General features: G+C 37.4%; 55 protein-coding genes and 2 riboswitches (1 of these 57 only partly in view). Of the genes, 11 read left to right on the top strand and 44 right to left on the bottom strand.

Annotated features, from left to right (window positions below; genetic code table 11):
* Positions 1 to 101 carry the end of a pyridoxal 5'-phosphate synthase glutaminase subunit PdxT gene (gene pdxT / locus SOS22_RS06385; RefSeq protein WP_320596696.1) on the top strand. 463 nt of this gene lie to the left of the window's left edge, so 101 of the gene's 564 nt are visible here — the last part of the coding sequence; its start codon lies beyond the left edge, outside the window; the stop codon is at positions 99 to 101.
* On the opposite strand, the gene SOS22_RS06380 is transcribed toward pdxT, so the two are convergent.
* The 22 genes from SOS22_RS06380 to SOS22_RS06280 all read right to left on the bottom strand — a co-directional run bounded on the left by SOS22_RS06380 (position 90) and on the right by SOS22_RS06280 (position 28,362).
* The gene (locus tag SOS22_RS06380; RefSeq protein WP_320596695.1) at positions 90 to 1,022 is read right to left on the bottom strand and encodes a 3-hydroxyacyl-CoA dehydrogenase; all 933 of its coding nucleotides are present in this window, start codon (positions 1,020 to 1,022) and stop codon (positions 90 to 92) included. The two genes, pdxT and SOS22_RS06380, sit on opposite strands and share 12 nt — an antisense overlap.
* 57 nt (positions 1,023 to 1,079) lie before the next feature.
* The gene (locus SOS22_RS06375) at positions 1,080 to 1,532 is read right to left on the bottom strand and encodes a low molecular weight protein-tyrosine-phosphatase (protein ID WP_128519316.1); all 453 of its coding nucleotides are present in this window, start codon (positions 1,530 to 1,532) and stop codon (positions 1,080 to 1,082) included.
* 143 nt (positions 1,533 to 1,675) lie between these two features.
* Positions 1,676 to 1,915, bottom strand: a complete 240-nt coding sequence (locus SOS22_RS06370) for a hypothetical protein (protein ID WP_320596694.1) — start codon at positions 1,913 to 1,915, stop codon at positions 1,676 to 1,678.
* A 183-nt stretch (positions 1,916 to 2,098) separates the two neighbouring features.
* A complete protein-coding gene (locus tag SOS22_RS06365) occupies positions 2,099 to 2,263 on the bottom strand; it encodes a hypothetical protein (protein WP_320596693.1) in 165 nt (54 codons plus the stop codon).
* A 62-nt stretch (positions 2,264 to 2,325) separates the two neighbouring features.
* Positions 2,326 to 3,156: a hypothetical protein gene (locus SOS22_RS06360; protein ID WP_320596692.1), complete on the bottom strand. Its 831-nt coding sequence runs from the start codon at positions 3,154 to 3,156 to the stop codon at positions 2,326 to 2,328.
* Between the two features lie 20 nt (positions 3,157 to 3,176).
* Positions 3,177 to 3,692 (bottom strand): Mov34/MPN/PAD-1 family protein, encoded by a 516-nt coding sequence (locus SOS22_RS06355; protein WP_320596691.1) that lies wholly within the window; start codon positions 3,690 to 3,692, stop codon positions 3,177 to 3,179.
* A complete protein-coding gene (locus SOS22_RS06350) occupies positions 3,643 to 5,340 on the bottom strand; it encodes a ThiF family adenylyltransferase (RefSeq protein WP_320596690.1) in 1,698 nt (565 codons plus the stop codon). Before SOS22_RS06350 ends, SOS22_RS06355 begins: the two co-directional genes overlap by 50 nt.
* 4 nt (positions 5,341 to 5,344) lie before the next feature.
* The gene (locus SOS22_RS06345; protein WP_320596689.1) at positions 5,345 to 6,367 is read right to left on the bottom strand and encodes a cyclic GMP-AMP synthase DncV-like nucleotidyltransferase; all 1,023 of its coding nucleotides are present in this window, start codon (positions 6,365 to 6,367) and stop codon (positions 5,345 to 5,347) included.
* A 752-nt stretch (positions 6,368 to 7,119) separates the two neighbouring features.
* Positions 7,120 to 7,365, bottom strand: coding sequence for a hypothetical protein (locus tag SOS22_RS06340; protein ID WP_320596688.1), 246 nt, complete (start codon positions 7,363 to 7,365; stop codon positions 7,120 to 7,122).
* Positions 7,362 to 7,637, bottom strand: a complete 276-nt coding sequence (locus tag SOS22_RS06335) for a Fic family protein (protein WP_414144420.1) — start codon at positions 7,635 to 7,637, stop codon at positions 7,362 to 7,364. The genes SOS22_RS06340 and SOS22_RS06335 overlap by 4 nt, the downstream gene beginning before the upstream one ends.
* A gap of 19 nt (positions 7,638 to 7,656) precedes the next feature.
* Positions 7,657 to 9,696 (bottom strand): protease Lon-related BREX system protein BrxL, encoded by a 2,040-nt coding sequence (brxL, locus tag SOS22_RS06330; RefSeq protein WP_320596686.1) that lies wholly within the window; start codon positions 9,694 to 9,696, stop codon positions 7,657 to 7,659.
* A 30-nt stretch (positions 9,697 to 9,726) separates the two neighbouring features.
* On the bottom strand, positions 9,727 to 12,312 hold the full coding sequence (pglZ, locus tag SOS22_RS06325; protein WP_320596685.1) for a BREX-1 system phosphatase PglZ type A: 2,586 nt from the start codon (positions 12,310 to 12,312) through the stop codon (positions 9,727 to 9,729).
* A gap of 376 nt (positions 12,313 to 12,688) precedes the next feature.
* Positions 12,689 to 14,383: an ATP-binding protein gene (locus tag SOS22_RS06320; protein WP_320596684.1), complete on the bottom strand. Its 1,695-nt coding sequence runs from the start codon at positions 14,381 to 14,383 to the stop codon at positions 12,689 to 12,691.
* A gap of 743 nt (positions 14,384 to 15,126) precedes the next feature.
* The gene (locus SOS22_RS10880; protein WP_414144417.1) at positions 15,127 to 15,237 is read right to left on the bottom strand and encodes a DUF4238 domain-containing protein; all 111 of its coding nucleotides are present in this window, start codon (positions 15,235 to 15,237) and stop codon (positions 15,127 to 15,129) included.
* Between the two features lie 38 nt (positions 15,238 to 15,275).
* Positions 15,276 to 17,423, bottom strand: a complete 2,148-nt coding sequence (locus SOS22_RS06315) for an AAA family ATPase (RefSeq protein ID WP_320596683.1) — start codon at positions 17,421 to 17,423, stop codon at positions 15,276 to 15,278.
* Between the two features lie 28 nt (positions 17,424 to 17,451).
* Positions 17,452 to 21,030, bottom strand: coding sequence for a BREX-1 system adenine-specific DNA-methyltransferase PglX (gene pglX / locus SOS22_RS06310; protein ID WP_320596682.1), 3,579 nt, complete (start codon positions 21,028 to 21,030; stop codon positions 17,452 to 17,454).
* 14 nt (positions 21,031 to 21,044) lie between these two features.
* A complete protein-coding gene (gene brxC / locus SOS22_RS06305) occupies positions 21,045 to 24,572 on the bottom strand; it encodes a BREX system P-loop protein BrxC (RefSeq protein WP_320596681.1) in 3,528 nt (1,175 codons plus the stop codon).
* A 14-nt stretch (positions 24,573 to 24,586) separates the two neighbouring features.
* Positions 24,587 to 25,132: a DUF1788 domain-containing protein gene (locus tag SOS22_RS06300; protein WP_320596680.1), complete on the bottom strand. Its 546-nt coding sequence runs from the start codon at positions 25,130 to 25,132 to the stop codon at positions 24,587 to 24,589.
* A gap of 10 nt (positions 25,133 to 25,142) precedes the next feature.
* Positions 25,143 to 25,745: a DUF1819 family protein gene (locus SOS22_RS06295; RefSeq protein WP_320596679.1), complete on the bottom strand. Its 603-nt coding sequence runs from the start codon at positions 25,743 to 25,745 to the stop codon at positions 25,143 to 25,145.
* Positions 25,746 to 25,756: 11 nt separating this feature from the next.
* Positions 25,757 to 25,960 (bottom strand): helix-turn-helix transcriptional regulator, encoded by a 204-nt coding sequence (locus SOS22_RS06290; RefSeq protein WP_320596678.1) that lies wholly within the window; start codon positions 25,958 to 25,960, stop codon positions 25,757 to 25,759.
* 246 nt (positions 25,961 to 26,206) lie between these two features.
* Entirely contained in the window at positions 26,207 to 26,866 is a 660-nt protein-coding gene (locus tag SOS22_RS06285; RefSeq protein WP_320596677.1) for a DNA alkylation repair protein, read from the bottom strand.
* Positions 26,867 to 27,345: 479 nt separating this feature from the next.
* Positions 27,346 to 28,362 (bottom strand): YeiH family protein, encoded by a 1,017-nt coding sequence (locus SOS22_RS06280; RefSeq protein WP_320596676.1) that lies wholly within the window; start codon positions 28,360 to 28,362, stop codon positions 27,346 to 27,348.
* 121 nt (positions 28,363 to 28,483) lie between these two features.
* Here SOS22_RS06280 and SOS22_RS06275 point away from each other — a divergent pair, with 121 nt between their 5' ends.
* Positions 28,484 to 29,368, top strand: coding sequence for a LysR family transcriptional regulator (locus SOS22_RS06275; protein ID WP_320596675.1), 885 nt, complete (start codon positions 28,484 to 28,486; stop codon positions 29,366 to 29,368).
* Between the two features lie 434 nt (positions 29,369 to 29,802).
* Here SOS22_RS06275 and SOS22_RS06270 read toward each other — a convergent pair whose 3' ends face one another.
* From SOS22_RS06270 to SOS22_RS06240, 7 genes are read right to left on the bottom strand one after another with little or no spacing between them, the layout of a single operon-like run.
* On the bottom strand, positions 29,803 to 30,576 hold the full coding sequence (locus tag SOS22_RS06270; RefSeq protein ID WP_183164211.1) for an HAD family hydrolase: 774 nt from the start codon (positions 30,574 to 30,576) through the stop codon (positions 29,803 to 29,805).
* A 26-nt stretch (positions 30,577 to 30,602) separates the two neighbouring features.
* Entirely contained in the window at positions 30,603 to 31,466 is an 864-nt protein-coding gene (locus SOS22_RS06265) for an SPL family radical SAM protein (RefSeq protein ID WP_320596674.1), read from the bottom strand.
* Positions 31,454 to 31,873, bottom strand: a complete 420-nt coding sequence (locus tag SOS22_RS06260) for an arsenate reductase ArsC (protein WP_320596673.1) — start codon at positions 31,871 to 31,873, stop codon at positions 31,454 to 31,456. The genes SOS22_RS06265 and SOS22_RS06260 overlap by 13 nt, the downstream gene beginning before the upstream one ends.
* On the bottom strand, positions 31,870 to 32,097 hold the full coding sequence (locus SOS22_RS06255; RefSeq protein ID WP_128519309.1) for a thioredoxin family protein: 228 nt from the start codon (positions 32,095 to 32,097) through the stop codon (positions 31,870 to 31,872). The genes SOS22_RS06260 and SOS22_RS06255 overlap by 4 nt, the downstream gene beginning before the upstream one ends.
* A gap of 1 nt (position 32,098) precedes the next feature.
* A complete protein-coding gene (gene arsB, locus SOS22_RS06250) occupies positions 32,099 to 33,148 on the bottom strand; it encodes an ACR3 family arsenite efflux transporter (protein ID WP_320596672.1) in 1,050 nt (349 codons plus the stop codon).
* Positions 33,126 to 33,437, bottom strand: coding sequence for an ArsR/SmtB family transcription factor (locus SOS22_RS06245; protein WP_173446072.1), 312 nt, complete (start codon positions 33,435 to 33,437; stop codon positions 33,126 to 33,128). Before SOS22_RS06245 ends, arsB begins: the two co-directional genes overlap by 23 nt.
* Before the next feature lie 11 nt (positions 33,438 to 33,448).
* Complete coding sequence (locus SOS22_RS06240) at positions 33,449 to 34,444, bottom strand: permease (protein ID WP_320596671.1); 996 nt, start codon at positions 34,442 to 34,444, stop codon at positions 33,449 to 33,451.
* Between the two features lie 115 nt (positions 34,445 to 34,559).
* Positions 34,560 to 34,667: riboswitch (TPP riboswitch) on the top strand.
* Between the two features lie 43 nt (positions 34,668 to 34,710).
* Between SOS22_RS06240 and thiM the strand changes: the two genes are divergently transcribed.
* Genes thiM through cytX form a run of 5 tightly spaced genes read left to right on the top strand, consistent with a single transcriptional unit; the run spans position 34,711 to position 38,760 of the window.
* Positions 34,711 to 35,532, top strand: coding sequence for a hydroxyethylthiazole kinase (gene thiM / locus SOS22_RS06235; protein WP_320596670.1), 822 nt, complete (start codon positions 34,711 to 34,713; stop codon positions 35,530 to 35,532).
* Positions 35,519 to 36,166: a thiamine phosphate synthase gene (gene thiE, locus SOS22_RS06230; protein ID WP_320596669.1), complete on the top strand. Its 648-nt coding sequence runs from the start codon at positions 35,519 to 35,521 to the stop codon at positions 36,164 to 36,166. Before thiM ends, thiE begins: the two co-directional genes overlap by 14 nt.
* Positions 36,150 to 36,791 (top strand): HAD family phosphatase, encoded by a 642-nt coding sequence (locus tag SOS22_RS06225; RefSeq protein ID WP_320596668.1) that lies wholly within the window; start codon positions 36,150 to 36,152, stop codon positions 36,789 to 36,791. The genes thiE and SOS22_RS06225 overlap by 17 nt, the downstream gene beginning before the upstream one ends.
* A 26-nt stretch (positions 36,792 to 36,817) precedes the next feature.
* The gene (gene thiD, locus SOS22_RS06220) at positions 36,818 to 37,615 is read left to right on the top strand and encodes a bifunctional hydroxymethylpyrimidine kinase/phosphomethylpyrimidine kinase (RefSeq protein WP_320596667.1); all 798 of its coding nucleotides are present in this window, start codon (positions 36,818 to 36,820) and stop codon (positions 37,613 to 37,615) included.
* Positions 37,612 to 38,760, top strand: a complete 1,149-nt coding sequence (gene cytX, locus SOS22_RS06215; protein WP_317313279.1) for a putative hydroxymethylpyrimidine transporter CytX — start codon at positions 37,612 to 37,614, stop codon at positions 38,758 to 38,760. The genes thiD and cytX overlap by 4 nt, the downstream gene beginning before the upstream one ends.
* Positions 38,761 to 38,945: 185 nt before the next feature.
* Here cytX and SOS22_RS06210 read toward each other — a convergent pair whose 3' ends face one another.
* The 13 genes from SOS22_RS06210 to cls all read right to left on the bottom strand — a co-directional run bounded on the left by SOS22_RS06210 (position 38,946) and on the right by cls (position 50,911).
* Positions 38,946 to 39,230: a hypothetical protein gene (locus SOS22_RS06210; protein ID WP_320596666.1), complete on the bottom strand. Its 285-nt coding sequence runs from the start codon at positions 39,228 to 39,230 to the stop codon at positions 38,946 to 38,948.
* 23 nt (positions 39,231 to 39,253) lie between these two features.
* Entirely contained in the window at positions 39,254 to 39,889 is a 636-nt protein-coding gene (locus SOS22_RS06205; protein ID WP_320596665.1) for a hypothetical protein, read from the bottom strand.
* A gap of 88 nt (positions 39,890 to 39,977) precedes the next feature.
* Positions 39,978 to 41,201: an NAD(P)-dependent oxidoreductase gene (locus SOS22_RS06200; RefSeq protein ID WP_320596664.1), complete on the bottom strand. Its 1,224-nt coding sequence runs from the start codon at positions 41,199 to 41,201 to the stop codon at positions 39,978 to 39,980.
* A 44-nt stretch (positions 41,202 to 41,245) separates the two neighbouring features.
* Positions 41,246 to 42,844, bottom strand: a complete 1,599-nt coding sequence (locus SOS22_RS06195; protein ID WP_320596663.1) for an FAD-dependent oxidoreductase — start codon at positions 42,842 to 42,844, stop codon at positions 41,246 to 41,248.
* Entirely contained in the window at positions 42,837 to 43,475 is a 639-nt protein-coding gene (locus SOS22_RS06190; protein ID WP_128519296.1) for an ECF transporter S component, read from the bottom strand. The genes SOS22_RS06195 and SOS22_RS06190 overlap by 8 nt, the downstream gene beginning before the upstream one ends.
* A 68-nt stretch (positions 43,476 to 43,543) precedes the next feature.
* Positions 43,544 to 43,669: riboswitch (FMN riboswitch) on the bottom strand.
* 23 nt (positions 43,670 to 43,692) lie between these two features.
* The gene (locus tag SOS22_RS06185) at positions 43,693 to 45,219 is read right to left on the bottom strand and encodes a 4Fe-4S cluster-binding domain-containing protein (RefSeq protein ID WP_320596662.1); all 1,527 of its coding nucleotides are present in this window, start codon (positions 45,217 to 45,219) and stop codon (positions 43,693 to 43,695) included.
* Between the two features lie 70 nt (positions 45,220 to 45,289).
* Positions 45,290 to 45,949 carry an HAD family phosphatase gene (locus tag SOS22_RS06180; protein ID WP_320596661.1) on the bottom strand — a complete coding sequence of 220 codons (660 nt, stop codon included), beginning with the start codon at positions 45,947 to 45,949 and terminating at the stop codon, positions 45,290 to 45,292.
* Positions 45,936 to 46,538, bottom strand: coding sequence for a DUF4230 domain-containing protein (locus SOS22_RS06175; protein WP_320596660.1), 603 nt, complete (start codon positions 46,536 to 46,538; stop codon positions 45,936 to 45,938). The genes SOS22_RS06180 and SOS22_RS06175 overlap by 14 nt, the downstream gene beginning before the upstream one ends.
* Before the next feature lie 12 nt (positions 46,539 to 46,550).
* Complete coding sequence (locus SOS22_RS06170) at positions 46,551 to 47,129, bottom strand: uracil-DNA glycosylase family protein (protein ID WP_320596659.1); 579 nt, start codon at positions 47,127 to 47,129, stop codon at positions 46,551 to 46,553.
* Between the two features lie 33 nt (positions 47,130 to 47,162).
* The gene (locus SOS22_RS06165) at positions 47,163 to 47,867 is read right to left on the bottom strand and encodes a phosphatase (protein ID WP_320596658.1); all 705 of its coding nucleotides are present in this window, start codon (positions 47,865 to 47,867) and stop codon (positions 47,163 to 47,165) included.
* A complete protein-coding gene (locus SOS22_RS06160) occupies positions 47,851 to 48,777 on the bottom strand; it encodes an NAD-dependent epimerase/dehydratase family protein (RefSeq protein ID WP_320596657.1) in 927 nt (308 codons plus the stop codon). The genes SOS22_RS06165 and SOS22_RS06160 overlap by 17 nt, the downstream gene beginning before the upstream one ends.
* Positions 48,774 to 49,382 (bottom strand): hypothetical protein, encoded by a 609-nt coding sequence (locus tag SOS22_RS06155; protein ID WP_320324698.1) that lies wholly within the window; start codon positions 49,380 to 49,382, stop codon positions 48,774 to 48,776. The genes SOS22_RS06160 and SOS22_RS06155 overlap by 4 nt, the downstream gene beginning before the upstream one ends.
* Before the next feature lie 8 nt (positions 49,383 to 49,390).
* Positions 49,391 to 50,911 carry a cardiolipin synthase gene (cls, locus tag SOS22_RS06150; RefSeq protein WP_320596656.1) on the bottom strand — a complete coding sequence of 507 codons (1,521 nt, stop codon included), beginning with the start codon at positions 50,909 to 50,911 and terminating at the stop codon, positions 49,391 to 49,393.
* A gap of 87 nt (positions 50,912 to 50,998) precedes the next feature.
* Here cls and SOS22_RS06145 point away from each other — a divergent pair, with 87 nt between their 5' ends.
* Genes SOS22_RS06145 through SOS22_RS06130 form a run of 4 tightly spaced genes read left to right on the top strand, consistent with a single transcriptional unit; the run spans position 50,999 to position 55,600 of the window.
* On the top strand, positions 50,999 to 53,251 hold the full coding sequence (locus tag SOS22_RS06145) for a pyruvate formate lyase family protein (RefSeq protein WP_320596655.1): 2,253 nt from the start codon (positions 50,999 to 51,001) through the stop codon (positions 53,249 to 53,251).
* Positions 53,238 to 54,107, top strand: a complete 870-nt coding sequence (locus SOS22_RS06140; RefSeq protein WP_320324701.1) for a glycyl-radical enzyme activating protein — start codon at positions 53,238 to 53,240, stop codon at positions 54,105 to 54,107. The genes SOS22_RS06145 and SOS22_RS06140 overlap by 14 nt, the downstream gene beginning before the upstream one ends.
* Before the next feature lies 1 nt (position 54,108).
* Positions 54,109 to 54,864 (top strand): DeoR/GlpR family DNA-binding transcription regulator, encoded by a 756-nt coding sequence (locus SOS22_RS06135; protein ID WP_320324702.1) that lies wholly within the window; start codon positions 54,109 to 54,111, stop codon positions 54,862 to 54,864.
* Entirely contained in the window at positions 54,851 to 55,600 is a 750-nt protein-coding gene (locus SOS22_RS06130) for a putative N-acetylmannosamine-6-phosphate 2-epimerase (RefSeq protein WP_320596654.1), read from the top strand. The genes SOS22_RS06135 and SOS22_RS06130 overlap by 14 nt, the downstream gene beginning before the upstream one ends.
* A gap of 11 nt (positions 55,601 to 55,611) precedes the next feature.
* Here SOS22_RS06130 and SOS22_RS06125 read toward each other — a convergent pair whose 3' ends face one another.
* Positions 55,612 to 56,496 carry a carbon-nitrogen hydrolase family protein gene (locus SOS22_RS06125; protein ID WP_320596653.1) on the bottom strand — a complete coding sequence of 295 codons (885 nt, stop codon included), beginning with the start codon at positions 56,494 to 56,496 and terminating at the stop codon, positions 55,612 to 55,614.
* Between the two features lie 3 nt (positions 56,497 to 56,499).
* Complete coding sequence (locus SOS22_RS06120) at positions 56,500 to 57,489, bottom strand: carbon-nitrogen hydrolase family protein (RefSeq protein ID WP_320596652.1); 990 nt, start codon at positions 57,487 to 57,489, stop codon at positions 56,500 to 56,502.
* Positions 57,490 to 57,671 lie beyond the last annotated feature (182 nt).

Here is a 57,671-nt window from a genome sequence, read left to right as displayed (position 1 = left end):
TTGCCGTTCAGTATCACAATCAAGTAGCCTTGTCGTTTCATCCTGAACTTACACAAGATCTAACGATTCATTCGTATTTTATCCATACACTACTCGTATGAATAAAATCCAGCTTTGGCTTGTACACCAGTCTTTCCTTGGTCGATATAGGATTTCAACATATCGGCCACTTTTTTCATAGCTGGATTCATTCGAGCAATATTATAAGCCGTTTGAAGTCCCACAATATCTAAGATCTGCATCGGTCCATATGGAGCTCCTGTCGCTTTACGCCATGTCTTATCAATAGTTGGCGCATCGGCAATGCCGTTGGCATATAAATTCAAAGCGGCATTTAAGAATGGCACCAACAAGGAATTCAGCACATAGCCAGGTTGTTCTTTCTGTAAACAAATGGGTTCCATACCAATTTCCTTCCCAAACGCAACTGCTTGTTCAAATACATGAGGATCGGTATGGGAATGTCCCATGATCTCAACGATATTGTATTTCCAGATCTCATTGGCAAAATGCATCGCCAAATAACGTTCGGGCCGTTTAATATGATCGACAAATTGACTAGGTACCATGGTCGATGAATTGCTGGCCAGGATCGTATCCGGTTCTAAATATTGTGATAATTTTTGATAGATATCGATCTTGGCTTCCAAATCTTCGGACATGGCTTCAATGACGATCATGGCATCTTTACATGCCTTTGCCATATCCAATTCTAAGACAATGGAAGCATAGGCTTTTTCGACTTGGGCTTGTTTGGCTTCGATATCCGCAACACTGGTTTGTGAAAGATCAGCTACCAATCCATGGGGATAATACGGATAATCCGTTCCACAATACGGTTTCAACGCTTCCAAAGAGGACAAATAAATGGATTTCAATCGATCCAATTTTGGCTGCGTGCGCGTTTTGGAACTTTCCATCCGTAACCAGAATGTGACATCAAATCCTTGATAAGCAGCTTGAAACGCAATTTGTGAACCTAAAACACCACCACCCACAACGACTACTTTTTGGTTATTCATAATAAACCTCCTTTTCTATATGATTGATTTCATTATACCGAGGTTTACCATCAATTGTTACTCATATGCATCTATCATTTGTGCCAATTGTTTCAAACGATAGATGCATCCTTCCCATATATCTTGATATGCCGTCTCAAAGTCATCCGTCCACCAGGGATCGGATACATCGCGATCGGGTAATAAGCGTTGAACTTTGTGTTGTGGATCTGAGCCAAGAATTCGCAAGATATCTCTTCGATTTTCCGCATCCATATAATAGATATGATCAAATTTTTGATAGTCCGATTTGGTTAAGATGCGTGCCTGTCTTTTAGAAAATGGGATCCCCTTCTCTTTTAATTTTGAACGAGCAGGATAATACATATCATTGCCAATTTCTTCATAGGTAGCCGCAACCGAGTCCACTTCCATGGTATATCCCTGTTTTCGACATAGATCCTTCATGATAAATTCAGCCATCGGGCTTCGACAGATATTGCCATGACAGACAAATAGGATTTTGAGCATAGAACCTCCCCTTTTTCTTTCATTCCTAAATTAACATATCTTGTCTTGATTTTCTATGATGGAGACAATTGGACTGGTTATCCCGCTTTCACGATTTCCAAATTCCAAAACCGATTCAATTCATTTGTTCTCTCACATTTCTTTCACCAACTCCGATGCTCTGGACACTTTTTATCCAATGTAGCCATGATATCCGTACGATCAAAAATAGACTGGTCTGTAAATTTCTTTCGAAGCATCCATATTTGATTTGTGGTCTTTGGTGAAAACATGCCGTCAATGTCCGGTTTTTCATCACCAATGTCCGGTTTTTTGAATGTTTTACAGATATGCAACGTCCGGTTTTGCAGGGGATTCTGTTCCTCAAGTAAAAGATTTTTCAAATCATTATAATTTGCGCGTACAAGGGCATTACGAAAATATCATTTGTGGTATCCAATCCAAGGGTTCGCAAATATTGAATGAAAAATACAGCGATGGTACTTGGATTTCACAAAAAAGCAGCAAATGTGCTTTCGATTTTCATTTGTAGCAATTACGCCTCTCAAGTCATCATTTTCATAGGTTCACCAAAATTCCAGAGAAGCTACAATATTTTCATTTTCAATAAAGTCCCGGAATGATTTAGCACCTTCATCAGAATAGTCAGGAGCTTCAAATTGTAAAAATGTTTCCCATATAAGTTTTAGTGCCGTAGTAATCTCAACTTTATTACTAATTTCCCGTATCATTCCTAATCGCCTTTACCTATATTAGATAAAACAGTTAATATATTAGTAAACAGCGAAAAACCTTAATAAATCTTATGTCCTTTTCCATCAAATCTACGCATACCGCTACGCTTCTGCTGATAAACAAACACATGCTGAATATTTCCTCGGTCCGCCATTTTAAACGTAGAACGTATTATTCGTACCGTATTCATTGGATTGGTTGTAGCATAAACATTGACTATATATACTTGTGGAAGTTTCCTAATTTCTTCAGATACTGCATTTACAAATTTAGGGCTAAAATGGCGAGTATGGCTATTTCCAATATTTCTGCTAATTTTAATTGTTGGTAGAGTTTTCTTTCTAAACGGTATTTGGTTTGACTCTATAACATAGGTATCCTCAAGAATTAAATTTATCTCCAATAAATCTGCTCTCATATTTTTCTTTTTGACGATGCACTCCGGCTCATCTTCAATTATCGGAAAATCCGCTTCATCCAATGGGTAATCTTTAAATATATTTTCAACAACAAGTTTAAACTGCATGTATATCGGTACTAAAATAAGATTACATTTTTTAATTCCCAACACTTTTGCGCAAAACCAATACCATACATATGGATAATTATGATATACATTATCATTATTCATTATAAATTCTTTGTTGTATCTACGGATTGCTATAAGAGTAACAAATAATAAACTCAATGAAATAATCGCCATATTGCCGGTTTTTAATATGTAATATGGTAGAAAATCGCCAATGTCTGGTTCTGGTTTGTGATGTTTCAAATAAGCCACAAACCATGAGGGAATATCTAGCATATATGGCAAAAAGATTACTATTATTAATATCAATACTTCTACTATTTGGACAAAATTTGCCTTTATTTTTTTTATTATTTCCATATTCATTTCCCCGTCTTTTGCTATCGATATAAACCATCCTTTCCCTTTTCACATTCAAAAATTTCAGTAATTATACCATTTTGTGAATTTCCTACCCAAACACGCCATTCCTTTATACCCACAATTACAAAAAAAATATACTCACATCCCGTTTTTTCTTCTTTTAGAGAATCTGTCCAGTCTACCCAATCTATACTAGATGGAATGGGAATCCGCTGTGGATGTGTATGCCAAACCCCCATATAATAACTTTTATTGCGTTCTGCCTTTTTTAGAAAGAGCATATGACCTGGGTCTTTTATGTTAAATCTAAGCCGATTTTTAGTATCTAACATATAAGGATGCGATACTGTCTCAAGAGAAATATGCCCCGTTTCCTTGTGTCGATACCCAACAATATAACCACCACTTTCCGGCTTTCCGTCCGAATTCTGTATCCATTGATACATTTCGTTTAGAACAGGCGATAAAACATCGACCACCTTATTATTTGGAAGTTTCAGTTTCACACATTTGCAACTTTTTTCTATTTCCACAGCAATTACATCCCTCCATCGGAATAATATGTGCAGGATATGACACCTTATCTGATAAAATATCAATTAACGTATTATTCTTTATTTCTCCCGAAAAAACCTTTTGCATTATATTAAGCAACACAGCCACTGTTCTAAGCAAAACAGATGTTCCATATGCAGCTCTAGTTCCCCCACAACCGTTTCTGACCAAACTGCTTTCCAACTGAGCTTCCGTATTTAGCATAGCCCGATTATTTACAAGTTCACCATCTGCATTCGTATATAAACACTCAAAGCATCCCTGTTTTTCGTAATTAACCGTCAATATATGACTATATTGACCTCCAGCTTCAAGCCATACAAAGAAAACAGGTATTTTACAATGCAGTTCACTCAATATCCTATTAAACCTCAACTGCATATCACTACTTCCAATCGTGAAAATGATCAAATCTACCGATTGTAGTTCGGATTTCAGTGCTTCTTCATCCAAATTATTTTCGTGAATTTCTGTATGCACTTGTGGATGAATCATTTTAAGTAAAAGCCCAAGTATATTAGCTTTATTTGAGTTAATACCTAATCCACCAAATACCCAACGCATTCTATTTTCATCATACAGCTTATCTCCATCATAAAGCACAATATCAGAAGCACCATTTTTCACCAGTTCAGGCGCTACATAACTTCCTAATGATCCGCCCCCTACAAGGAGTACTTTCTTATCATATAAAATTCTGTCATTGCCAATAATCTCGTTTAAATACAAATAATCCTTTCTTTTTGTAGCAATCAATGATATCTCTATCCCGTCTTCATTTACCTTTTCAAGCAGTGTTCTTCCGCTCCTATTCTTGCATTTTACCATCACAGCAAAGCAAACTTTTGTATGCACCCCATTCATCTCAAATACAAGAATTACATTTTGTGTATATACAATCTCACTTTTCAACTGAAAATATGTATCAGCACTGATATGATTAATCTGCTTACCATAAATGATCTCTTTGACATTTTCGATAGTCCAAAAATGATTACGATATGGTGGTAAAATTTCCCTACTGTCAGTAATCGGAATGAAAAACACTTCTGTTTCAAAATGTTGCTGCCACTTTCTTTCCCCTTTGGAATTACGAGAATTGAGATCCATTAACCCTACATCTTGCTCAATATACCTGGTTATTGTTCCGCTACAATATTTCTGTAACTTACAAAATTTAATATCCTGCTTCAAATAAACATCTGCGCACTGTAAATCAGCAGCGCTATTCCAATAATATAAGAATTCCTTTTGAAACTCTTTTTCCCGTTCCGTTTTCGTCATTGTTAGTAATTCTATCAGCCGATCCACAGCGTCCATAATTTTATCTTCATATGAAAACAAAGACTGAACAACACTCTCTTGCTCATATAAACAAACCAACCTGTACTTTCCGACCGGTAACATTTCCCCTTCATCTATATTAATATTTTTCAGAAGTATATGCGGAAAATCCAAGCCCTCATCATTATATAAACATATTGTTGCCGTAGAACTTATGTCATCCTTTGACGGACTCATAAGCAAAAATTCCTTTCCAAAAAGTCTAAACATAACCCAATCTTCAAGGTAAACCTGAATAACAACAATATTATCGTATGTCTCCAGTATTTCTTTTGCTGTCATCTGCTCATCCAAAACTATGCTCCTTCTTACTCTGCGTAGCTACTGCAACTGCTTCCTTTGCTGGTACTGTGAACTCAGGACCAAGAACTTTTTGAACATATTCCGCCGCATCATGTGCTGATTCTACATTTACAGCATTCGTTAAATTATCAACTGCAATTGAAAGGCGCTTATAAAACGTAATCATATAACTGGTACTACTATCTCTCATTTTCTTAAATATATCTGTGTATGGTTGAACTGGAAGATATCTACTAATATCTGCTGATGCTATCTCTCCCTGTGCATTTTTAGTGCATAAAAACTTATCCTTTATAGATTTCATTGTCTTCTGTAAGGCGAGCAAATCGTCGTCTTCATCGTTGCTTGTTTGCTCTGAAAAACAATCACAGACCAAATATGTAAGTCCGATGCTCGGTGGAACCTCATGATCTTTTGTAGAACTTGAATATTTTTCATTCTTCCACTTCTTGACGAAGCTAATGATTCTCCTTAACTGATAATGTCCATTAATCTTCTCGCATAAATCATCATTCAGTCCGTCTGGATCTGCCCGTTCCCACAAATATTCATTACTGCTTGCTTTCCCTCTGGCCAAATATATTTCCCCATTATCATCCGCGTACAAAGGAAGATCAATATGCAACCATTCTTCTCCTTTCTCATAATATTCTGCTCTTATACAAGGCTCTTTGATTGATACTGAACGAACAGGTATATCTATAGATTCCTTAAGATATTTCTTAATCTTGCGAGGATCCGGATTCTCAGATATATCAAGTGGAATCATCACTGCAACATCACGATCAACCACTGTAGATTTGATTGTTGTATTATATTTATAGCTTCCTTGATCAATCATACGAATATCACTTTTATTAAGTTCAATATCATGATTTTTCAAAATAGTTGGAAATTTATCTTTAATTTCTCCTTCCAACGTTTCTCGCTTATCAATCAGGTTTTGTGTTTCCGAATCAATTCTTATACATTTGTAAAAATCTTCAAATTCTTTTTTTAACTTCATTCTTTCAACTCCTTATGGAAAATATTTATTTTGTTGGCTGTTCTAATATTTATTATCCTACTTTTGGAAAGGCCCAAGATAACCAATTGTCACAAATAATATCATAAAGGAAATCAAGAACAAGGTGTCCTCGCTCCTAAGGTAAATACCCTCTAATAACATAAAATGATCCACAAAATAAAAGTGCTCCTAGTAATGAAAATTATTAGAAAAACATACAAAGCAGAATCATTATTATATCATCAATATATTTTTCCCAACTAGTTCAGTATGAATTTCACGATACCCTCGTGCCTACGTCTAAATAATACCTTTTTTGTATATCATAAGTCCAAAAGCGAACCTAAAGAAACTAAAACTATATGTTCGCATGGCAATCTTCTATCTATAATTCCGTTCCGTGTTATGGCACCCCCCCAAAAAAAAATTAAAAAACCAATATAATCCTTCTCAAACTGTATTAAACAGTCTATTATCTTTTCTTTACTATCTTATGTCACATCAAGGCTCTTTCAAAAATGGTGTAGTAGTAGTGTAGTAAGTGCCTTTCTTTTTCGTGAATCCATTGATTTTTACTGGCTTTTCCGGGACTTTTAGGGATACTGTCATGACAGACAAATAGGATTTTGATCATAGGTCCTCCCTTTTCATTTCTAATTCTTATACAAAAAAATAAGATGTGAGTCACATTTGTCAGTAATCATTTTCAAGATTTAAATCGGTACTTTTCCTTACCCAATCCCAAAACCGATTCAATGATATTTTTCTCTCATTTCCTTTAACAACTCCGATGCTCTGAATACTTTTATATCCAATGCATACATGATATCCGAACGACCAAAAACAGACTGACTTGTAAATTTCTTTCGAAGTGCCAAGATTTGATTCGTTGTTTTTGGTGTGAACATACCATTAATGTCCGGTTTTTTGAATGCTTTATGGATATGCAACGTCCGTTTTTGAAGGGAATTGTGTTCACCAAGTAAAAGATTTCTCAAAACAACTCTAGATATTCGGTGGTCTCATGGATTCCCTGTTTTAGATCATTGTAGTTGGCGCGCACGAGTGCATTACGAAAATACCATGCATTCTCAGCGATTATATCGTTTGTTGCATCCAATCCAAGGGTTCGCAAATATTTAATAAAAAATATAGCTGTCGTCCGGGTATTTCCTTCTTCAAATACATGGATCTGCCATAATCTTGTAACGAAAAAGGCAAGATAATGAATGATCTCATTCATTGAAAGATTCCGATATGAAAATTTTATTTCTTCTTACAAGTATCTACTATTCTACGCCTAAAGCCTTAAAGACGGCATCTTCTGCACTGTTGAAGAAAATCAATTGAAAACAACTAATTAATTCTGAAGGTACACTTCCTAAATCAACTGCTGCTGTAATTGGAAGCAATACTTTCTTAGCACCAGAATCCAAACATACTTGTAATGTATTGGCCAAGTTCTCCACTTTATTTACAGATCCACTAATACTGATATCACCAATTACGGCAAGTGAACTAACAGTTGGTTTTTGTAGTGCAATCGAACATATAGCGATTAATGTCGGTAATGCCAAATCATGTGTCATTCCAATGCCTTGTAAATCTTGATATTGAATGATGTAATCTTTTGTGGTTGTACTGATGGATTGGCTGATTCGATTGCTATTAGCTTTCAAAAAATTGAATGCAGTTTGTGTGCTTTCACGGCATTCACGATCACTTCCAATACCATTTCGTTCAAATTTACCATTACCTGGAAGAATTTGTGATTCCAATCGAAACAAGCCAATCATACCCGATTTACCAACAGATACTGTATATACTTGTCCTGGATTACACATACCTTCTGGAATTAATGTACTTGCTCCCTGTTCTGGAACGGATACATATTTTTCTTCAAAAGTTTCATTATCAATATATGAGAAATTTACATCATAAAATTCCATGCCACCTATCTTTTTTAATTGTTCTTTGACTCGTCTTCTCATTTCCAATGTAATACATAAAATTTCTTCTAATTCTTCTTTGGTATAATCCTCATTTGGATACAGCAACTTTACTAAACCAGATACGGTTTTTCTTACTGCAATCGTATCTCTTTGATTCAGATTTTTTCCCAATTTAAAGTACTTATCTAAAGCATCACTTTCTTGGGTTTTACGAAGTTCACGAATAAATTCTGCTAAATAATCTGTAATAAAACCATAATCATCCGTAAAGTGTTCTGGCCTAAATTTAGGCACTTCCCATCCAGGTAAATAACAATGAATACGATCTAAGAAGGCCGTATCGGTTCCCATTTCATCGGGAAATGGATCAAATAAAGATGATGTCTTTAATAAAACATCCACACTTTGATTGATATTTCCAACAAAAACCATAGAAGCAGATGCAGATTTTTCTTCTTTTCCACGAGCAAAAGAACCACTGGCCATGTAGTCCTTCATGATTTGAATACCATCTTTATCTTTAAACTTAATTCCAGCTACTTCATCAAAGGCAACACAATCCCATAAGCCAACAAGTCCTACCGATCGTTTAGCCATATTATAGAAAAGATTAGCAACCGTTGTTTGTCCACCCGATACTAAAATACTGTTTGGTGAAATTTCTTTATAAATATGTGATTTACCCGTACTACGAGGTCCTAATTCACAAAAGTTATAATTATTCTCTACCAGTGGAATCAAACGAATCAACAACAACCATTTTTCTCTTTTATTGAATTGATCTGGTTCCATACCAATTGAACGCAATAAAACATCCATCCATTCTTCTTTATTGAATGCCTTACGGCCCTCTTTAAGTTGATCAATGTCTACACGGGGCATCTGTATGGGATTTAATTTGACAATCTTAATGGGATTTCCTTTTTTATCCTCTTCATCAAACTCATATTCCAGCTGAACAATACACCAAATACCTCCACACAATAGACGATCATACTTTTCTGGATATTCTGAAGAAATCGGAATTTCTTTAATACCTAAATTAGAGAATTCTGCTTCATAGACATCTTTTCGAATATTTAAACTAATCGTCACTTTATCAATAATAGTATAAAAGCCTTTGGAACGTAATATAGACAATGTCTTCTGGGCTTCATCTGGACGTACAAAATTATCAGATAGAATCTTTTTTACTTTTTCGATTCCTTGTTCAACAATCGTTTCATCATCACTTCCACAATATTGACCAAGTAAGAACTCCAAAACATAGACAGGTACATTCGCACCTTCCTTTATCTTTTTTGTTAGATCTTTGCGAACAATTTTTCCTGCAAAATTATCCCTTAGTTTTTCCTTTATTATTTCTCTATCTGCCATATGTACCTCCATTTCTTCAAAAATTTTTCTTTAGTCAAAGAAATTAAACTCATCAAATGACATCGCAATATCGATTTGCATTTCTTCTTTTACCGGCACTTGAACACCATCCTCATCCACTATATTCAGATAATAGATTTCTTTACTATCAAACTTTTGTGATTTTAAGTTAAATGTGCACTTGATTTCTCTATCTTTGGAAATCGTACTTGTCTTATCTGCAATGATCTTTTGCTTATCACTGACCACATTACCGATTGAATCTGTAAGATAAGCATAGTATGTACAAGCCACAAAATTATCTTTCACTGGTTCTTTTTGATAAAAGCTTAGATTAAAAATCATATTGGAAATCTTACGGTTGGAAGACAATAATGATACAGTGACTGGTTTCATATCATATTTATCCTTGTTTAAACGATAAGATTTGTATCCAGTTCTTAAATATTTATATTGAATAATCGGAACACACATTTCTTGTAAACTGGTGCCTCCATGGACAAATCTTGTTCCACCTGCACATTTGATACGTATATTTTCTCTTGGTGCAAAACCCAATAGGTCAGCTTCATTATAAATCCCTTTTACAGACATTAAGAAATCCGGATTGGCATCTTTATCCGTTATTACATATCTTCGTCCTTGTTCAATGACATTTTGTTTAAAGTCTTTTCTTTCCATTTTGTCATCTTCTCTTAATGCTTCGTAAGTATATAAAAAGCCATGATCGGAAGTAATAAGAACATTTAAACCATTTAATTCTCCACAAATAACAGATACTAAATTTTTAATTTCTGTGATAGCTTTGGAACAAGCTTCAAAAACTGAAGTTTCATCATTATGACTCGAAGCATCAATTGTATCATGATAGATATACACAATATCTTTTCCTTTGATAGCAGCTCGTCGCTCATTTCGTTTCATACTAATCATATCTTTAAACTTTAAGGCACCGCTGTTTTCACTAAAAGCTTTTAAGATATCATCTCGATCACTCATTTCACTGGAATGCCCATCTACTAATACTTTTGTGCTACCGTTGTTTACAACTACTTCTAATGCATGATGAGGGAGCAAGGCTGCCATCCCAAACTTGGTAATGGTTGGAAAAATTCCTTGCTGCGTTGTGATATTTACATTTGCTGTGGTTTCCGTTTTCAATTGTTGTGCTAAAGAATAAGCAACATCATAACGCATGGCATCTGAAATGATCACAAAGACTTTACCATCTACCTTCTTAACAATATCTTGATAAAAATCCGTTTGTTGCGGAATATGAGCAATTTGCCCCGTAGCTTTTAAATCATTTTCAATGACGGTATTCCAATTACTAGCCAATTTTTCCAAATACCAATTCTTATATTCTTTTTCTACATATTCAGCCAATTCTTTAAATAAATCATCTAAGTTGGTGTTTAAAGTCTCTAGGCAAGTACGAAACGCATTATGAAATTCCCGATAATACGTATCCATATAAAAATAATCTTTCGTATAGGTATCCCACATTTCCTTGGCATTCACATGATGAAAGCTATGTACATGTGATTCATAGAATTCCTTCATGAGCGCCACTTGATAAATACCTTCATAAAAATAGGCATACTCTTCATACCAAGCAGATGTCTTTCTTTTCTCAACAACCTCTTTAATAAATTGTGCGTTTAAAGATTGATTTAAAATTCCTGCAATCACTTTGGAAACAATCACTTCATCTAGAATAGGTAGAATGTCGGTATTTACTAAATCATCTATGGAAAATTTTTGAAACCGATTAGATAAACACAATCCTTCACTTACAGAATCTGCAATATGTTTAAAAGAACCTTTATCCTGACTATGTATCCAATTAAATACTAAATCGTAACAAAATCCACTATGCAGATCTGAATACTTATTTTCTAAACCGGACAATACATCACTTGATAGCGTTCTAGACAACGCACTTAAAAGAACATGGACTGTTAGATCATCCACATTCTTTTCTCCTTGGTAGCCCGTTGTATTACTAACTAAGGACCAAAACGGATCGTTGATACTATATTTCAGTAAATCCCTTTTAATTGAATTTGTCAGATCTTCACCAGCCATCATTGTTGCTTGAATAATGCTTTCTGGCGATTTTTCTTTCACACCACAGATAGCCGATAGAATTGACATATACAGACTCTGTTTCGAATCGATCGTACCATCAAAATTTTTGATTAAATCACGTCTTTTGGCGGCATTAAAAAATTCCTTATAGTGTTTAACCTCATTACGTAACTCAGGTGTATTTAAAATATGCATCTCCTGCATACGACGAGAGACAAGATCTGCCCGATAACTTTCACTATATAACTTAATATCTAAAAGCCAATCTTCTTCTGGATCCACATAAAAAGGATGGTATACCAAGTAATTAGATTCCAAATCATCACTAGACAATAACTTCTTTGCCAAAAAATTATTGCTCCCAGTAAGAATCAACACCTTTGCATTAGATAAAGAAAAATCCTGTATTTCTTCTAAGAACTCTCCATCTTCATCATTCCAAAAGATAATTCTTCTTTTATAACATTCATCTAAAGGTTCAGCAAACCTTTGTTCTAATTCATTTTTAATATCTTCAATAGCCATACTAAACCTCCTTGAAAATCATGAAACAATACACTACAATAACTCCAAAACCAACTTGTGTGGATATAGCTGGGCTGGCCGTGCCAGTAAGACAAATGTCGAGATGCCTTCGCTCCTGGAGTTGGTTTTTTTGTATTTATTCATTTCTGGTTAATCGTGAAATCTTGAAATCTATCAAACAGAAATGAGTCGAAATGTGACGCAAATGTGACGCAAATGAGTCGAAATGTGACGCAAATGAGTTGAAATGCGATGTAAATACACTACCTAAAACATCAAATTAGACTTATTTCTCATTTTTTTTAATCTTTATTCCTCTTAAACTTGAGCCGAAAAAAAAGAAAGAAATGTGACGTAAACTTGATTAAAAATATCCTTACAATTTATTTTTATAATTTGAAGTTAATCTCCATTTCGATGTTTTCACCGCACCTTTATCCGTTTCTATAATCCCGTGTCTTTTTAACAATTGAAGCAAATTTTTAACTTTGCTATCTTTCTGATCATATGTTAATACATCCGATAGCTTGTCAAAAAGAAGGGCCCTAATTTCATCTCGACTTGCTTCATTAAAATTTTTTAAGTAATTGATGATCAATTCTTGGTAATATCTATCATCAAAAGCTTTATTTTTTACATAGTCTGCTTTTTTATCAATCATTTCAGCAATCTTATTAGAAATATAAATATTGGGGAAACGTCCTTCAATTACCTTTAATTTTCTTAAGTATTTAGCAGCTTCTTTATCAATGGGTAAGTATTTTTGGACTCTATCAATAAGGTAAACTGTTTCAATATCAAAATTAGGATTGTTAAATAGTACCTGTGTATAATTATCATTTAATATTTTTCCGTAAACAGTTACTTTTACTTGATTGAATGTACTGAAGTCATAATCAGGCATGGGAAAGTATTTTTCTTTTTGAATCTTAAATACCTTTCGAATCCCCATGGATTGAGTATCAATCATATTTAATTTTACCATTGTTTCTGCTAATAGTTGATTTCGATAAAATGGAGAATTGTAATTCTTTTGAATTGCTGTTTGGATACTTCCAGGTAAGAAAGAGCCTGGATTTTTAAATGTTATTTGATCTTCTTCCTCATCTATATAAATTCTCGTTCCGAGTAAATAATCAGAATGTGCTATACAATTATTCAACAGCTCTCTTAATAACCAATTATCATATTGATCTGTTTCACTTGGAAATAAAGTATTTGCATTAGTCATATATCGATAGGTTAAATTACGAATCTTTTTTAGAATTCTATCCCCCAAAGTGATAAAAGGAACTTTAAATATTTCATAATCCTTTATATCACCTTGTGTATTATATAAACGCCAAGAGGCTTCTGGTGTTGTAGAAAACAAATAATCATAATCTTCATTTCCTAATAAGAGCATACAAGCATTGGTGATTTTTCCATTTTGGATTAATTTGATTTTGGTTAGAAATTCTTCATCCGTCATATTATCAACTTCTTCGGTAATATGTGGTTTTTTCATTTTCTCTTTATAGTTGTTTCTAGCTAATACAATTGCATTTTTATCCAAATGTTCAATTGTAGCAGTTTCAATGGTCTTCTTGGACCAATCTCGATTCTGTTGACTTCGTATACGTTCAATTTCATCTATGGACAATGCACCTAAAGATTCACCATTTCTTCCATAATAATGATCTTTCCAACCTGTTGGAATTCCTGCAACAGCAGCAGGAATTTGCATCATTATGACCCTTTTTGATTTACCATTAACTTTTGGATACAATTCAAAAATATCAATAAAAGATATGCTACCTGTTGTTTGAAATGCAATCTCATCTTTCAGTTTTTCTAAACTGTTAGCCTTTAAACGATAATCAGAGCCAACTATCGCTTTATCCTTATCTCGGACTCCAAAAACCAACCAACCATATTGGATATTTTTTAGATTTGCTTCATTACTTATTGCCGAAAAGTATTTACCTATTTTTTCTTTATCAAAATCTTTATTCGCTTCTTTAAATTCAACAACTTCATTTTCCCAATTTGAAATCAACTTATCTAAAGTTAATAATAATTCATTTTTCAATTGTAAAACACCTCCTTACTCTATACGTTAATAGTCTTTATTTTTTCTATTTTTTATATAATAGATATCAAAAATATTAAACTCATCTTGCGCTATAGCCCAATAATTGGCAACATTAATAATTGCACGATTATATCCATCAACAGTATCATTCTGAAAATAATAAGGGAATAGATTCTTGTTTCTTTGGAATTTTCTATCTCTATCTAAACCAAAAAAATATAGACATATTCGAGGCGTAACAGGCAATATATATTTCATCACCTCAAAATGCATAGAATCTGGAATATAAAATTTATCACTGGATTATCAGAAGTAAAGAATTTATGCCCCTTCGAAAAACCAATTCTTATTAATTGGATGTTCTTTTTTATACATATATTCTATTAAGTTATCCAATTGATTCTGAGATTTAAATTTTGTATTGAACAATTTTCTTAAATAATCTTTTTGTTGAAGCTCGTCTAAACTCATATGATGTTTCAAACTATAAAATCTAAAAAGCGCTCGCATAGATAATATACGATTTGAATCAGTTCGAATATGCTGCAAAATCATATATATAAGTCGTTTCATGATCAATTATTTCTTCCGATAATTCAACTTTATTAACCACTTCAATAATCCTTTTTATACTAGGAAATAGACTCGCCTCAAAATTAGATAAATATATTTTCTAAATGATTAACAACAGATGATTTTTACGATTCATAGGTATACTTATGATAACAAACATTTTCTACCTACTTTTGAATACATATATTTGCCTTTAGATTGTACGCAAATACTTTTCCATATTTATTTTCAAAGTTCTTTAAATAACATTGTGGAACAACATGTTGATTTTTTACCAAGATAAATCTCCTTTTCAATTTAGAAAACAAGCTCTGTATTAATTCATTTCCCAATGTGAGTGAAAATGATACTCAGCACCATTTTTCTCAAAACATTCTTTTAATATTTCCAATATTTCTTTTTTAGTTTTACCATTTAATTCTGCAGTCAAATCATCAATAGAATGAGAATTAACATCGAATAATTTTTTTGAACCTGGAACCCTTCCGCAAAATTTTTCCATTTTAATTACATTAAATTTCGTATATGTCTCAATAATTCTTCTTATTGGATTTAATAATAAATCAGGAGAAGCAGACTCATAATCATATAAGATTCTCAGTTCTTTCCATAATGAATCATAATTATTAATGAAATCGTCTTCTTTATTTTTGATTTGTATTATTTTCGTTTCTGTTCCTAATGATTGAAGATGATAAAAAGAATTCTTATTATACTTTAATCTATATTTTACATTTAGATAAAAATGTTTATTATGGGTCAATAAAATAAATAAATCGTCTTCATTCAAACCATTCATTAATTTATGCAGTTCTTGCATAATCAGATATTGCATACCATCATCATTTGAATTCATCGGATCATCAAAAACTACTATTTTCTTCTTATTCGATGCTTCTTTTATCTCATCTAATTTCCCAATAAAATATAAAAATGCAATAATATTTTTCTCTCCCGTCGAAAGTTCTGTAACATCTCTAATTTCATTATTTCGAATATCCTTGATGTTATAGATACCTTTATTATTTTGACTATTACTATAATGAAGTTCAAAAGTAACCATCTGATTCAATTTAGAATTAATAATTTCTACCAATTTTGTTTCACTGATTGTTTGTGCTTCTAGACATTTATATTCTTTTTTGAGCTTTTTTAATTCTTCTTTTAATTGACTGCCATTAGATATTTTACTGCACTGTTTGAAATATTCCTCATCTCTATCAATTTTTTGTTTGTTTAAGGCATCCAATTTACCTTTGTGTTCCTCAAATTTATACTCATCCATTTTAAGTTTGACGTAATGCAATCTAAGTTTATTCTTAGCTTCTTCTTGCTTTGCAGGTAAATCCGTATCATTATTTTTCTTTAAAAGAACATTATATTCTTTTTTTACCTCACAAAAATCTTGAGGAATTTCCAAGTCTAATTGTTCTGTTGCAGCAAATAAATGTTTACATTTGAAATTTATTTTATTCACTAATTCTGATAAAAAATCCCTCTGACTCTTTTTTATAGTTACGATTACATTCTGAATCTTTTGAGCTTCTTGAATATACTCCGGATAAAAAGAACTAGGATCAATGTTAAAATTAGAAATTTCTTGTTCAATTTGCACGATTTCATCGTTCAAATCATTTAATTGTTTCTGATAGTCTTTTATACCCTCGACAGAAAAATATTGATCTAGCTCATCAAATACTTCATCTTTGATCCTATTACCACAAAAAGCACAAATATCTCCTTTATGATGAATTTCATATCCTCTTTGTGCAAATTCCCGTTTCTTAGCGTTATCTATTCTAGCAATAGTAATCGGCTCTTTTGGATTATATTTTATAACCTCTTTTACTTCATCATACAACTTCTGCATATTATGCATAGGAAATTCAATTTTCTTCACTTCTTTAATTTGTGTCTTAATCATCTGATGAACAAAATTAATTTCTTGCTCTGATAAACACTTTGCATTAGGTATATCCTGTTTAAAGTGATTTTTTGTGTAATTTGCAGAGGCTATTTGTGGATCACTCCTATTTTTGATAGAAGATGCCGCTTGACTATAAAATTTTTCAATATGTTTGTTTTCGGTATTCCATTCTTTTTCTGCAAAAATTTTCCTAGTCCAATAATTCTGTTCTTTATTATCTAGTGGTTTTTGTACGCTTTTTCTAATTGCATCAATTTCATTTTCTTTTTCTTCAATCAACTTCTTCTGTTTTTCGAGCTTTTTAGAAATTTCTACATTTTCTTCACCCAAAACTACAGCATTCAATGTTTTTTCTTGAGATATAACACTTTCAAATCCCTGAAAGACATGCACATCATATTCTTGATTCATTTTCTTAATTTCATTTGCTATTGTTGATTTTCCTGTACCATTTGGTCCATAGATAAAAGTACATTTTTTATCAAAATCAATCTCATTTGATGAAAATAATTCGATATTTGACAAGTCTAACTTCATGTACAGCCACCACCAATCCATATTTTCATTACTTTATCTTTGCCAATAACTCTTGGAACTTCGCATAGTTTGCTTTTACACCATCATCCAAATCCATAGGTTCCATCTTATCTGCCCAATGATGAATCCTTTCCTCATAGACACTCAGCTCACTTGCTTGTCCCTGAATCTTTTTTAGCTTTTTGTTTAATTTCACTTTCTCACTGGTATTAGTAGCGCTATCCATTTGAGTATGCAACATATCCATTTGTGTTCTATATTTTGCCTGTAACGGATGAATATATTCCGTTCGCATTCGAGCAATGAGATCCGGTTTATATCGATGGATATAAACCAATGCCTTAAAACCATTCTTTCTTCCACTATCAAATAACCAATAAATTGGACGTTTACCCGATCCACTTACTTGATAAGTATTACAATGATCTTTAAAGAATTCATTCAAGAAATAATTACGCAATATTTCTCTAGGCGTACCCTTACCACCTAATGCTTCGGCAATAAAAGCAAGATTTTCTTCCAATGTTTCAGAGCCATATAACACTCGAACAAATTCAATAAATCTTCCTACAATATCATCTTCAAAATATTCATCATCACATATCGGTAAGATATCATCCTTATCAGGAATGAATGTCGAATATTTGCTCCAATCAAATTCCCCACCAGCATAAGCTAAACCTTCAACATCCAGTGAATAACGACCAAACATGCAACCTACTGCATAAGAAATGAACGATTTGATTTCATCTTGTTTGGTACGAACATAATTTGAATTCTTTAAAGATTCTGGTATATCTTCTCTAGATTCGACCACATAATGAACCGTAACGTCTTTATCTTCTACATACGGATCTAATTCATCTTGTAATCCATAAATATCAATAAAGATTCTATTTAGTTCTTCTTCATTAGACTTTAATGTATTGAATCTATCATTACATTCTGAATTCCATAAATCAAAAGCTTCTTTTATTGTGTTTGCATGGTTCTTGATTAATGGATGAACTTCAAAATCCCACGATGTTTCAAAGGAATCCCAATCTATTTTTGCGTATTTTATACACATTACAACAATTTCATTTATTTTATCAGTTTGTTTTTCATCAACAATCACTGGTATTTTTGAAAGTGGCCCAATATTAAAATCAAGCGTAGGCGCAAGAAACTCAAGAAATTTCATGGCGATTTTTGAATTAACCAATGCAAGAACATATTTTTCCAGCGTTCTATCATTAAAAAACATTGATGAGCCCTTTGAATCAAATATATATCCCTTATCAAAAGCTCTTAATGATATATTTCCAGAAGATAACGAAGACCACGTTAACCCAGGCAGAAAAAAATAACTAATATTTGTAATTGTTCTTGTTATAGAATTGTATTTTTTTACAGCCAATGACTTCATGGCTTTTCCATCATTTTCCCAATTTACAAGGTAATCATTATTTCCAAACCACTTTCTATAGCTCCCTCCTTTATTGTACGGAAACCATTTCTTCTTACTTGCAATAGACTCATCTATAGAAACACAGTCATATTTTATGTTTATTGATGAAACTTCAAACCATAGTTTTAAAAACAAGTCATTATTCAATGTCTTAACCCCTTGTCGAGGCTCAGCTATATCACTTAACAAATCTGCTTTTGAAAATACTTCAATAATTCTTTCACTACACCAATACGCAACAGGGCTTCCTGGGATCTTGCTAAAGTTGGTTTGAGATACATAATACCTATTCTGCTTTAAAAGGAATAATTCTTCTTTTCCTTTTTCTGAAGTTGGTTCTATTAATCGACAATAAATACCTTTGTAATCTTTGGTATATGTGTTTGATAATACAAACATAGTGGTTTGTACAACTTCTCCACCTATTTCATCAAAAGCTCTTGCTCCCAAATGAGCCATATTAATCAAATCTAGTTTATTTATTTTGTTTCTCAATTTTTCATAGCTAGATAAAAACATCCATGAATGCATAGTGATCATTGCTTGATATGCATTTTGTTTGGTTAATGAATGACACTTTTCAATGAACACCGCAAAAAGATCTGATTTGGAATCAGGATAATGTTTTTTTACATATGGTTTCTGTTTTGGAGATGGTGCCATATATGGTGGGTTCGTAATCACAACTTCATATTTTTGTACAAGTAGTTTTGCTTGTTTCACTAATGGTCCCAAATCTTCAATTAGTATTTTTTTCTCAGCTTGATCAATCAGATTCGATGGATCTATATTTGTCTTGAGTTCTTCTAATCTAGATTCTAAATGATAAATATCTTCTAAACTCAGATCCACATTTAAAATAGATCCATATTCTTTGGCTTCTTTGAATAGATCTACTAAATATTGGCCTTGTTCTTTATATTCGTCAATTCTATTTAAAACTTCATCTGTTAATGATTCGTCCGTTTCGACAATCTCAGCTAAATTTGTTTGGATTCTTCTAGATAACACACGTCGATCATACGATAAAGCTTTCATCATCAATGAAAAGTAAGCTAAATGATAGGCTCGTTCATCAATTTCTAATCCATAAATATTATTGGTTAGTATGGATCGCACAGCATCTCTATCTGAATAGCCTTGACTTCGATAGATATCCATCAATACATCAAAGGCATACACTAATATATGGCCTGATCCCATGCATGGATCCATCACTTTGATATCTTCCGGCTTCAATCGAGCATGTTCTTCTTTGATTTTGTTTAATTGCTCAACAACTTCTGGTTCTTGTTCTGCTTCTTCCAGATAATACTTCCATTGATCATGTTGAAAATCAGGGTGTCCGTCCAACCATATTCTTCCCAATGAATTTTCTGTCATATAACGAACGATCCAATCTGGTGTAAACAGCTGTGTAACGGCTGGGATATCATCTTTGGTATAGTTCTTTTTCTTCATGACGATATTTTTTAATTCCGAATTGTAGTACTGATACAGCCATCCAATGATTTGTACTTGATCTCTCCAGTCTTCTTCTGGGATATCTGAAATCATTCGACCGATGACACTGTTTTCATCTAGTAGATTGTCTGGAAATAAAAGAACTTTATAATCGGAAATTGATGTAAACATTTCTGGTAAGTATTGGTGCATATCCGAACAAATAGCTTGAAGAAGGTATTTATATAAATCTTCATCATTGGCTTGTTCAATATATTCAAATACTTTCTGTTGGTTCAATCCTTCTAATTCTACATGAATGGCATCTGTTAGAATTTCTGGTTTGAATTCATTATTTTCGTTGGTGAATACGCGAATTCGTTGTGGTAAAAAGTTATTGACCTCCATATAACGCAGGGCAATAAAACGGTTGAACCATGTATAAGCCACTTCTTCAATCACATGGGTAAACCCACTCACTTCCACTTCTTCTTTCCCTTTTTTTTCTTTATATGTATGCATCTTGATTTGTCGAACCAATTCATTTAATGCATTTTTTTCATCATTTGAAAGAAGTCTTCCATTGACTGCATCTGTATTTTGGGCTGGCAATTCTGTTTCTGTAACTCCATAGGTGTAAGCTTTTTGAGCAACACGTGCCATCAATTCTTGTCTAGCCCATATGGCAAAATTCTTGATTGCGGTTTTATTCATGAAAAGCTCCCTTTCTACTTGATTTGAATTTCTTCATCGTCATTTAAATAACTCATGAGTTTATTTTTGATATTTTTTAAATAACGATCTACATCTTCGGGTGACGATAAAGTAACTTGATCAAATACAACAGCTCTTTGCAGTGGTCGTACCTTTTTCATGGATTTTCTATGTGTAGATTCTTCTTTAACCATTGACTTTTGATGCAAAGCTGTTTCCATTTGTCTAAATAAATCATCTTTTAGATTTGTGATTTGATTTGTTTTGGCATCCAAATAGGCAATATCAGTTAATCGTTGTATTTCTTGTCGCTTTGCCTCCAATTGTTTTTTTGCCTTTTGTAAGAAAGTATGCAATTTTTCATCCTGATTGGCTTTGATTTCCACTTCATGGTAACAAGAATCAATCAAAGCATTTAATTCATCTTTCTTTTGCTGAATCAAGGCATCTCTTTCATCATTAATTGTTGCTATGTAACCGTTCAATTCTGGAATACGACTGTATTGATAATGATTTGAAATCTTGGTTATTTCGCTGATTTTATCAATAGATTCTTTAACACAAGGAATATCCATCAAATAGTCTTTTTCAATGTTCAGTACTCGATTTTTTAGTTGAACTGCTTTATCATACAGTTTGATTTGAGATTGGTGAAAATTTTTCACCTTATCCATATCTTCTTTAGAATCTAATAAATCGTCTTCTAGATCACAAATTGTATTAATCAAAGCAATATTATCATTTTGTGCCAATAATACTTGGTCTACATATTTTAAGGCAGTGGAAATTTCAAAAGTTCCTGGATGTTGAATTTCCTCATCTGTTTTTTGCATGTCTTCTAGATTCGCTTTTTCATCATTGAATTTTTTGATAATAAATTCAATTAAACTATCTTCATCATTTGGCACATCACTACAATTAAAATAGTCTTTTAAGATATCTTTCACTTGTTTGATTTTTCGAGCTGGTATAATTTCTCGAATAGATACTTTTACTTGTCCTATTTCTGATTTCTTTCTTAAAAAATCTACCAATCGCGGATCCTTTGGTTGAATGGTTTGTCCTGAATATTTTAGTGTAACTTTCTGTGCTTGCATCAATTGAGCAACGACTGATGCAATATCCAATTCTTTCCAGCCAAAAGGAATGTTTTGATAACGATCTTGAATATCCGCCATAGAAACAGGCATTTTTGAAGCTTTTCTTGATTGTAAAAATCGATATACATCGTCACAAGCTTGCTGATTTCCTTCTATACTTTCCATGCCAACCTGTCCTTTTAAGATATTACGAACATCAGCATCCGATGTAGCCGGTGTATCAATTTCTATAATCTCATAATATGTATGTTCGACAAGATATGTCATCGCATCATCTAAGACAGTTTTGACACTTGTTGACGAAAAATTCATTCTTTGACCATCAATAAAAAATTGTCCTTTCATGATGGCATTACTAATGTTTTCTTTTGCTTCATTTATTAATCGACGAGATTCTTTTTGTTTATTGGCAATGATAGCTTGACTGGATTCCGCTAATTGACTGACATTTTTTTGCGTAATATATTTTGTAATCTTTAATGCATTTTCAATATCTGTAAAGATCGGATATTCATTCGACAAGCGGCAAATGGCTTCATGTCCTTCTGAATCCGACATCAATTTTAAATCACTGTTTTCATCAAAAACTTCAGTCACAAATCGAAGTTTCATACCACCCGTGGTAGATCCATGATTTTGGTTATCAACGGACTTATCAAAATCAAAATCATAATTGGAATTGTTTCTTTTATATCTAAATTTTCTAGTTGTATAAATATCATCAAAAATGATTTTACTCATTTCTGAAATCACATTGGCCGAATCCACATTCTGATTACTTATATCTCTAGCAATATCTTGTTCTTCATTTGTTAAGAATTGATATACGTCACCATTACGAGAAATGAAATTCATCTTTTGTAATCGATCTAATGATTTTTTGATTTCTTCTTTTAAAGATAGTTTATCGACTGTAATGTTATCAGCCATTAAAATGGTTAAATTTTCAATATTCGATTGAATATCATCAATATACCGAACCAGATAAAGTAGTTTTAACAAATTGACATCATCTACAGTTAAGCCATTGCCTTGTTTAGCGGCTTCCTCTGCTCTTTCAATAACAGAACGAACAGAAGTATCTAAGAAGCTATGTAACGTATTATAGAACGCATATAAAGGAACCAAAGTGAATTCATTTTCATCTTCAACATGTTGTGCCGATTCTTGAAAACCATTCAACATCGAACGTTCTCCACTGGATTGATGTTTTCCAGCATGACCATGTTTACGAATTTCATTAAAGACTTTTTGCATGATTATAAATTGATAAGGTACAAATGGGAAAATTCGTGTAAACTCATCCTTGGATGAATAGCCTTTTAAGTCTTTAACTTCTGTATCAAAGGCATACAGGTTCTTTAACACATTTTCATTCGTATCATAGACCTCTTCCAAACGTTGATTGGCTACTTCTTTCTTTGTCAACAAACGTTTTTCAATCACTTCACCAACCGAAGAAGAAGTCAAACTCAAACGAATGGGGAAACGTGCCATGATCTTAGAAAATTCATCTTCCCGCAGTTTAATGGCCATTTCATCCAATGCTTCTTGACCTGTGGCAACGACCCATACTTGTCCGCGACAAACCGAACCCAATTTTTCTGTTATTGATTGTAAGTTCAATAACATGCTTCCATTTTCACCAATATATTGTCCTGCTTCATCAATCATAAACAACAAGCGGAATCCTTTTGGCTTACTATCCACATACGTCTTAATTTCTTCAACCAATTGCTCAATGGAATAATCTTCTTCCTGTTTGTTCTTAAACCAATCCGTCACATCCGATTCATTCATGATTTCTAAATCAGAAAGAATTTCAATGATATCGGATTTAAAGAATTGATACGCACCTCTGGCATCTTCCCAAGATTTATTACGAATTTCTTTAAACCGTTCTTTAAATTCGTCCATTTTTCCTTGTTCAGTAATAAATTGTTCCAACTTTGCAAGTTTGATATCTCGACCATAATATCCTAAGTGATTATAAAAAACCTTGGCGAAAACTTTTAAGATTGCCGTATCATCTTTGCGAATCGAGCTTTCTACGTCAATATTAAAAAGAATCGTTTCGGTAGGTACTTGTGTACATTTTTGAATATTCATAAAAGAAGCTTCATCATCAAATTTATCTTCGAAATAATCCACTGTCTTTCTATGATTGATTTCTTTGTTTTCTAATAAATACGAAAGCATCTTTAAAAAATGTGATTTACCACTTCCAAAGAAACCTGTAATCCACACGCCCACATTATCTGTTGGCACATCAAAAGATTCACTGTACTCATTGAAAAACTTCACAAAATGTTTCTTTAATTCTGTGGTAACTACATATTCTTCAATTTCTTGTTTAACAACATCTGCTTTATCCTGTTCAACTTGAACCACACCATTGATTGGACGATTAATGTCCTTTTCAAACATATCTTTTATTTTCATATTCCCTAACTCTCCTAAATGATATTGAAGGCTCGATAATACTCATTGGCCTTTAATTTGTTGAATAATTTTACATAATGCCCATCAAAAGTCCCTGGATACAAAACTACAATTGGTACATTATTGGATTTATATTGAAGCGCATTTAATAAAGCATGTATGCGCATAAATGGAAATACTTTTCCAACACCCGTGATCAAAAGAATATTATCGCTAAAATCTTCCATTATTTTATCCGCAAAAACATTAGCATCGATCAATTGTTCTAACTGCTGCGCCAAAAACTCTTTTCCATCTTCTTCTTCCATTGCAGGAATAAATTCCAATATGCCTTGATCTTCACAAATGGATAGAAATACTTCATAAAGATCCACAATATCTACTTTATATCTTAATATTTCTTTAGATAGTCTATCCGTAAAATCACGAATCTCCATTTCATCTTTTGGATCATAACAAAACATACGAATATTCACTTCGTTACTTAATCCCTTTCCCAAAAAGAAATCTTCTTCTTGGATAGTTTTTCTTAATATATCTAATCGTTCCTTTATGTTCATCTTGCATCACCTATTCAAAGCAATTAAAAGCAGACAAAATCTTTTTTTCATTTCGTGCTTCCAATATTTTTTTCAGTTCCAGGTCAATCAATACTGAATTTAACTGTGTAGACTTGGTTGAATCCAAATATCGATTGATAACCAATATTTTGGTCAACACTTGTTTCATTTTTTGAATCGAAGAATCCGACCATTTAGCAACTTCTGAATTCTGTTCCTGTAATCTTGTAAAAAATACATTGATATCCATCTTTGAATACGACATATCTTTTAAACGATATTTTTCGCCAATTACACCAATCATAAAATCATAAACAAGTCGATACTGTTTGATCATGGCATATAAACAAACTTGTTTTGCCGTATCGGATGAATCATTCACAATCATGTCCACAAGCTTTTCGCTATCTAAGGTATGTAAACGAGCCAAACAAACTTTCGTTATATTTTTTACCATTTTCATTGTTGGATATTGATATAAATTTTCATTATAAATTGCGTCTACAATTTCATCATCGCATAGCCCTTTTACCATAAGACTGGCTGTTATACGCATCTCATGAAATAAAAACTGTTCACGAGTAATCGTCCTATAAGTTTTATTTGGATTCATAAAAAAGCCCTCTACTCTCTAATAAGTTCCACTACATCTTCGATGTCGCAATTTAAGAAGGAACAGATTTTGATTAAGCTTTCCATTGATATGGATTCATTCTTTGAAAGTTTGGCTAAAGTTCCTGCTGAAATACCAGCTCCTTTAACGAGATCTGTTTTTTTAAGATCTTTATCGATGAGTAATTTGAAAAGTTTATTATAACTAATCTTCATAAGACACCTCTTTCGTTTGGCTTACTCTGTTTTATTATAAGGGATGCATCCTCTGAATAGAACACATATATTCAAATAATTGAATATTTTTTCTAGAAAACGATACATATTAGATAAAAAAATAACCCATACATAAGATAAGACAACTGTTTTCATTAGAAAATAAGTATGCTAATCATAGTTCCATGGAAGCATAAGAAAACAGCCTTACAATCTGTATGAAATTCAGGCTGTTGTATTCAAACATTACAAATATTTACTGGCTTCACGAATGCTCAATGCATCCATTTCATTTTTGTGTGTTGCAATGAAGGTTTTGACCCATTCTGGATTGGTCTTGGAATAGTCGCGTAAGCTCCAGCCAATGGCTTTGTTGATAAAGAATTCTGAACTACCAAAGTTGTTGACCAATATTTGTTCCAATAATTGGGTGTTAGTTTTCTCTTTTCTGCCCAATTGGTGATTGATGGCAATGCGTCGCATCCAAAAATCATCATCTTTGGACCATATCAGCATGAGATTCTGGATGCGCTCGTCCTTTAAACCAATATGACCAATGATTCGATTGAAATCATCAATGGTATCCCACCATTGCTTCGTTTTCATGTATTTCATAAGGTGTGGAAGATCATCATAGGAGATGAATTTCTTCATGGTTGACAGATAATCCACTACAAAATACTGAAATTCTCGATGTTCATCGGCATAACATGCATCCAACAAATCCCAATTGATTATATTTTTCTGTTTTTCGGCTTTTAGAAATTCCTTATATATAGCTTTTCGCTTGGGTGTTGGTAAACCATAAAAAGGGAACAAATTGCGCATATAAGCCGCCATTTTCACTGCTTTTTCAGGATCTCCATTGATTTTAAATTGTTCCTTTAATGAATGATATGTATCCATTTTATCTTCTCCCCTTTCTCATTGCTTTTGATGGCATTGTATGTATACCTATTGATTTTCCCTATGAACATTCCATCAATGCCCGGTTTTAAAGTGAACGATGCGAAGCAAGTAAGAAGTTTTCGCAAATTAAGCAAGCTTTTTATCCTCTTCTTCACAACATCCTCAAATACAACATTACAGAAAATCAAAAAGATCTTCTGAAAATATTAGCCATTCTATGGGAAGTAAAAGGTTCCTACCATTTATTGTCGATGACCGTATCTTTTCGATTCTCTCGTTGTCACTCTCCTCATTCCATTCAAACCAAAATGGTCTTTCACAACAATTGCTCTGCAAGAATTGAAGACGTTTGATTCAGATTCAGTAGATTTCTACCCACACATCAACTTTTTATACAAGGTTTACTTCTATAAAGATTGTACCATCAAAGTTTGCTCATGCATGAACGAAAAAAAGACGGATTTGTAACATCCGTCTTACCAAATATGCATCATATGTTGCATGGCTAAACTGACTAGTGTAATTCCCACCCAACAGGATGCACCAATCAAGAGAGGTTTTCCTCCGGTACGAATCAATTTCACAATATCACTATTTAAGCCAATGGCCACCATGGCCATCACAATAAAGAATTTGGATATCGTTTTCAATGGCATAAACACTTCTGCTTGTACACCTGCATGTACACAAATCGTTGTAAAAATGGCTGCCAAAATAAAATAGAGAATGAATAAAGGAAAAACTTTGCGAAACCGAAATCCTTCCCCTTTGTTTTTGGCACCACTCTGTTTTGCAGCAAGCACCAATGTGATTGGAATGATGGCTAATGTCCGCGTGAGTTTGACTGTTACCGCCTTATCCAAAGTCGCACTGCCCAGATGCCACATACTATCCCAAGTTGCTGCGGCCGCTGTTACCGAAGAGGTATCATTGATGGCCGTCCCCGCAAAGATGCCAAAGGCTTCCCCGCTCGTTGTATGAAAACCAAGCGCCTGACCCAACAAAGGAAAGAATATGGCAGCCATCACATTAAAGAAGAAAATGACCGAAATAGCTTGGGCTACTTCTTCGTCATCTGCCCCCACAACGGGTGCTGTCGCCGCAATCGCCGATCCACCACAAATGGAAGAACCTACCCCAACCAAAGTCGCAATATTTCCAGAAATATGCATCTTTTTGTGCAACAACCAAGCTATGCCTAAAGATGTTGAAATGGTACAAATAATGATAGGTAATGATTGCTGCCCTGTTTGTGCAATCACTCCTAGATCCATTCCAAATCCTAATAAGACAACAGCCGCTTGTAATACATATTTTGCGGTCCAGCTAATGCCACTTTGGGCCTTGCCTTTGTCCTTCCAAAACATCGTAATGAGCATTCCTGCTAGGATGCCAATCACGGCACCACCAATCACGGGAAAATGCATACCAATGATCCATGACGGAATCGCAATCACAAGACACAACAATACACCATATTTCTGTTTCTTCATCCAAATACCTCTCTCGATCGGTTTGATTATAGAAGTTCCTATCCAATATGTAAAATTATAAATTATTATTTATTGATAATTTATTTTTATCGTTATATGGTAGGGGTAGGAGGATCACAAAATGCTTGACTTTCGTGTTCGTACGTTTCTTTGTGTTTGTCAAACTTTAAATTACACCAAAGCGGCACAACAATTGCATATCACCCAGCCAGCAGTATCAGCGCACATTCGCTATGTAGAAACTTATTATCAAGTGCAGCTTTTTCATTATCAAAATCGAAAATTAGAATTGACGGCAGCGGGAAAATTACTCTATCAGCGACTTCGTACCCTGACAAATGATGAAACACAACTACAAGCTGAATTGCACGCACCCCAACAAGAAACAGAACAATTCTCATTGGGTGTGACCATGACCGTTGGTGAATATGCCATCATCAAACCTCTGACCACCTTGCTCAAACAACAGCCACACCTCAACTTACATCTCCATTTTGGAAATACGGCCCAACTCTTAGAACAATTAAAAGAAGGCACAATCCAAATGGCATTGGTAGAAGGCTACTATCCAAAAGATATGTATGTCCACAAGCACTATCGAACCGAAGCCTATATTCCTGTTTGTGCGACATCACATGTATTTAAAAATGCCACCCCTCATACCATCGAAGATCTTATCGAAGAACGCATCTTGCTTCGTGAAAAAGGGTCTGGTACACGCAATATACTGGAACGCTATCTAGCCTTACGTGGCATGCATATGGAAGATTTTCATCATTATATTGAAGTAGAAAACATGCATACCATCATTGATTTATTGTGCGAAGATTGTGGTATTTCCTTTTTATATCGCATGGCCGCACAAAAACAAATACAAGCCGGCATCCTCAAAGAAATCCCCTTGGAAGACTTTTCCATCCATCATGATCTTGATTTCATATGGGAAAAAGGCAGTCTGTATACAGATCGAAATGAAACAATCTGTTCACAATTGACCCATGCATGAAAAAGCGATTCACCGTACTATGACCAACTCCTTTTGTTTTTTAAATCCCTATCGTTGATAGAAAGGAATTGGCCATTCGTTTCAATATCACAACATGTATTGTGTGCTTTTTGGACTTGTTTCATCACAAACATCAATAATTGTTTGCCCAATGAATGTCTTTACTCAAATAACGCATTTGGATCTCACAGCAATTTTCAAAAGCTAAAAAATTGATTCTACCCAGATTCTTCATGATCCCATGATACCCTTTACTGTTTCTAAATTGGCACCCATTATCCGTACCATCGCAAAGTCTTCTTTTTTATTTCCATAGGATACTTTTCAATCGCTGATTTTGAGAATAGCACAAAGATCAATTCGTTTACAACGATGGTTCGTATATACACCTAAAGTTGGTTTTCTTATTGGAATCATGAAGTAAAAATGGCCTTTTATAAAAGGCCAAAATGATGGATGGTTTGTGCTATGGCATCGGGACGATCTTCGGGACAAATATAATCAGCTACAGCTTTTACGGGTTCCAATGCATGATACATGGCCACGCCGATCTTGGCTGCTTGGATCGTACATATATCGGAATACGAATCACCAAATGCCATAAAATCATTTCTTGGTTGCTTCCAGTGCTGCATCAAAGTATGGATACCCGTTAATTTTGAATAGCCTTTTGGAAAAATATCAATATTGAAAGGACCTCCTTTCACACTATGATAGAGTGGAAATTCTTCTTTTAACTTTTGATAGACCGTTTCTACATCCGTTGTAATATATGTGATCAACTTTTGTTTTTCGCCTTCATAGGGTTTACATTGATAATCAACCACATCATATTTTTTCATGAATAAACGAACAGTAGGATCGATGCCTGTCAACATTTCGATTTGTCCTACAGAAAAAATAGGAATCTGGTATTTTTGACCAAACGCAAATATCGCGTCCAGATCTTCTTGTTGGAAGGAATGATCTTCCAAATGACACAAATTTTGATCATAGACTTCCACCCCATTGGTCGTTACATAGCCATCCCAATTTATTTCATTGATATGTGGAATCCCCATTATTCTTTCCAATGGACGACTGGAAGCAATGCCTAATCGATAGCCTTTTGCGTTGAGGGCTTGTAATATTTCCATTGAAGAAGGATCTATTTGTTTGCTATGCACATCTAATAATGTGTCATCTAAATCAAAAAAAATCGTTTTCATATTTTTATCATCGCTTTCCATCTATATCAAAATAAAGTTAATGGTTCATAGGACGGATCCAATGTGGATGTATAATGAAAAATTTCTTCAGGATCATCCATGATTCCCGCCGCTTGACACGTTGAATGAAAAAGCTGCATCCATTCTTTGTTGTGTTGACTCATGACTTCATACGCATTTCCATAGACTTTTTTATAGCGTTGTCTCAAGCCAGGAAAAGAAGCATCCAACATTTGATAGTAATAATCTCGACTCCCTTTTCTTAAGGTCATTCCCGCGTGAAAACAAAGGATACCTTTGACATCTGCATCCACACACCAATCTAAAATTTGTTTCAAATTTTGTCGTGTATCGGTTAAATAGGGTAAAACAGGTGTTAACCATACGATTGTTGGAATGCCACGTGCTTGACAAGCTTTTAAGACTTCGTATCGACGTCGACTTGTACACACATGCGGTTCTAAAATATGGCTCATCGTATCCGAAGCACATGTTAATGACATTTGAACCACGGCTTTGGCTTGGTGATGAATATGCGCCAATAAATCCAGATCACGGAGTACAAGATCGGACTTGGTGATGAGTGTAGCGCCAAAACCATATCGATCGATCAATTGTAAACATGTTCTGGTCAGTTCCCATTTCTTTTCGATGGGTTGATAGGGATCGCTCATGGAGCCGGTACTGATCATGATCTTTTTTCGTTTGGTTTTTAAGATCTGTTCCAACAATACAGGGGCATTTTGTTTCACTTCCACATCTTCAAACGCATGATCAAAATGATAACAGGCACTTCGACTATCACAATAAATACAACCATGTGTACATCCACGATAAATATTGATCGCATTCCATTTGGTCAAAAGCGATTTTGCTTCTACAACATGCATAACTCATCCTTTGTCAATCGTTGTTTTAATGATCGAATTCGTGTCTCAATTTCTTCAATGACTTGGATAAATACGGCATCCGATTTTCCTGTGGGATCTTGTAATCCCCAGTCTTCTCGATACGTACAATCTATCATTGGGCATTGCACCCCACATCCCATCGTAATGACAACATCCAACTTTGGCAATTGATCCAATGTCTTATTGTATTGACCATTGGCAATCATATCCATGCCATATTTCGCTTTTAGAATTCGTACAGCATCGGGATTAATTTGATCTTTGATTTGTGTTCCTGCTGAATAACTCTCAAATACATCACTTGCCAATTCTTTACCGAATGCTTCCGCAATCTGGCTGCGACACGAATTATGCGTACAAATAAAGCCTACCTTCCACTTTTTCATAAAAACTTCTCAATCTGTTTGGGTTTCAATACGCGTCCAGTCGCCACAACTTTGTCATCAATCATCAAAGCTGGCGTTTGGAGAATGCCTAAGCTCGCAATGATTGAAAAGTCCGTAATATATTCGATTTTTGCATCAATCTGTTTATTTGCGACCGCTTCTTTCACATTTTTTAATAAGGTCTCACATTTACTACAACCGCCACCTAATACTTTAATATTCATCTCATTCTCCTCCTTTTTGAAATCTATATTGGGTATGATTCGCCATTTTCACCAAAGTCAACATTACGGGTACTTCGGTCAATACACCAACCGTTGTTGCCAGTGCCGCTGGACTGGTCGTTCCAAATAAAGCAATCGCAACAGCTACCGCTAATTCAAAAAAATTGGATGCACCAATTAGACCAGCAGGTGCCGCAATCGCAAAAGGCAAATGGGCCATATAACTTGTTCCATACGCAATCCCAAAGATCAAGAAGGTCTGGATGATCAATGGCACCGCAATCAAAACAATATGTAAGGGATTGGAAACAATGACTTGGGCTTGCGAAGCAAAAATCAAGACTAAGGTCAACAACAATCCTATGGTTGTCACCCCATCAAATTGATGGATAAAGGTTGTTTCGAAATAGCCCTTCCCTTTCTTTTTCGTTATCGAAATACGAGTCAAAATACCAGCAATCAGTGGAATTACCACAAATAAGAAGATACTGACAAACAAAGTACTATAGGGAACTGTTACATGGGAAACGCCCAATAGAAACTTCACAATCGGAACAAACGCAATCAAGATGATCAAATCATTGGTTGCGACTTGGACGACCGTATAGGCAGGATCTCCATGTGTCAATGTACTCCATACAAAGACCATGGCAGTACAAGGGGCTGCTCCCAATAATACAGCGCCAGCTAGATATTGTCGAGCCAAGTCCGGCGTGATCCAATGTTTGAAAACCACAAAGAGAAACACATAGGCCAAACCATACATAGTAAATGGCTTGATCAACCAGTTGGTGATCCATGTGATCAAAATTCCTTTCGGATGTTTTCCTACTTCTTTGATGCGTTGAAAATCGACTTTGATCATCATGGGATAGATCATGATCCAAATCAAGATTGCAATAGGAATGGAAATACCCGCAATCTGTAATTTTCCTAATACATTGGGAATGATGGGTAAAAAATGACCAATCAAGACACCGGCAACCATACATAAGAATACCCATACAGATAAATAGGTTTGAAAAAAACTAATTCCTTCCTTTGATTTCATCTTTTTTATCCTCCTTACAAGTACAATTCAAATGATCAATATAGGCTCGAAATGCCATCAACGTCTCACAATTTAACGAATAATAGGTATTCTTCCATTCCTTTCGACTGACAACCAACCCACATTCCACCAAGACTTTCATATGGTGGGACAACGTAGGCTGTGTAATTTGAAAATGATCTAATAATTTGCATCCACACAATTCGCCATCGACTAATAATTCCACAATCTGGATTCGATGGGCATCTCCCAATGCCTTACAAATAACAGCTGCATCCATCGCATTCATACATAAACCTCCTAGATAAACAGACCTTGGCATAGATTGAATCCATACCCAACCAAAAGAATGCCAATCACACATACACCAATAAACAATCCAAGCAACTTGGGTTTGATGGCCTTATGCAATAAGATCAACGATGGCAAGCTCAATGTGGTAACTGCCATCATAAAACTCAATACTGTACCCAATAAAGCGCCTTTTGATAACAATGCTTCCGCAACGGGAATGGTCCCAAAAATATCGGCATACATAGGTACCCCGACAAAGGTGGCCAGGATCACACCAAATGGATTGGGGTTCCCAAGTATGCGTTCAATCATATATTCTGGAATCCAATTATGAATCAATGCCCCAATACCAACACCCACCAAAATATAAGGAAAGACCTTACGAAAGGTTGAAACAACTTGATCTTTGGCATAGTCCAACCGATCCGGTATGGTCAAAGTAGGGGATTCAATCGAGGTGGATGAGGCCATACGAATGAAATCTTCGACTTGATCTTCCATATGCGCTCGTTCAATCACACACCCACCGACTACCGCAATGACTAAACCTACTACAACATACGCCAAGGCGATGCGATAGCCAAAAATGCTCATCAACAAGACCAAGCTGCCTAGATCGACCATGGGGGATGAAATCAAAAACGAAAACGTAACGCCCAAAGGTAACCCTGCACTGGTAAATCCCATAAAAATGGGAATGGAAGAACAGGAACAAAAAGGCGTGACTGTCCCTAGTAGGGCACCGATGATATTGGCACCAATGCCATGAAAACGACCCATGATCTTTTTACTGCGTTCGGGTGGAAAATAGCTTTGAATATAAGAAATTAGAAAGATCAACACACACAATAGAATCGTGATCTTGATCACATCATAAAGAAAAAATTGAATAGATCCTCCCATGCGGGTATGCATATCCACACCCATATGTTTCAAAAGTTGACCTATCCAACGATGAATCCATTGCATACCTAGTATTTCTTTTTGAATAAAAGATCCCATATTTCTTCTCCTCTCATCGATTTCTGTCTATGTGATAGTATATCATCACTTTGATATTTGTCAATGTGATAATTTTTTATCTTGATGAATACCACTATTCGGCGTATGATGAATATGTTACAAAAATGGGAGCTGGCGAAACCGGCTGAGAAAAGACTGTATGGTCTTGACCAATAACCTGATTTGGATAATGCCAACGTAGGGAAATACGCAAATATCGTGGGATACCCTTGTTGGTATGCCACTTTTTTTATAAGGAGGATCTTATGTTAGAAACTTGTTTAGAGAATGTACGTAATCACGGTGCCTTAGTGCACAACATCACCAACTATGTCACGGTCAATGATGTAGCCAACGCCATTTTAGCCATTGGTGCCAGTCCCATCATGTCGGATGAGCCCGAAGATGTCGAAGATATCCAGACCATTTGCCAAGGATTGAATATCAACATTGGCACATTGAATCAGCAATCCATTGAAGGCATGAAACGAGCTGGTAAAAAAGCCAATGAATTAGGTCATGTTGTTTTATTGGATCCTGTGGGTGCAGGTGCCTCGCATTTACGTACACAAACGGCTTTGGATCTCATGAAGAGGATTCATTTTGATGTCATTCGCGGTAATATTTCGGAAATCAAAACGTTGGCTTTAGGCACTTCCACAACGCAAGGTGTCGATGCCAATGCTGCGGATGCCGTAACGGAAGAAAACCTGGATACAATGGTTACTTTTGCCAAGCACTTTGCGGCGAGTCAAGATTGTGTTATTGCCATTACCGGTGCCATTGATCTGGTGGCCAATGCCAATACCTGTTATGTGATTCGCAATGGCAAGCCGCAAATGGGCCAAATTACCGGAACCGGTTGTCAATTATCAGGAATCGTGACCGCTTTCTTAGCTGCCAATCCAGACCATCCTTTAGAAGCTTGTGCAGCTGCTGTCTGTGACATGGGCTTGGCCGGTGAAATTGGCTATTCGCACTTAGCCGCTTATGAAGGCAACAGCACGTATCGAAATCGCATCATTGATGCCCTCAATCAAATGACGACCATGCAATTCAAAGAAGGGGCCAAGTATGAAATCAAATAACTATTTGGAACTCTATGCCGTGACCGATCGTCATTGGTTAGGCAAGCAAACTTTGTTCGATCAAGTCAAAGAAGCTTTGGATGGAGGAGCCACTTGTATCCAGTTACGAGAAAAGCAATTGGATGAAGAGAATTTCTTAAAAGAAGCGATTGAAATTCAAAAATTATGTAAAGAATACCATGTTCCTTTTATTGTCAATGACAATGTTGAAATTGCCAAAACCATGCATGCGGATGGCATTCATGTCGGCCAAAGCGATATGGAAGCCTTGGATGTAAGAAAAGCATTAGGCAACGATGTTATTTTAGGTGTATCCGCACAAACGGTGGAACAAGCCAAAAAAGCCGAAGCCCATGGCGCGGATTATCTCGGTGTAGGCGCTGTCTTTCCAACGGGTTCCAAAGACGATGCAGATGATGTCAGTCACAAAACCTTAAAAGCGATTTGTGAAGCGGTATCTATTCCGGTCATTGCGATCGGGGGCATCACGCAAGACAATGTCAAAGAATTGGCTGGTTCTGGCATTGTCGGTATTGCCGTGATCAGTGCCATCTTTGCTCAAAAAGATATCACCCAAGCGACCAAAGACTTAAAACAAGCCACGGAGCAGATGTTAAATGATTGCTCTCTTTGATGTGGATGGTGTGATCTTGGATTCCATGGCCATTTGGGATACATTACCCATACGATACGTTCGATCCAAAGGCAAGATACCACAAACCAATCTTGCCAAGATCATTGCCCCGATGTCCTTAGAAGAATCGAGCTTGTATTTGAAAGAACACTATCAACTCAATGCATCTTCCATCGAGATCCAACACGAAATCATTGAAATGTTGGCGACCTATTATAAAGAAGAAGTGGCATTAAAGTCAGGCGTTCTATCGTGTTTACAAGCTTGTCAAGACCAACATATACCTATGTATGTTTTATCCATTGGCGACAAAGTACTCATTGATGCAGCTTTTTCCCGCTTACAGATTCGTTCGTATTTTCAAAAGATCTTTACCGTCATGGATAAACGGAATCCACATGTCTATGAAAATATAGCGACACAATTACACACAAAACCACAAGATCTGCTTGTGTTTGAAGATAGTTTGGATGCGATCCAATCCGCTCATCAAGCGGGTTGTAAAACCATTGGTATAGCTGATCCATCCAACCAAGACAAACAAACATTGATCAAAGCCCGGGCTGATTTTTTTGTGTCCGGTTTTGAAGCGGTAGATTGGGGACACCACCTTCTATCGCTATAGAAAATACATGCAAAGGAGGAATTTTTATGTTTACAGCATGTACGATCGCTGGTTCTGATTCCAGCGGAGGCGCCGGTATCCAAGCCGATATCAAAACAATGACAACCAATGGCGTATTTGCCACGAGTGCCATCACGGCTTTAACAGCGCAAAATACCACAGGAGTAACCGACATTTTAAATGCCACCCCAGAATTTCTAGGCCATGAACTCGATGCCATCTTTACGGACATTTTTCCGGATGCCGTAAAAATCGGTATGGTTTCCAAACAAGAATTGATTGAAACCATTGCCCAAAAGTTAAAGCAGTATGCTGCCAAAAATATTGTCGTCGATCCTGTCATGGTCGCAACCAGTGGAGCTCGTTTGATTGATGAAGCAGCCATTGATGCCCTAAAAACCAATTTATTGCCATTGGCACTTGTTTGTACACCCAATATTCCAGAAGCTGAATTATTAGCGAATATGTCCATCCAAAATGAGACTGATATGGAAAAGGCCGCTACGATCATTGAATCCACCTATGGTTGTGCTTGCTTATGTAAAGGTGGTCATCAAATCAATGATGCCAATGATGTCCTAGTCGAAAAAGGACAAGTCCATTGGTTTTATGGTAAACGTATTGATAATCCCAATACCCATGGTACTGGATGTACTTTATCCAGTGCCATTGCTTCCAATCTAGCCAAAGGCTATGATCTAGAAACATCCGTTCAACGCGCCAAAGATTACTTATCCAAAGCTTTAGCCGCAATGTTGGATCTAGGCAAAGGCCAAGGACCAATGAATCATATGTTTGACTTGCAGGGGGAATTTGCCCAATGAAACAAACCAGTACTTTTGAGAATGGATTGATCTGGTTTGGAGCTGCCATTTCTCTAGCCGAAATTCTAACCGGTACCTACTTTGCTCCTCTTGGATTTGGCAAAGGTTTATTAGCGATTATCATTGGTCATGTGATTGGTTGTGTTTTATTGTTCTTATCCGGTACCATTGGTGGTACGATGCGAAAAAGTGCCATGGAAAGTGTCAAAGTATCCTTTGGCGACAAAGGCGGTGATTTCTTTGCCGGTTTAAATGTCATTCAATTGGTGGGTTGGACCGCCATCATGATCTATGATGGAGCCTTAGCTGCCAATGGCATTTTTGCGACCGGTCAATGGTTTTGGGCCATCCTGATTGGTGCCCTGATCATTGTTTGGTTATTCCTCGGCATCACCAATTTAGGTAAAGTCAATACCATCACCATGATGGCCTTATTCATCCTGACGATTGTATTGAGCTTTACAATTTTCAAGAATACCGGAACTACGATTCAAACAAATAGTACCTTATCCTTTGGAGCTGCTGTTGAATTATCCGTCGCTATGCCCCTTTCTTGGCTACCTTTAATTAGTGATTACACCAAAGAAGCCAAAAATCCAGTACAAGCAACGGCTATAAGCAGCATTGCCTATGGATTGACCTCTTGTTGGATGTATATGATTGGGATGGGCGCTGCCATTTATACCCAACAAAGTGATATTGCCCAAATTCTTTTAAAAGCCGGATTTGGTGTCATTGGCCTTTTGATCATTGTCTTATCCACCGTAACCACCACGTTTTTGGATGCTTATTCGGCTGGTATTTCCACCCAAGCCATCAAGGATGATTGGAATGGCTCTAAGATTGCGATCATAGTGACCATCATAGGTGTCATTGGTGCCATCCTCTTTCCAATGGATGATATCACCAATTTCTTGTATTTCATTGGCTCGGTTTTTGCCCCCATGATTGCCATCCAAATTGCAGACCATTTCCTATTGAAACATCAAACCAACCATAAACTAAATATGATCATCTGGATCATTGGTTTCATTCTCTACCGCTGTTTGATGCATATCGACTTCATTCTAGGAAATACCTTCCCAGATATGTTGATCACCATCCTGTTGTGTGTACTGATCAGTAAAGAAATAAAAAAGAACTAACCCCAATCCAACGATTGGGGCTTATTTTATAATGAAAAACATACAGTAAAAAGCACGACTAAGATTATTTTTTTATTCAAAATCTAAAAAAAAGAAACTCCATTTCATCATTGAAATGAAGTTTCGAATCCAGGTAGTGCTTTCATAGTATGATCATGACGAAAAAAGAAGCGTGAACACGCTTCTTATAGATTCTCTAATTCCTCTAATTTGTCGTAGTTAATAACATTCCCATTCAATTGATCATCGACTAAATGATAAACCACTTGCGTCATTGTTTGGATTTGTTCTTTTAATTCTTTTTCTACCTGTCCATTCGTACCAACAATAGATGATAAGCTCATTAAATCAATGGCACTTTGTCCATCTGCATGTGAAAAATCATCAACGATTGAAAGATATTGTTGATACCATTTATTCGTGACCGGCCGCCGTTTACAGGCATCCTCTAGTTTTTTTGTATGTTTCATAACAGCCTCTTCTGTTCGTTGGTTCAAGAAAGCGACTTTTCACTGACATCACTATAACAATACACCGGCTGATTTTGTGGCTGATTCGCATAGACCTTCAACATATCTCCCGCATGCACTCCAAAATTTGGATCATACGGATCACTCAAAAGTTTTGCTTCGATATAATGATCAGTCACATCTTCCATGCGCACCCAGACCATTTCGGGTGCCAAATTCTCACGATACAATAGGATCTGAATATCATCCGGATATTCAATATTTTGATATGGCCGTACAAAGGGAAATGTACGCGCTTTTTTTATCGCATCTGTCGCCTCGTATTGTTTTAATGCATCAATTTTGGTTTGGAAACGATCATTCAAATCATCATCTTCATCTAAAATATAAAATTCATCATCCATAACTTGTCCAATGCGGATCTTGACAGATATCGCATCATTGCCATCACATAATTTGATTTTCGGATCCTTTTCTTGGACACAAGCCAAAACCTCTAAACTAACACCTGCATCATGATCAATATAGCCATACGTCAGAATATGCGTTGCATCCTCACTACCTGGAAAATTATTCACTGCTTTTCGCAACCACGGTTTCATCTCAAATACGCAAAACTGGTGGTCGACCCCTTGAAATCCTGTTTCCTCGTATTTCATCGCTTTATTCCAACCTCTACTTTGATGATACCATACTTTTTAGCCCACTTCTATCTAAAAAAGGCAGTCCAAACTGCCCTATCTTTGCCTATTGATCAAGACCTTGCATATAATGGTCCATTTCATCCGCAATCTTTTTCGCATCTTCCACCGCATGGACGACCGTTTTGGCTCCGGTTACTACATCACCCGACGCAAAGACACCGGACATTGTCGTTTCGCCTTCTTCATCCACGGCCAAATTGCCTCGTTCATTGAGTTTCAAATCTTTATTGTTGTCCACGATGCGATGTCTTGGCACTTGTGAAACCGCAATGACCACCGAATCGGTTGGCACTAATTGAGCTGTTTCTCTTAAAATTTCCACTTTCCCATCTTCTGTGACCTTCGTATCGCAAATGACCGGTCCTTCATCTTTGATTTCAATCGCAATTTTATTGAAGGCAAACTTCACCCCATCAATCTTAGCCAATTCATATTCATCCTGATTGGCTGCCACCTTGTTACGACGCACATAAACTGTCACATCCCGACAGCCTTTTCGAACGGCTGTTCGCGCTACATCCATGGCAGAATTCCCTGCCCCAAAAATAGCCGTGGAACGACCCAAATCCACCGAATCGGGATTGTTCAAATAATTGATGCCATAGTGTACATTTCCAAATGTTTCGCCTGGAATCATCATGCGTCTTGGTCGCCAAGCACCCGTACCAATGAAGATGGACTTATAGCCATCCTTGAAAAGATCGGTCAAGGTCACATTGCCGCCAATGGAAAAATTCGGTCGATATAAAATTCCCAATTCTTTCATCTTAAGCGCAATACGATCCAAGATACTATGTGGCAAACGAAATTCAGGAATGCCATAGCGCATGATGCCACCAATCTTATCCCGACTTTCAAATAAAGTGACCTTATATCCACGAGATGCTAAGATCATGGATATCGTGATGCCGGCTGGTCCTGCGCCAATGACCGCTGCCTTCATGCCATTATCCGCTTTTTTAGGAATCTGGACCCGCTCCAACGCTGAATCCGAAATATAATTTTCAATCGATGAAATATGAACGGGCTCCCCTTTGAGGCCACGCACACAATGCCCTTCACATTGTGAGGCATGGTCACAAACCAACGAACAAACAACCGATAAAGGATTATTCTCAAATAACATTTGCGCGGCTTCTTCAACCTGACTCTCTTTAAACAAACGAATCATCTGGGGAACGTTTGTATGAATCGGACATCCCTGCTGACATCTAGGTACCTTACATTGCAGACACCGATTGGCTTCTTCAATTACATGTATTGCCATGGTATTCCTCCTACACCTTTACTTTAAGAGTACTACTACCATCGCTATATCACAAGCTTAGCCATATCGATCCCTGCCAAACGACCTAACGTCTGGGCCATACTGATGCTCTGTCCCGGAATCGAAGTTGTATACTGCAAGCCAAATCGACCACCGCAACAATTTCCCGATGCATACAAACCAGGAATGGGTTCAAAATTTTCATCCAATACATTTTGATACGCATCCGTCAAAAGACCACTGACCGTCACCAATAATTTCATGGATTGTCCAAAGGGCCGATGTGAATCTTTATATTGTCCACTCGCATAAAAAGGTGGTTTTTGGATGGGATGCATCAAAAAGGCTTCCTTGCCAAAATCTTCATCTTTACCCAACGCACACAATTGATCATAACGCGCTACGGCCTGGATCATATGTTGTTGATCTTCAATTTGTGGATATATCGTAGCTGCCAAGTCCTCGATTGTATCGGCACACGCAAACGGCCGTATATCCCCAGCCACATCCGTATGGAAGATCATCTCTCCTTTGTGTTGTTGCGCTCGACCCATCAGATCCACCAGATCCTGGACCCGATTCGAATCGGTATAATCAAACGAAGCATGACAGGCTGCCTGATAGGTTGTTGCCGCCAAGATATTCGAATCAAAGAGGCTCCACAACAAGCCATTGGGCTGTTTTGCACCGGGAATGGCCGCTAATACATGGGTGCCAAATCCTTCATTGGAATAGCGTTGTCCATGGGTATTCAAACGCAACGTCGCTGTCGAACCAATCGTATCAAAGCCAGGAAAGGAATAATTTCCACCCATACCGGCATGCGAACGAGGCTCCAAACGACCACCGGCCCAGACGCCCATACGGATGCCATCCCCATTCCAGCCATGCCCACAAAAATCTCCCTCATCCACAAGATCCGCCATTTCCGTCAACAGATCTTCGCACATTTGGCGGTTCTTACTATAATCCCCCGCACTTAACAGAATGCCTTTTTTGGCCTTAAGACGAATGTAAGTATGATTGGCTGTTTCACATAAGACCGCACACACACGATGATTGGTTTTTTCCAGCTGCAAAGCCTTGGTTTCAAACAAAAACTGAGCCCCTTGTTCTTTCGCAATCTGTTGATTTTCCTTCATCACTTTGCGCATCAAAGCCATGCTGAAATGTGGTGTACCCGTCCAAGAACGAAGATGATCTTGTGCAAGGGGCATATGTTTCGATGGCGGTGTCATCATGGGATGAATGCTCCTTCTTTCAGCTTCGCTCAAAGGCTCGATCAACCAATCAAACGTTTCCCCACAATGTTGGGCATATCGACGAATCAAAGCCACATTGGAACGATTATTTGTACGCAATTGCCAATCTTTCACAAATGTATCAATATCGACTTCCGGTACACCTTGTTCCTTTTGCCATTGAGAATTCATATAGCCCCACTCGCCAATGCCTAAGATCCATTGGGATACATCCTTTTGTTGCTCCACCACAATAACAGAAGCACCGGCTTCCGCTGCAGATCGTGCCGCACATGTACCCGCATGCCCTGCACCCAAAACGATCACATCCGCTTCTTGTTCTTGTACGATCTTCTCTTTTGGAATCGGTGCAGGTGGCAAAGCCCATTCAAACTTAGGCATGCTTTCGCTCCAAAAACGTAGGATCTGGCTCCATGCCAATCATGGTACGCAACACATTTCCGACTTTTTTATACAACAGATACGTACAGAAAGAGGTCACTCCATGTTTGATCAAATTGAATGGCAAAATGCCCAAGATCATCAAGCTCCAATAATTATGCACCAAAGGATTGGTCATCGATCCCATGGAAACAATCGTATCCATCGAAAGACCAAACATCTTCATATACATAGGAAAGGCCACCCATCCATTTAAGAAAATAGCTAAGATACTGACCCCTATCGTGGAAATCGTCAAGGCAAGGATAGCGCCTTTCTTAGTATGGATCTTACGATAGATCAAAGCCGCTGGTAAGACAAAACCAATCGATCCCACGATGTTCATGGCCTCGCCCACAAAAGCCGTCGTGGTGCCATTGATCATAAGATGCAAAAGATTTTTGATCAAGACGACAAGGCATCCCGCGCCTGGTCCTAAAAAGAACCCGGCAAACAAGGCTGGCAATTCCGAAATGTCAAAGGTTAAAAATGTCGGTGCCAAAGGCAAAGGAAATGTAAATGCCATCAAGATGGCGGCCAAAGCACTCAATAAGGCGATCAAAGTGAATTTGTAGATTTGTGTTTTCTTCATGTTGTCCTCCTACTTTCGGGCCAACAAAAAAGCCCGAAGATCTACCTTCTCCGGGACGAATACTAAAAAAAATTCTTCTCTCATCCGGACTCATGTTTTCACAAATACCGTCGGTACCGGAATTACACCGGTTCATGCTTGCGCTCGCGGACTATACCGCCGGTGGGGAATCACACCCCGCCCTGAAGAAATCTATGCTCGTATTGTAACATACAAATTAGGACAATACAACTTTATAGTCAAATTCATCGATATGGGTAATGCCCATTTTCAACAACATCTGCTTAGAACGATTCACATCTTCAGCTGTATTATAGTTTGGAATATGTGGGACACGGACCACCAAGCGATCTTGATACCCTTGTGCTACTACGAATTTAAGATTACGAATCACTAATGAATTTGTCATACCCGTATACGCCAAGTAGATATCGGGATTCATATCTTTGATGTCGACATACCAAAAGGATACAAATGGCAACAAGAGTGCAACGGCTTCGGTTTTTACATGGAAAGAGGTTTCAATCCCAATATCCCAATGTGGATACATCGTATGGACAGCCTTGATAAAATTAGCTTCCAAAAGAGGTTCACCCCCACCAAACGTAATACCACCACCACTAACATCCTGATAGACACGATCTTTTTTTAAATGATCCGTTAATTCTTTGACACTGATCATTTCAGTAACCGGCAAGATATTGACTGTTGCCTTGTTCAAACAATAAGCACAATGCATCTCACATCGATCAAAGAGCACCAAAGATCGAATGCCGGGTCCATCGATATCTTCACGAAAACGCATGATTCCTGTGATGCGGGCATAGGGATTCGGTGCCCTTTGTGGTTGTTCCTCGGGATTTCGATCCACCAATGCATAAGCCATTTGTTCACAATATGGACATGGCCCTGTACAAATCTGTCGATGCGTACATTCCTTCTCTTTGGCCCATCCCCGTAACCGATGTTTATGTACATATGCTCTTCGTAATTTTCTGAATCGATCACAACATGGATCCGGTTGCTCCCATCGTGGAATCACTTCATGCAAATCATGATGCTCCTTTACCGCATTACATGCCGCCGTTACATCCACCTTATATTCCTTATATCCATCCTGATAAAACCAGATATGGTCCCAATCCGAATGATAAAGAGAAAAATGGATACTATTGACATCCTGCATCATCTGTTCGATCAAAAGCTGTCGTGCCGTCCTTCTATCTGTTTCACCACTTCCTGCTTCTATTAAATCTTTTTCATTGTATATATGGATGGAATCCACTTCAAAATAATAGGGGAAAATACGCGCCATGCCATCGGTAACGCCCTCACGCACATCATAATTGCCCAAAGCACAAACATGAAAATGATAAGGAAACTGTTTCTTATATTCACGAAACAGATCATAGAAACGAAGTTGTGCATCGATATCTTCGATCAAAAAAACAACATCATCCTCTTCTTGTATCTGTTCAAATATTTCCTTTGTATGCTGCTTAAAATACGATTCAATAGAAGATGAAAGATCAAAATCATAGTATCTACCACATTGAAAAAAATCTTCTTCTATTTTCTTGTTTTCATACGAAGTAAAAAGCCCTTTTTTAAAAGCATTCATTTGTCCATAGCTTCCCAACAAAGAATACACATCTACCTTTGACACATCCAAACGATCGATCAAATTATCAAAATGAAAATAATCATCCAAATAATAGAATACCTTTGTTTTACGTGCTGTCATTTGAACCACCCACTTATCCAACTACACCTTATCATAGGATTTGTCCAATTTTAAAGACACCAAAAAAGCCTTAGTCGGTATCCAAATAAACTAAGGCTTCCTTTAAATTTTTACAGGTCATCCATGCTCTTTCTTTATCTTGTGTCGTTGGTTCTATCAAATCGGCAACATGGATCACAGGAATATTGGCACGATATGCCGCTTCTACCCCAATCGATGAATCTTCAATGACCAATGCTTGATCGGGTTCTAGATGAAAGTGTTCCAACATTTTCTGATAGATTTCTGGATGTGGTTTTTTATGTTCGATCTCATTACCACAAAGTAAATGATCGATGTCATCCCATAGCTTTGCCTTTTTTAATCGATATTCGGTCTCTTTTCGATGGGAACTCGTAGCCACACCCAACCATAAACCATGTTCTTTGACCCACGCAAACCATTCATAAGCACCCGGTTTGACAGGAACCTTTTCATCAATGGTCGCATTGGCTAACTGTCGCCAATCGGACACAAATCGATCACGAATGGCAGGATCCAACATTTCATCATAGATGCGATCTTCCGCTTCCCCACTGATTCCAACCAAACGATGAAACAAACGCTCTTCTAAATAGGGCATATGATAGGTTCGACCTACGATGCCAAGGGTTTCCTTCCAAATTCTTTCACTATCCAATAAGGTCCCATCGACATCAAAGATGATCAATTTTAAATCATTGAAATGCATATGTATATTCATCCTCTGGAAGCATTTGTGCAACCAATGCCTTCAACATCTTTTGCGCATTTTCTTTGGCTGCCTTCTTGATGCCATTGTGGATGGCCTGCGTTTGCGCATCCTCTTTCATCTTTTGTAACGCTTCATTGCTTTCCTTTAATTTTACCGGCGTAAACACACTTTCTTGTTCATGATACACCTTTAAAGAATCCGTATCGATCTCCGTACTTAAGATCTTGCAGGGCGGTAAATGAAAAGTCACCGTTTTTTTGGCATCATCTACATGCACCGTGATCTTGCTAAAATCATAGCCTGCCTTTACCTGACAATCATAACTATATACATATTTGGTTTGCGTAAACGGAATCTGGAAAGACCCAAATAATTTCTGAGACTTATCGATTGTATTGACCGAAGTCACATAAGCTTCTTGCGTAGCCAATTCACCCATATCTTCTAATCGTAATTTCACTGCTTGACTGGACACCTCGGCCTTATTTTCGGGAAAAAAATGCTCTTTTATGATGGGAAAACCAATGGATACGATCAATAAAACACTCAATATAAAGATGATCCGATTTTTTCTATCTTTTTTCATACCCTTCCTTTTCTAGCCCAAGATCTGTGCAACTTGCCTTTGTAGATGGGGCACAACTTCTGCTTCAAACCAAGGATTCTTTTTCTGCCAACGAAAATTTAATGGACTCGGATGCACGATGGGAAAATAACGCGGCAAATACGACGCATAATTTTTGACCGTCTCCGTAAGATTTTTCTGCATGGTTTGACCCAAATAATATTTCATCGCATAATTCCCTATCAAGATCGTCAATTGAATTTGTGGCATACATGCCAATAACGATGCATGATATTCTTGCGCAATGAACTTTCGCGGTGGCTTATCCCCCGTTTTCGCTTTTCCCGGATAATAAAAATCCATCGGTACGATCGCAATGTCTTTGGAATAAAACGTGTTCGCATCGATTCCCATCCAAGCCATCAATTTCTCCCCCGACTTGTCATGAAAAGGAATCAAAGATTCTTCTACTTTTTTTCCTGGTGCTTGTCCAATGATCAAGATCTTCGCTTGGGGATCCGCTTGAAAGATGGGCGGAATATCCCGTTGCGTATAGTCTTGATTTCTTGGATCTGTCATCAATTCTTGTTTGATTTCGTCAATTGTTTTCATAGTACCCATAGTATACAAAAAAAGAGCTTTTCATCAAAATAAAAAACTCTTTAACTTCTCTAGATTGGTATTTAAGACCAAACTTGGATCAAACCCGACCGATTCCACAAGCGCTTTGGCTAAATTCAATTCGCCAACTTGACTCGGATCATGCGCATCGGAATCAATAATTACTGGCACCCTGATTTTTTGACAAAGTCTAAGCATCGTTTGATAGTTTTCCAAACAATTCCATCGCTGATCGACCTTTTTTAACGAACTATTGTTGACCTCTAAAGCCACATGATATTGTTTCGCTGCTTTGACCAATCGCTCATAATCCAACGGCGTATGATCATCATCCGGATGCGATACGATCTTCACCTTTTCATTTTTCATGCACGCAATCAAATTGGATGTATTCTGCTCTTTTCCAGCATTTTCATAACATTGCACATGGATCCCAACGATCGCATAATCCAAATGATCAATATACGATTGGGCCAACGATAAGGTCCCATCCTTTAAGACATTGATCTCACTGCCATGATACACTTGAACCCCATATAATTCTCGAGGGACAGCTTGTAGATTGTTATAGTAAAACGGATCCACCGTACCCGGTATGCCCGGGGCATGTTCGGTGATCCCGATCATTTTTAAACCCTTTGCTTGTGCGGCTTGCGCCATTTCGCGAATCGTACCATACGCATGTCCGCTCACCAGCGTATGCATATGCATATCACCAATCAAATCCATCTTTTATCATCTCCATATCTTGAATGGTTTCTTGCCACGATCGTGGCTGGTATCCCAAGTCAACCGTTGCCTTTTGATGACTAAATTGCGAAGGAGACTGTAACGTATAAAACGCATAGGGACTCATATTTGGATACAAATGCTCGATCATTGGCGCGATCCTTTCTAACCATTTAGCCGATATGACTTTGGGTTCTTTATGCGTGATAAACCGCGTCAAATCGGCCATCGATATTTCATGCCCATTCACAATATAAACGGCATGATCTCTTCCCTTTTTTTCCGCTTGTAAGACAGCCAAAGCCACATCGCGCACATCCACAAAATCATACCCACCCGAAACGGTGATTGGCCACTTTCTTTTCATCATTTGATGAATCACTTGGACCATATGATTCTGTCCCAATACATCCCCCGGACCGATGATGCCCGAAGGCAATAACACGACGACGCGAAGATCACTTGCCAATACGCGCCGAATCGCTTCTGCCTTGGATTTGGCATATTGTCCCACCACAAGATGGGAATCAAAAATCAAAGGTTCTGTCATGATGCCTGCTTTTTCTTGTATGGCATGGACCGAACCAATATAAATCATCTTGGTGATGTGATGCTTTTTGGCAAGCTCCAATACATTTTGGGTACCCCATACATTGGTTTCCCACACACTGGGATCGGGTTTGGTGGCAATGGATATCTTTGCGGCACAATGAATCAAGACCACTTCATCATAGCCTTCCCGATCAAAGAAAGGCTCTAAGGCTTTTTTATCACATACATCCCCCACATAGGCATTTGGCCATCGATCATCTTTATGATGGATCCATTCGCGCACATCACCCGATAAATAGTTGCGGATCGTATGTCCCAAATGCCCATTGGCACCCGTCAATAAATAGAGTTTTTTCATCCCTCCAACAACCACAAAATACCCTTCGCCGTTCTTTGATCCGTATCCTTGAAATGATTGCCGGGATTCCATTCCAAGATGGTTCGAATGCCTTGTTCTTTCATCTTTTCATACGTCGCTTCCGTATTCACTTGGACTTGTTTCATCAAAGGATGACGCGTCTTTGCTTCCCGATCCCCCAACGAAAAATAGATCGCATCTGGTATTCGTCTCATGGTTGCCTCTTGCACAAAGTCCAGCCATCCTTCAAACCAAAACGATCCCGAAGCACTCATGATCTTACGATAGGTATCCGTTTGATACGTCGCATACAAAGCCATCAGACCAGCTAAGGAATATCCTGCCAAATAGGTTTCGGTTCGATCATAACCTGGTAAGATCTGATCAATTTCCTGGATTCGATCCTTTGCCTTGCCATCAAACCCCTTGGCCGGCCAAGGACTACAATCGTTGTCCCAATCCAGATCCGTAATTTCTAATATCTGAAATGGATGATCCGTTTGTGTTTGAACACGTTCAAATACTTTTCTCCCTTCTTGTTCAAAAGTGGGTAAGACCACCAAGGGACTGTGTGTCGATTGATGAATAAATCGTTGTACTTTCATAACTCTCCTTACAACATCGGGGCAAAAATCCGCAAGATCGATAAGATGAAATTACGGAAGACCCCCAATTTAATATTTTCTTTATGCATTTGATCACAAGCTTTCAAGGTCATCTGCATATCTTGTACGACTTCTTGGACCGCTTCATTCTTAAACAATAACGTACCATTCTCAAAATGCAGATATAAACTCCGATAATCCAAATTGATCGTACCAACCGTGGCAATGCGATCATCCGATACAAACACTTTCGAATGAACAAAGCCGGGACGATACTGATAGATCTTAACGCCACCATCCATCAATTGTTTATAAAAACTTCGTCCAATGTCCCAAATTACTTTTTTATCGGGTACACCCGGTAAGATCAAACGTACATCGACCCCTTTTTTCGCTGTATGGATCAACGTATTGACCATGCTTGAATCAATGATCAAATACGGAGTCATGATATAAACATACCGGGTTGCTGAATTTAAGATATCTTCATAAATACATTGAGATGTCAATTCATCATCCAAAGGCGTTTCCGCATAAGGCGCCACAAATCCAGAAGATGGCATTTCATGACCTTCGACTTGAAAGAGCGTATAGTCACTATCTTCATGACGCAAGGCATTCCAATTGGTCAAAAAGATCTTCAAATAGCCCCATACGGCAGGTCCTTCCAACCTAATCACATTGTCTTTCCAATGACCAAAACGTTTCTTTTTATTGATGTACTCATCCGCTAAATTGATACCACCCGAATAACCAATCACTCCATCGATGACCATGATCTTCCGATGATCTCGATGATTCATGACAATATTCAAAGCCGGATTGATGCGATTGAAAGAAGTCGCCTTGATACCCTTAGCTTCCAATTCCTTCACATAATCAAACGGTAAGGTATTCATGGAACCCATATCATCATACATGACCCGGACTTCCACACCTTCTTTGACCTTTTCTTCCAATATTTCCAACATCTGATTCCACATACGACCTGGCTCTATGATGAAATATTCCATAAAGATATACTTTTTGGCTTGTTTCATATCGGCCAACATATGCGGAAAGCCCAATTCGCCTAGAGGATAATAATTGGTTTGCGTGTTTTTATAAAAACTAAATCCTTCATTGGGAATAAATCGAAACAAACTCGCTAACGAAGGCTCACTGTTTACCAGTTCTTGAAAGACTTGAGGATCTTGGTAGGCATAACGCTCTGTCTTCTTTTCTTCTTTGCGAATACTTTTAAACGTACGTGAAGAAACTAAATTCAAGATCAAAAATAAATAGAGTGCTGTACCACCCACTGGAAATAACAGGATCAAGATGATCCACATCAAATCACTCGATAAATGACGACTATTACGGATGATTGCCAAAACAACCAAAACGGATAATACTCGCAAACCAATCGAGATATAGCCAGTAACCGCTGGGAACAAACTAAACAACCAAACTAGAATCAAAATTTCAAAAACGATCACATACAACATGACCATCATTCGACTTAATAAGACTTTTTTTACTTTTTCCATAGTTGTATTGTAGCACAAACATTTTACATATTTGTGGTTGTTTTTGGACGTTTTTGGCTTATAATGAACGTGCAAGGAGGTAACCCTATGTCCCATATCAATATTGATGGCGAACAAAATGTCGAAGTTTCTCGTAAGATCCCTAGTGAAAAATCCATCGAAGAACAACTCAACATCATGATTGCCTATACCAACGCATACAAAACCCATCTACATAATGACAAAGCCCATCGTGAATTGGCTTGTTTAAAAGTCATCTATCCGCGCTTATTCCGTTCAATCGAACCCGATGATCGCATTGCCGGTCGGTTGGATTTTTTACCGATTGGCTTTGGTTCGGTCACCAGTTTAGGTGGTGTTGGTCATTATTGTGTCTTCCATAAACTGAAAGCATTCAAAGCCCAACTACAAACTGAACAAGATAAAACTATCGTCGATCAACTCTATGATTTCTGGCAAGAACACGATGTCAAGACCATCTATTGCCAAGACATCTTAAATGACACTACGACCGGCCGGTTTATTGATTGTACCTATCCATTCATGGCTACGGCTCGTTTATCCGGGATGATGCTGAACTATGAAAAACTAGTCAACTTAGGCCTTCCTGGTCTTTTTGAAGAACTAGACAAACAAGAACCCAATGCGTTTATTGAAGCTTCCAAAGGCGCTTTGCATCTATTCGAAGCCGTGATCGATGATCAAATCGAAAAAGTGAAACGATCCAAAGTCAAAGATCAAAAGCGTATGATCAACGATTTGATCTACATCAAAGATCATAAACCAAAGACCTTCCATCAAGCCTTACAGCTTTTCTGGTTGTATGCCCTCTGTGCTGGTTGTATCAACTACGGTCGCTTAGACATTGTTTTAGGTCCTTTCCTACAACAAGATCTAGATAATGGCACCATCACTTGGCAAGAAGCCTATGAAGACATGCATTCGTTATGGACATTGATTGAAAATCGTCGAACTACGGTCAATGGCCGCATCATTGTCGGTGGTAAGGGTCGCAAAAACGTAAAAGCTTGTGATACCTTTACTCGTCTTTGTTTGGAAGTTTGTAGAAACACGCGCTATGTGGAACCGCAATTTACTTTGCGTTTTGATAAGAATACCCCACAAGACATCTTGGATATGGCCTATGACTGCATTGCCGATGGTGCTACCTATCCCACTTTATACAATGATGAAATCAATGTGCCTGCCGTTGCTTTTGCGATGCGTTTAGATGAAACCATTGCCGAACAATATGTTCCATTTGGTTGTGGCGAATATGTGATTCAAGGCAAAAGTGTCGGTACACCCAATACGTTATTGAATTTATTGAAGATCCTTCAAATCAGCATGAATCAAGGTATCGATCCGATGGACCACACATACAAAGCCGGACCCCTGGCTTTAAAACCCATTCATGAACTCAAGACCTTTGATGCCTTTTATGATCAATACAAAAAACTCTTAGACTATTATTTTGATCTAAGCATCGAAGCCCAAGTCCACAGTTACACCATCATGAATCAAGAAGTTTCATTCTTATTTCCTTCGATTTTGATGGATGACTGTATTCAGCGACGTAAAGCCCTCTTAGATGGTGGAGTGGAAATCTTAGGTGGCACCAACGAAACCTACGGTAACATCAATACCAGTGATGCTCTCTATGCCATTAAAACTTTGGTCTATGATCAAAAGAAATATACGATTGATCAATTGAATGAAGCAGCTTTACATAATTTTGAAGGCGAAGAATCTCTTCGTAAAGAGTTGGTCAACTTGCCAAAATATGGTAACGATATAAAAGATGTGGATGAAATGGCCAATGATCTCTATGAATACGTCGCCAAAGGCATTCGTAATCGTGGAATCCAAGCCGGACTGGGTTATTATTTGATTGTTATTTCCAACAATCAGACGAACACCGATTGGGGTCATCAAACCGCCGCTAGCCTGGATGGTCGAAAAGCTGGTGTCTATATGAATCCAGCCAATAATCCGCAAGGTGGCGCCGCCAAATCTGGACCTACAGCCGTATTGAATTCGTTGTCTTTGTTTGATGCCAAATATCATGGTGGCAGTGTTCAAAACATCAAATTCACCCCAAAGATGATGCATAAAGACGCCGATAAGATTAAAGCGTTATGGCGTACGTACTTCAAAAAAGGGGGATGCCAATTGATGGTGACCGTCGTGGATCATGGTACCTTGGAAGATGCGCAAACACATCCTGAAAAGTATCCCGATCTAATTGTTCGGGTTGCTGGTTATAGTGCTATCTTTGTGAACTTAGGCAAAGACGTACAAGACGAATTATTATCGAGGACCTTATATGAAAGTTTCTAATATTGAACGCTTTGCGACCCATGATGGACCGGGCATCCGCACCACCGTCTTCTTAAAAGGTTGCAGTCTCCATTGTCCTTGGTGTGCCAATCCAGAAACTTGGACGGTACAACCGGTCCTAATGCATGATGAAACCAAATGTGTATTGTGTCATCAATGCGAGAAACATTGTTCACAACAGGCCATTTCGATTCAAGACCAATGGACATGGGATAAAGAGAAATGTACCTATTGTCAAATCTGTATCGATACCTGCATTCCGCAAGCTTTATCGATGAATGGCAAAGACATGACTATTGATGAAATTTTAGAGGAAGTCTTAAAAGATCAAGACTATTATGAAGAATCCCATGGTGGCATGACTCTTTCGGGTGGAGAACCCTTGTATCAATGGGAAGAAGTCTATGAATTATTGAAACAAGCCAAAGAGAAACAATTGCACATGGCGATGGAAACCACGGGTCACTATTCATGGGATCTGCTTGAAAAAGCTTCTTCCTATGTTGATTTATTTTTATTTGACATCAAACATCTCGATAAGAATAAGATGAAAGCTTATACCGGTGCCAATCTAGATCGCATTCTCTCTAATTTTGAACGATTGGCTCAAACCCGTGCCAAAGATATCATCGTGCGTGTGCCTGTCATTCCTGGTTTTAATGATGATATATTACAGGACATAATTACCTATGCGAAAGCCCATCAGGTGCAAGCTGTTCATTTGCTTCCCTATCATTCGATGGGAAAGAAAAAATGGCATCAATTAAACAAACCTTATAAATATGAAAATCTTGACATGATGGATGAAGCAACTTTATCCATCTATGCATCGGATTTTGTCCAGATTGGAGGCTAATATGATCACCAAAGAACGACAAACCCGGATCTTAGAAATGGTCCGTAATCAATCTTTTGTATCTGTCAAAGAATTGATGGATCAGCTTCATGCTTCCCGCTCATCCATCGTCCGTGATCTGATTGAATTGGAGCAACAAGGCCTCTTGGTTCGCGAACGTGGCGGTGCCAGTGCCAATCGAGTCTATCAAGAAATTGCCACGGAAAAGAAAGCACATATTCATGTTAAAGAAAAGCAGTGCATCTGCGCCCAAGCCGCTAAAACCATCAAAGAAAATCAATGTATCTATATCGATAGTGGTACAACCACTTCCTATATGGTCGAACACATCGCCGATAAAGATATCTTATTGGTGACATCATCGACCTATTTGATTCATCAATTGCCATTGACTTTTCAAGGCCAAGTCTTTCTACTTGGTGGTCAATACGATCGTCGCTTAGATACCGCCTTAGGATCGACCACTTTAGAAATGGTCTCCCACTTTCATTTTGATCATTCCTTTCTTAGTGCGAATGGCATCGATCTAAAAACCAAAGAAATTTATACCGCCAATACCGAATTAGCGACTTTTAAAAAAGCCATCTTGAAACAAAGTACCCAATGTGACTTATTGGCGGATGCCTCCAAATTTGAAGTCAAGACCCATTGCACCTGGGCCTATATTGATGATTTCGACACTATCTTTGTGGATAATGGTCCAAAATATAAACCATTTACAATTTGTCAGAAAGGAAACAACTATGAAAACAAATGATCCAAGAAAAAAAGCAATTCTCGAAAGTATGAAAGGCGGTTTGATCGTATCGTGTCAAACCCAGAAAGACGACCCCATCTATACCGATACCATGCACATCAAGATGGCCCAAGCAGCCGCATGGGCTGGAGCCGTTGGCTTACGCGCCAATTCACCCAAACAAATCAAAGACATCAAAGCCCATGTAGATTTACCTGTTATCGGTCTATGGAAAGTTTGGCATGACGATACCGATGTCTTTATTACGCCAACGATGAAAGAAGTCAAAGCCATTTGGGAAGCCGGAGCTGAAATCATCGCTTTGGATTGCACCAAACAAAGAACCCATGAAGGCACCATTGCCTGGGATCTATTAGATCAAGCCAAAAAAGAAATTCCCGAAGCGATCTTCTTTGCGGATGTATCCAATTATGAAGAAGCCTTGCATGCGATCGAACATGGGGCCGACATTGTTGCACCAACTTTATATGGCTACACCAAAGAAACAGCCAGTATTGAAGAACCCAATATGCGTGAATTTGCTCGCATGTGCCGTGATTTCAAAGACGAAGCCTATGTCATGATGGAAGGTCATATCTATACCCCAGAAGATGCGATGAAATGTATTTTCTTAGGTGCCCACAGTGTCGTCGTTGGTTCCGCTATCACCCGTCCGCATCTAACGGCCAAACGATTTGTGGATCTATTGAGTGGATATCAAGACAATTGGCGCGATGCCGAAAAAGCTAAACACTAAAAAATGCCAGATTACTGGCATTTTTTATATAAGTCTGCATATAAATCATTGCGCCAATCGCATTGACCCTTTGCATCTTTTCTAAAAATGGGAATATCCGTATATTGATCGGCCAACGATAAATCAATCGATCCACACATCATACCGGGTGTATCCGAACCCGCTTGCCCAAATGTCTTACCTATATAAGAAATGGCACCTCCTTTTGTATAGGCCGGCCCAACCACGGAACTACCGCCAATAAATCGGCTCCGTTTATCATAGCCACATAAGTTGGCGGATGCGATAAAGACATAATTGATATATGCATAAGCGGGTATCGTCAGTTTGGCAGCTCCAGCTGTACAAGGCACATCTGGACAAGCCGTCACATTCAAACACAATCGGGCTCCCTTGGCTGTATAATATCGAATCAATTCAGGAAAACAATAAGTGTCGTAACAAATCGATACACCAACCGGGCCAAAGGGTGTCTGTATCAAAACCGGTTGATTCCCATTGACGGCCCATTCCTTTTCATCAAATGGAAGATGGATCTTGCGATACGAATAAATCTTGCCAGAAGGCTCAATAATGGCCGCTGAATTATAGACCTTGCCATCCTTGCATTCAGGCATCCCAAATACGACATACATCCCATATTTTTTCGCTACCTTCGTCATCTTTTCCGTGGAATCACCCGGAATCGTTTCTGCCAATTGACAATGCATTTTCTCTTGTCCCTGATGGTCTAGATCATTATCATACCCCGTTAAGGCTGTTTCGGGAAAAACAATCATATCCATACCTCGTTTGCCCGCCGCTATCGTATATTCTTTGATTCTATGAAGATTTGCAGCTTTATTCCCCCAAACACAAGTAAAGTTGACGACGGCCAGATTGATCACATCTTTCATCACTCATTCCTCTTTCTGCAGATCATCGTATTTCATCCCATAGTCTTTGGGATTTCCGGTAAATGTCACGACCGGACTGGGCGTTTGATCCACGACCATGGAAAGAGTCTTATTGGAATAATGCCCTGCCGGATCAATTTGATACTTACAATCCACAATTTTTTCAAGATCAATATCCGCATATACAATACCTTCCGCATCTTTTGGCAATTTTTCCGTCAAGATCTTACCATTGGGTGCAATGATACAAGCATCTCCTCCCCCATACTCTACAAATGCTTCATAGGGATGCAATTGTCCCATCTTTTCATAAATTTCCTGGGTATGGATCTGGGTCGCACTGATCACAAAAGACTGGGTAGCTAAGGCATAAAATCGCGCGGAGACTTCATTGGGATCTTGTGAAACCAATGCTTCATCGCCCGGTACAAAACAAGGCCAAGAAGCCACATGAACTTGTTCATTTTTGGCATTCATGGCTTGAATATTCAAAGGAATCCAATGTTCCCAACATTGTAAGCCACCCAATCGGCCAATTTCGGTATCAAAGACAGGCATCATGCTGGCTTCTCCTTCACCCCAAATCAATCGTTCACCACCCGATGGTTTCATCTTGCGATGTTTTCCCATCAAATTGCCACAAGGATCAAACCAAAGCTGGGTAAGATATAAAGATCCCCCTTCTTTTTCAGAAACCGAGATACAAACATAGATATTGTTTTTACGCGCCGCTTTACTGATCTTTTGCACGATCGAACCGGGAATCTCCACCGCATTCCCAAAAAGACGTTGTTGGAGCGCCGAACCCGTTCCTGGATCGGTAAGCCATACCCACCAAGGATACCCCGGAATAAAACCTTCTGGAAAACCAATCAAACGAGCCCCATGACGGGCCGCTTCTTCAATCAACACTACGGCTTTATCCGCCGTTGCCTCGGCATCAAGAAATACAGGTGCAGCTTGTACCGCCGCTGCTTTAAAGTTAGGATACATTGTCATCAACCTCCAAAAAGAAAAACGCCATTCCACCTTGGAATGACGTCGTTGTCTTTATAGTCCATACTATAATCAATGATGAACCAATATACAAACAAAGAATCGTTGATACATATCAACCTACAAGTTGATTTACTGATGCATATTGACTACAATCAAAAGAAAGATGGGAGGAATCA

It is taken from the genome of Absicoccus sp. (assembly GCF_034090965.1).
In the GTDB taxonomy this organism is placed as follows: domain Bacteria; phylum Bacillota_I; class Bacilli_A; order Erysipelotrichales; family Erysipelotrichaceae; genus Absicoccus; species Absicoccus intestinalis.
This window is presented reverse-complemented; position numbering and strand designations above follow the sequence as displayed.

Excerpts from the sequence above, each read along its gene's own strand:
- SOS22_RS06380 (WP_320596695.1), bottom strand. The coding sequence starts at position 1,022 with ATGAATAACCAAAAAGTAGTCGTTGTGGGTGGTGGTGTTTTAGGTTCA.
- SOS22_RS06375 (WP_128519316.1), bottom strand. The coding sequence starts at position 1,532 with ATGCTCAAAATCCTATTTGTCTGTCATGGCAATATCTGTCGAAGCCCG.
- SOS22_RS06365 (WP_320596693.1), bottom strand. The coding sequence starts at position 2,263 with ATGATACGGGAAATTAGTAATAAAGTTGAGATTACTACGGCACTAAAA.
- SOS22_RS06360 (WP_320596692.1), bottom strand. The coding sequence starts at position 3,156 with ATGGAAATAATAAAAAAAATAAAGGCAAATTTTGTCCAAATAGTAGAA.
- SOS22_RS06350 (WP_320596690.1), bottom strand. The coding sequence starts at position 5,340 with ATGACAGCAAAAGAAATACTGGAGACATACGATAATATTGTTGTTATT.
- SOS22_RS06345 (WP_320596689.1), bottom strand. The coding sequence starts at position 6,367 with ATGAAGTTAAAAAAAGAATTTGAAGATTTTTACAAATGTATAAGAATT.
- brxL (WP_320596686.1), bottom strand. The coding sequence starts at position 9,696 with ATGGCAGATAGAGAAATAATAAAGGAAAAACTAAGGGATAATTTTGCA.
- pglZ (WP_320596685.1), bottom strand. The coding sequence starts at position 12,312 with ATGGCTATTGAAGATATTAAAAATGAATTAGAACAAAGGTTTGCTGAA.
- SOS22_RS06315 (WP_320596683.1), bottom strand. The coding sequence starts at position 17,423 with ATGAAGTTAGACTTGTCAAATATCGAATTATTTTCATCAAATGAGATT.
- pglX (WP_320596682.1), bottom strand. The coding sequence starts at position 21,030 with ATGAATAAAACCGCAATCAAGAATTTTGCCATATGGGCTAGACAAGAA.
- brxC (WP_320596681.1), bottom strand. The coding sequence starts at position 24,572 with ATGAAAATAAAAGATATGTTTGAAAAGGACATTAATCGTCCAATCAAT.
- SOS22_RS06300 (WP_320596680.1), bottom strand. The coding sequence starts at position 25,132 with ATGAACATAAAGGAACGATTAGATATATTAAGAAAAACTATCCAAGAA.
- SOS22_RS06295 (WP_320596679.1), bottom strand. The coding sequence starts at position 25,745 with ATGAATCCAAATAAAACTTATAGGACGATTACTCGTGAACAGTTTTTA.
- SOS22_RS06290 (WP_320596678.1), bottom strand. The coding sequence starts at position 25,960 with ATGAAGATTAGTTATAATAAACTTTTCAAATTACTCATCGATAAAGAT.
- SOS22_RS06285 (WP_320596677.1), bottom strand. The coding sequence starts at position 26,866 with ATGGATACATATCATTCATTAAAGGAACAATTTAAAATCAATGGAGAT.
- SOS22_RS06280 (WP_320596676.1), bottom strand. The coding sequence starts at position 28,362 with ATGAAGAAACAGAAATATGGTGTATTGTTGTGTCTTGTGATTGCGATT.
- SOS22_RS06275 (WP_320596675.1), top strand. The coding sequence starts at position 28,484 with ATGCTTGACTTTCGTGTTCGTACGTTTCTTTGTGTTTGTCAAACTTTA.
- SOS22_RS06270 (WP_183164211.1), bottom strand. The coding sequence starts at position 30,576 with ATGAAAACGATTTTTTTTGATTTAGATGACACATTATTAGATGTGCAT.
- SOS22_RS06265 (WP_320596674.1), bottom strand. The coding sequence starts at position 31,466 with ATGCATGTTGTAGAAGCAAAATCGCTTTTGACCAAATGGAATGCGATC.
- SOS22_RS06260 (WP_320596673.1), bottom strand. The coding sequence starts at position 31,873 with ATGAAAAAGTGGAAGGTAGGCTTTATTTGTACGCATAATTCGTGTCGC.
- SOS22_RS06255 (WP_128519309.1), bottom strand. The coding sequence starts at position 32,097 with ATGAATATTAAAGTATTAGGTGGCGGTTGTAGTAAATGTGAGACCTTA.
- arsB (WP_320596672.1), bottom strand. The coding sequence starts at position 33,148 with ATGAAATCAAAGGAAGGAATTAGTTTTTTTCAAACCTATTTATCTGTA.
- SOS22_RS06245 (WP_173446072.1), bottom strand. The coding sequence starts at position 33,437 with ATGAATGCGATGGATGCAGCTGTTATTTGTAAGGCATTGGGAGATGCC.
- SOS22_RS06240 (WP_320596671.1), bottom strand. The coding sequence starts at position 34,444 with ATGGGATCTTTTATTCAAAAAGAAATACTAGGTATGCAATGGATTCAT.
- thiM (WP_320596670.1), top strand. The coding sequence starts at position 34,711 with ATGTTAGAAACTTGTTTAGAGAATGTACGTAATCACGGTGCCTTAGTG.
- thiE (WP_320596669.1), top strand. The coding sequence starts at position 35,519 with ATGAAATCAAATAACTATTTGGAACTCTATGCCGTGACCGATCGTCAT.
- SOS22_RS06225 (WP_320596668.1), top strand. The coding sequence starts at position 36,150 with ATGATTGCTCTCTTTGATGTGGATGGTGTGATCTTGGATTCCATGGCC.
- thiD (WP_320596667.1), top strand. The coding sequence starts at position 36,818 with ATGTTTACAGCATGTACGATCGCTGGTTCTGATTCCAGCGGAGGCGCC.
- cytX (WP_317313279.1), top strand. The coding sequence starts at position 37,612 with ATGAAACAAACCAGTACTTTTGAGAATGGATTGATCTGGTTTGGAGCT.
- SOS22_RS06210 (WP_320596666.1), bottom strand. The coding sequence starts at position 39,230 with ATGAAACATACAAAAAAACTAGAGGATGCCTGTAAACGGCGGCCGGTC.
- SOS22_RS06205 (WP_320596665.1), bottom strand. The coding sequence starts at position 39,889 with ATGAAATACGAGGAAACAGGATTTCAAGGGGTCGACCACCAGTTTTGC.
- SOS22_RS06200 (WP_320596664.1), bottom strand. The coding sequence starts at position 41,201 with ATGGCAATACATGTAATTGAAGAAGCCAATCGGTGTCTGCAATGTAAG.
- SOS22_RS06195 (WP_320596663.1), bottom strand. The coding sequence starts at position 42,844 with ATGCCTAAGTTTGAATGGGCTTTGCCACCTGCACCGATTCCAAAAGAG.
- SOS22_RS06190 (WP_128519296.1), bottom strand. The coding sequence starts at position 43,475 with ATGAAGAAAACACAAATCTACAAATTCACTTTGATCGCCTTATTGAGT.
- SOS22_RS06185 (WP_320596662.1), bottom strand. The coding sequence starts at position 45,219 with ATGACAGCACGTAAAACAAAGGTATTCTATTATTTGGATGATTATTTT.
- SOS22_RS06180 (WP_320596661.1), bottom strand. The coding sequence starts at position 45,949 with ATGCATTTCAATGATTTAAAATTGATCATCTTTGATGTCGATGGGACC.
- SOS22_RS06175 (WP_320596660.1), bottom strand. The coding sequence starts at position 46,538 with ATGAAAAAAGATAGAAAAAATCGGATCATCTTTATATTGAGTGTTTTA.
- SOS22_RS06170 (WP_320596659.1), bottom strand. The coding sequence starts at position 47,129 with ATGAAAACAATTGACGAAATCAAACAAGAATTGATGACAGATCCAAGA.
- SOS22_RS06165 (WP_320596658.1), bottom strand. The coding sequence starts at position 47,867 with ATGGATTTGATTGGTGATATGCATATGCATACGCTGGTGAGCGGACAT.
- SOS22_RS06160 (WP_320596657.1), bottom strand. The coding sequence starts at position 48,777 with ATGAAAAAACTCTATTTATTGACGGGTGCCAATGGGCATTTGGGACAT.
- SOS22_RS06155 (WP_320324698.1), bottom strand. The coding sequence starts at position 49,382 with ATGAAAGTACAACGATTTATTCATCAATCGACACACAGTCCCTTGGTG.
- cls (WP_320596656.1), bottom strand. The coding sequence starts at position 50,911 with ATGGAAAAAGTAAAAAAAGTCTTATTAAGTCGAATGATGGTCATGTTG.
- SOS22_RS06145 (WP_320596655.1), top strand. The coding sequence starts at position 50,999 with ATGTCCCATATCAATATTGATGGCGAACAAAATGTCGAAGTTTCTCGT.
- SOS22_RS06140 (WP_320324701.1), top strand. The coding sequence starts at position 53,238 with ATGAAAGTTTCTAATATTGAACGCTTTGCGACCCATGATGGACCGGGC.
- SOS22_RS06135 (WP_320324702.1), top strand. The coding sequence starts at position 54,109 with ATGATCACCAAAGAACGACAAACCCGGATCTTAGAAATGGTCCGTAAT.
- SOS22_RS06130 (WP_320596654.1), top strand. The coding sequence starts at position 54,851 with ATGAAAACAAATGATCCAAGAAAAAAAGCAATTCTCGAAAGTATGAAA.
- SOS22_RS06125 (WP_320596653.1), bottom strand. The coding sequence starts at position 56,496 with ATGAAAGATGTGATCAATCTGGCCGTCGTCAACTTTACTTGTGTTTGG.
- SOS22_RS06120 (WP_320596652.1), bottom strand. The coding sequence starts at position 57,489 with ATGTATCCTAACTTTAAAGCAGCGGCGGTACAAGCTGCACCTGTATTT.